Source organism: Paraburkholderia sp. SECH2 (assembly GCF_030464795.1).
GTDB lineage: Bacteria > Pseudomonadota > Gammaproteobacteria > Burkholderiales > Burkholderiaceae > Paraburkholderia > Paraburkholderia aspalathi.
In genome coordinates, this window is record NZ_JALPRH010000005.1 from 230,100 (window position 1) to 286,380 (window position 56,281).

A 56,281-nucleotide genomic window follows, 5' to 3' on the forward strand; every position below is an offset into this window, starting at 1 on the left:
GGCTCACGCAACGCATTGGCCAGGTCAAGCTGTTTGTCGGCGCGATTCTGATGTTCGTGCTGGCTTCGTGGTTGTGCGGCATTGCGCCTACGCTGCCGATCCTGCTGGTCGCCCGGGTGTTCCAGGGCGCGGTGGCCGGCCCCCTGATTCCACTGTCGCAAGCGATTCTGCTCGGCTCCTATCCCAAGGAGAAATCGTCGACTGCACTCGCGCTATGGGCCATGACCGCCACCGTCGGCCCGATTGCCGGCCCCGCGCTCGGCGGCTGGATCACGGATAGCTACAGTTGGTCGTGGATCTTCTACATCAACATTCCGGTCGGCATTTTCGCGGCCGGCGTGACGTGGATGATCTATCGCACCCGTGAGTCGGCAACCCGCAAGCCGCCCATCGACGTGGTCGGGCTCGGCCTGCTGGTTACGTGGGTCGCGTCGCTGCAGATCATGCTCGACAAGGGCAAGGACCTCGACTGGTTTTCGTCGCCGGTGATCGTGATTCTGGGCATCACCGCGGTGATCAGCTTCGCGTTCTTCCTCGTGTGGGAATTGACTGAGGAAAACCCGATCGTCGATTTACGGCTGTTCCAGCAGCGCAATTTTCTCGGCGGCACGATTGCGATTTCGGTGGCGTACGGCGTGTTCTTCGGCAACCTGGTGCTGCTTCCGCAATGGATGCAGGAGTATCTGAACTACCGCTCCGTGGATGCGGGTCTCGTCACCGCGCCGCTCGGCATCTTCGCCGTGCTGCTCGCGCCGGTAATGGGCCGGGTGCTGCCGCGCTCGGATGCGCGCATCATCGCCACGCTCGCATTTATCGGCTTTGCGATCGTGTTTTATATGCGCTCGAAGTACGTGATCGAAATCGACACGTGGCACCTCGTACTCCCCACGTTGCTGCAAGGCATTCCGATGGCGCTGTTCTTCGTGCCGCTGACGGCGATCATTCTGTCCGGTCAGCCGCCGAACAAGATTCCGGCGGCCGCCGGCCTGTCGAATTTCGCACGGGTGTTTTGCGGCGCGGTGGGGACCTCGATCGCCGGCAACGAGTGGAACAACCGCACGGTGCTGCACCATGCAAGGCTGACCGAGCAGGCTACCGTGAACAACCCGCTGTTCAACCAGCAGATCGATTCGACCCAGTCGTTGCTCCATCTGAATACGCAATCGTCGCACGCGCTGTTCGATTTCACGGTGAACACTCAGGCCGCGATGATGGGCCTGAACGACATCTTCTTTGTGTCGGCGATCATTTTCATTTTGATCATTCCGCTGATCTGGATTACGAAGCCGGCCAAGGGCGGCGGCGGAGCGGCTGCGTCGGGCGCGCACTGATCGCGGTGTTGTTCGGCACTGCCTCAACGGAGTCAGCGGAGTCAACGGAAATAGCGGGCGGGCGTGTCGCCGAAGGCATCGCGGAACACCGCGATAAACGACGACACGTCGTTGTAGCCGACCTCGAGCGCCACCTGCGTGACGCTCTCTCCGGCGCCGAGATGCTCCAGTGCAACCAGCAAGCGCAGTTGCTGCCGCCACTGGCCGAAAGTCTGCCCGGTTTCCTTGACGAAAAGGCGCGCCGCCGTGCGAGCGGTGACGCCCGCAGCCCGGGCCAGGTCCTCGAGCACTGCCGGCTCCGCCGGGTTGGCGTTCAACGCTTCGGCGATCCGCTGGATCCGTGGATCTTGCGGCCAGTGCAGCGCCAGAGGGGCTGTGGGCAACCCCGACAGGCGGTCCAGTAAAACTTGCAGAAGACGCTCGGCCGGCTCGTCGAGCGGTTTGTCGTGCGGCAGATCGGCTGCGGCACTCAGCAAAGCTTCCGCCAGAGGGTCGAGCGCCAAGGCAACGCCTTGCGCGGGTAGCGGCGCGGCGTCCGCATCGGCATACAGCGAATGGAATTGCACCGGCTCGGCAGCCGACAGGTAATGCTGCACGTTCGCCATCAGCCAGAGCGCGTGCCCCGGCGGCACGACCCATCGGGCGGTTTCGGTGCGCACGGTCAGCACGCCGGCGCTCACGTGGATCAGCCGCGCGCGGCGGTAGGCGCGCCACGGTTCGTCCAGCACGTTGTAACGCTCATCGACCACGAATACCGGACGCTCGACGCCATCCGGATCGAAGGCTTGCGTCATGAAATGTCTGTTTTACCCGGTTACTGTAAGAAACACAGTAAGACTAGCATAGCCTTCGCGAAACGCCGTTCGAACCCGGCAGCGCCTCGCCGCACGAACAATTCGCGCCAGGTTGCCAGTAGAATCGCGGCTTCAAACGGTCCGAGCTCAATGAACTACGCATCCATACTCGAACAGATTCAACGCGATCTTCAGCCTTATCTGGGTACCGGCAAGGTCGCCGATTACATTCCAGAACTGGCAAAGGTCCCGGCCGACAGCTTTGGCATGGCGATCGTCACGCCGTCCGGCGAAGTCTTCCGCATCGGCCAGGCCGATACGCGCTTCTCGATTCAGAGTATCTCCAAGTTGTTCGCCTGCACCATGGCTTTCCGGCTGCTCGGCGACGAGCTGTGGCTGCGCGTCGGCCGCGAACCGTCGGGCACGCCGTTCAATTCGCTGGTGCAGCTTGAAGCGGAGCAAGGCAAGCCGCGCAACCCGTTTATCAACGCCGGGGCGCTGGTTGTCACCGATGTGCTGTGCCGCCGCTTCGTACGTGCCGAGACCGCGCTGGTGGAGTTTATGCGGCGGCTGACTGGCGAGATCACGATCGACTACGATTCGCGCGTCGCGCAGTCAGAGCTTCAACATGCAGATCGCAACCAGGCGATGGCGCATTTCATCGCGAGCTTCGGCAACATGGACATGCCCGTCCACGCGGTGGTCGAAGCGTATTGCCGGCAGTGTGCGATTTCGATGAGCTGTGTCGAGCTGGCGAAGGCTGCGTTGTTTCTAAGTAATGGCGGCGTTGTGCCGTCGACCGGGGAACGGATCCTCGACAGCAGTTCGACCAAGCGTTTGTCGGCCCTGATGCTGACCTGCGGCACCTACGACGCTGCGGGCGACTTCGTCTTTCGTGTCGGCTTACCGGCGAAGAGCGGCGTGGGCGGTGGCATCGTCGCGGTGCTACCGGGTGAGATGGCCGTGTGCGTGTGGTCGCCCGGGCTCGACGCGAACGGCAACTCACTCGCCGGTGCGAAGGCGCTGGAATTGCTGACCACGATTACGGGGCGGTCGATTTTTTGATTTTGTTGAGAGGGCGTTTCGGCGACGTATGCGATCCAGACGGTCGATGTCGGTCGCAGCGAGGCGCCTTTCCTCTGCCGGTCAAGCCACTCCGATCAGCACATCAGCAGGAATGTGCAATCCCGCGTGAAGGCGGCGAATCATCGTCAGGCTGAGGGCACGCTTGCGGTTCAAAACCTCGTAGACCCGGTTCGCGTTACCGATGTACGGCTGCATATCCGGGACCGACAAGCCGGCCTGCTCCATCCTGAATTTGATGGCCTCAACAGGATCCGGACTTTGCAGTGGAAAGGTTTCAGCTTCGTAGCGCTCCACCAGGATCGACAGAATATCAAGGCGATCACCATCCGGCGTGCCAGGCGCCGGGTCGGCATCGACAAGTTCGGATACGGTCGCGAGCGCGGCCTTGTAATCGTCCTCAGTATGCAGGGGGCGAATATCCATGTTCATTACTCCAATTCCACGGTTTCAGCGTCGATCTTGTCATACTCGGCGTGAGTGCCAACGAATTGGACATAGACCACACCGATTCGATACGCGATCGCGACTATCAATCGAAAATCGTTGCCCTTGATGTTGAACACCACTCTGTTTTTCCCAATGAAACTTGCCGAGCCATATTGATCCTTGATGTCCTGTGGCGTTTTCCAGTTCGCTTTAGAAGCTTCCGCGTGCCACGCCAACAGAGATTGCCCGGCTTGAGCGTGCCCTTCGATGAAGGAAAGAATGGTTTTTTTGGCAACGATTCGCATGCAAGACATTTTAGTCCCAAATTGGGACTGCCGCAACCGACGCGTTGAAATACAGACCTGACGATCCTCCCAGGGAATCAGCTTTCTACTCCCACTTCGCCGCCTTCTTTTTGTCGCGCAAGACGGCACGCACTGCGTGTCCCGCGTCCAACAACGCGCGTGCCGCCGCGCCGCCCACCTTCCCTCTCACACCGGTAATTGCATACCTCCTCATCGCTCCTTGAATACGGCCAATGCCGTTCTGAGCGTGATTCCCAGCGTTTCCCGTTGATTTCACGAGGGCACGAATGTCATCCGTTTAGTGACTCGGTGGCATGAAAAGCCTAATCCGAACCCCACCGGTGCAAAAAATGAGTTTGACAAACTATCTTTAGATATATATCTTACGACACATCTTAAGACACAAATGGGAGTACCCAACATGCGTCATCACCACCGTTTTTCCCGTTCGCGTGGCGCGGACGAAGGTTTCTTCGCAGGGCATGACCGCCCGTCACTGCATGCACTTTGGCATGTGTTCACCCGTCATTACGAGTTTCGCGGCGAGCGCGGCGGTGAACAACGTGGCGAAGACTTCGAACGCCGTCATGGCGGCCGTGGCAGCCGCGGCGGCCAGCACGAGTTCCACAGCGACGAGCGCGGCCATGGCCGCCACGGCGGCCGCAATGAACACGGCGACCGCGACGGCTTCGGCCATGGTCACCGCTTCGGCCATCAAGGCTACGACCGCTTCTCGCTTCACGCACTGTGGCACGCAATCGGCCGCCATGACGACTATCGCGGCGGCGGCGGTCGCGGCGGACGCTTCGGCGGCGGTGGCCCGGGCGGCTTCGGCGGCGACGGCGACGGTTTTCCGCGCGGCCGCAAATTCAGCTCCGACGATCTGCAATTGCTGCTGCTCTCGATGATCGACGCGCAGCCGAGCCACGGCTACGAGCTGATCAAGGCGCTCGAAACGCGTTCGAACGGCTTCTACAGTCCGAGCCCGGGCATGGTCTATCCGGCGCTCACGTATCTGGAAGAACTCGGCTACGTGACCGTGCAACTCGAAGGCAATCGCAAGCGTTACGAACTGTCGGAAACGGGCCGCGAGTACCTCGCCACCAACCGCGACCGCGTCGAATTGATGCTCGCCAAACTGTCGCACATCGCCCGCAAGATGGATTCCGTGCGCCGCGCGTTTGCCGGCGAGGAGCCCGCCGACATCAGCGAAGGCGGCTGGCTGCCCGAACTAAGCGAAGCACGTCGCGCGCTGAAGCATGCGCTCCTGCGCCGTGACAACGTGCCGGCTGCCGAACAGCGCCGCATCGCCGCGATTCTGATGCGTGCGGCGCGTGAAATCGAAGGCGAAGGCAAAGGCAAACCTGGCAGCGACCAGGGCGGTGATCAAGGCAGCGAGCCGAGCGCTTGAGATCGCGCTATCCAACACCCGCGTCCGGAGGCGCCCATGCGCGCTTTCGAATGCCAATCAAACCGACAGGAGTGGCACTCTTATGCTGACAAATGACAACCGAGCCGATCTGGCCGTCCACCGCGTGCGGCATCCGCTGAAGTTCCGTCTGTTGCAGGTCAAGAAGGTCCACGCGCTGAACCCGCATCTGATTCGCGTGACCTTCACGGGCAAGGATCTGCATGACTTCGTCTCCGCCTCGTTCGACGATCACATCAAAGTGTTCTTCCCCGAACCCGGCGCCGACAAACCCGTGCTGCCGGAAGCCGGCCCTGACGGTCCCGTGTTTCCCGCGGGCCAGCGGCCGATTGCCCGCGATTTCACGCCGCGCCGCTTCGACGCCGAAGCGCGCGAACTGGACATCGAGTTCGCCATGCACGAGGCCGGCCCGGCTGCAACGTGGGCGGCGCAAGCCAAAGTGGGCCAGTACCTCGGCATCGGCGGCCCGCGCGGCTCGCTGGTGATACCGACGGGCTTCGACTGGCATCTGCTGATCGGCGACGACACGGCGCTGCCGGCGATTGCTCGCCGCCTGGAAGAGTTGCCGGCAGGCACACGCGTCGCGGCAGTGATCGAAGTGGCCGATCCGTCGGCACAGATCGAATTCGCAACGAAGGCCGAACTGCACATCGTCTGGCGCCATCGCAGCGAGTCAGACTTTCGCGGCGAGGCGCTGCTGCAAGCGGTACGCGAAATCTATCTGCCCGAAGACGGTGAAGGCTACGTATGGGCCGCCGGCGAATCCGCGACGATGCGTGCAGTGCGCTACCACCTGTGCACGGAACGTGGCGTCGACAAGTCGCGCATTCGCGCGGCCAGCTACTGGAAACAGGGCGCCGAAGCGGTACATGAATCGCTCGACGACTAACTCTCTGCAGCGTACGCGCAATAAACTGCGCGAGCTCAGCAAGCGGCGTGCGTCGAACAAAAATAAGGAATTGACCGATGTATTCAATTAGCACAAAGCACGAGCGACGTTTGCTGTGGCTGCTTGCGCTGACGCAGTTCACCATCATCATGGACTTCATGGTGATGATGCCGCTCGGCCCGCAGATCATGCACTCGTTCAGCATCACACCGGCGGCGTTTGCGACGGCCGTATCAGCGTATTCGTGGTGTTCGGGGCTGTCGGGGCTATTCGCCGCGACTTATATCGACCGCTTCGATCGACGTCGTCTGTTGCTGACGATGTATGCACTGTTCGCGCTGTCGAACCTGGCGTGCGCGTTGGCAAGCAGCTTCCCCCTTCTGCTGGTCGCGCGCGCGTTTGCCGGCATCACGGGGGGCGTGTTGGGCTCGGTGATCATGGCGATTGTCGGCGACGTGATCCCGGTGCAGCGCCGTGGCGCCGCGACGGGCACGATCATGACCGCCTTTTCATTGGCCGCGATTGCCGGCGTGCCGGCTGGGGTGATGCTTGGCGCGCACTTCACCTGGGCAGCACCGTTCTATTTGCTGGTGGTGTTGTCGGTGGCCGTCTGGATTGTGGGGTGGCAACTTGTGCCATCGCTTGCGGAGCATTTGAGTCGTCGCCAGCCGGCGCTCGGCGAGGTGCTGCCTGATTTGTGGCGGCTGCTGAGCAACCCGCGGCATATGAATGCGTCTGCGCTGACTTTCATGATGATGGTCGCGCACATGCTGGTGATCCCCTTCATTTCACCGGTGCTGGTCGCCAATCATGGCGTGGCGCCCGCGCAATTGTCGTGGTTGTATATGGCCGGCGGCGCGGCAACATTCTTCACGTCGCGCCGGGTCGGCCGGCTGGCAGACCGGTTCGGCACGCGGCTCGTATTCCGGATTGCGGCAGTACTCTCGTTTCTGCCCGTCCTGTTTGTGACCCATCTGCCGAACCTGCCGTTCTACGCGCTGGTGATGTTTTTCCCGTTTTTCATGGTGCTGATGTCCGGGCGGATGGTGCCGATGCAGGCACTGCTGACGACCGTGCCGGAGCCTTCCCGCCGGGGTGCTTTTCTTAGCGCCAACAGCGCGCTGCAGGCATTGGGCACGGGGTGCGGCGCGTGGATCGGCGGCTTGATGCTGAGCAGTTCGCCCACGGGACAGATCGAAGGATATGGGACCGTCGGATGGGTGGCAGTTGCCGTCGCGTTAATCGGGGTGCTTTGGGTTTCCCGGGTTCGGGGGGCGCAAAGCACCGTGCCGCCAACAGGTGTATTCAGGGGCGACACCGTAGGAGAAGGTTGACGTTCAAGCGCGCCGACGCAGTCTGAAACACCGCGTCGGCGCGCGCAGCCTTTAGCCTTCTTCAACCCCCAACCCAACCAGCGGATGCGTTTCCCGCTTCCACGGCGAGCTCAGAAAATGCCGGACGCGTTCCGAGCGCACTTCCGCAAGCGTCGCCGGCGCCCAGCGGCTCTTGCGATCCTTGTCGATCAAGTGCGCCCTCACGCCTTCGCAGAAATCTCCTTCTTCGATCACCCGCTTGACGATGCCCAGTTCCATCCGGAAGCACTCCGCCAAGGTCATCTGCCGGCCGCGCAGGAGCGCCTCGCGCGTGACATACAGCATCGTGGGCGAGTGTCCAACCATCGCGTCGTAAGCAGACTGCAGCCACTGTTTCACCTCACGCGCAGGCTCGCGCTCCAGGTCGTGGCGCAACGTCGCGACGATCCGCTCGATGCTCGAGCGCCGGTCGAAATGCCGCAGAATCAACTGCGTAAACGGCCCCAATGCAGCATGCGGAATGATGTTGCACGGCGGCTCGAACACGCCGCGCAATGCAGCCATCAAATCTCCCGCGTGCGACATGCGCTGCAGGCGCTCTTCGAAAGTACCAAGCCACTCGGCCGGCACGCACAAATCCGCCAGTTGCAGGCGCAACGCATCGGCGCCGGATAAGGTCACGCCGGTGAGCCCGACATACAACTCGACCTCCGCCGGCATCACACTCAGGAATCGTGTCGCACCGACGTCGGGCAGGAAGCCGATGCGCGTCTCCGGCATCGCAATCTTGCTGCGTTCCGTGACGATGCGCAGCCGCGCGCCCTGACCGAGCCCCATGCCGCCACCCATCGAGATACCGTCGAGCAGGGCGACTACCGGCTTCGGAAACTTGTGCAACGCGTAGTCGAGCCGGTACTCGTCGACGAAGAACGCAAGCCACCGGCTGTCGCCATTCTTTGCGAGCCGGTACACCTCGCGCACGTCGCCGCCGGCGCAAAAGCCCTTGGTGCCCGCGCCTTTCAGCACGAGTGCAACGATGCCGTCGTCGGTACGGCAATGTTCGACCAGTATGGCAAGCTCGCGCACCATCGCGTGCGATAGCGCATTGAGCACGGCCGGCCGGTTCAGCGTGATGATCGCCACGTGGTTGACCACGCGAAACAGAATCTCGCGCTCCGCTTCGACGCCCGTGTCGACCGCGACGCTCTGCAAGGCGCTCATCGATGCGTCTCCTGCCCGGCGTTCGCCGTCGGCTCAGCCTGCGTCACCTGCCAGCGTGGCGCACGCTTCTCGAGAAACGCATTGACGCCTTCGCGCTGATCGGCGCCGTCGAACAGATCGACAAAGCGTTCCCGCTCCACCGCCAACGCCGCCGCACGCGGCACGCCATTGCGGCCCTGGTGAATCAGCGTCTTGCTGAAGCTGACGGCTTGCGGGCTGAGGCTCGCGACACGCGCCGCCATCGTCAACGCGGCCTCGCGCGCGGCGCCCTTTTCCACCACTTCTTCGACGAGACCGATACGCAATGCGGTCGCGGCGTCGACGCGTTCGCCGGTCAGAATCATCCGCTTGGCCCAGCCTTCACCGACCAGCCACGGCAGTGTCTGCGTGCCGCAGCCGCATGGCAGCAAGCCAACTGCCGTTTCCGGCAGAGCCATCAACGCGTGTTGCTCGGCGATGCGGATATCGCAGGCCAGCGCACATTCGAGTCCACCGCCCATCGCATAACCGTTGATCGCGGCGATCACCACCGGGCGCGCGTTCTGCAGGGTCTCGAACGCCGCGCCGAAGCGAGTCGCCGCCGTGCGCGCGACTTCGCGATTACCGTCAGCAAACGTATTCAGATCGGCGCCTGCGCTGAAGAACTTCGGGCCGTCGCCCGTGATCACGATGGCTCGCACGCCCGCTTCGCCGTTCAGACGCTCCACCGTCTGCTGCAATAGCAGCAAACCGTCCGGCGTGAACGCGTTCGCTGGCGGCCGTTTGAGCGTCAGCAGCGCGACGGCGCCGTCGTGTGCGTAGTCGAGTTCGATCATTACGCGTCTCCGTCCTTGCTGTCCTTACGATAGAGCTTGATCACCGCCGAGAAGTCCAGACGGCCTGCGCCCTTCGTGCTCATCGTCTGATAAAGCTGTTGGGCTAGAGCGCCGAGGTACACCGGTTGGCGCGCGAATTTCGCGGCGTCGGTGGCGAGGCCCAGGTCCTTGAGCATCAGATCGGTGCCGAAGCCGCCGGTGTAACCGCGCGTGGACGGCGCGGTTTCGATCACGCCAGGCATCGGGTTATACGTGTCCGAGCTCCAGCAGCGGCCCGTCGAAGTATTGATGATGCCGCCCAGCACTTTCGCGTCGATGCCGAGCGCCTCGCCCAGCGACATCGCTTCGGCCACGCCCGCCATCGTGATGCCGAGCACGAGGTTGTTGCAGATCTTCGCGACCTGACCGGTGCCGGTGTCGCCGCAATGCACGATGTTCTTGCCCATCGCCGACAACACCGGCTTGACCTGCTCATACGCGTCCGCGCTGCCGCCGACCATGAAGGTCAAGGTGCCCGCCGCCGCACCGCCGGTGCCGCCCGAGACGGGTGCATCGACGAAGGTGTTGCCGCGTTGCTCGGCCAGTTCGGCAAACGCCTTCACACTCGCCGGATCGATGGTGCTCGAATCGATGATCGTCACGCCTTCCGCGATGCCGGCGAAAACACCGTCATCCGCGATCAGCACGCTGCGCACGTGAGTGGCCGCGGGCAGCATCGTCACTACACATTCGGCGTCGGTCACCGCGGCCTTCGGCGAACTTGCGGCTTTGGCGCCCGAATCGACGAGTGCCTGCACCGCTTGCGCGTTGAGATCGAATACGTTGACCGCGTGGCCCGCCTTCAGCAGGTTGAGCGCCATCGGCGCGCCCATGTTGCCGAGTCCGATAAAGCCTATTTTCATGGTCGTCTCTCCAATAGACTGAATGGCTCAGCGCAGGCTGATGGTCGTGTTGACGCCGTCGTTGACGGTGTCGTCGTCGAACCAGCGGGCGGTAACCGTCTTGGTCTGCGTGTAGAACTGCACAACCTGTTTACCGTACGGCCCGAGGTCGCCGAGTTTCGAGCCGCGTGAGCCGGTGAAACTGAAGAACGGCACGGGCACCGGAATCGGAATGTTGATACCGACCTGACCGATATCGATCTCGCTCTGGAACTTGCGCGCCGCCGCGCCGCTTTGCGTGAAAAGACCCACGCCGTTGCCGAACGGATTGCTGTTGACGAGCGCGATCGCGTCATCGAGCGTCGCGGCATTCAGTACCACCAGCACCGGGCCGAAGATTTCCTGCTTGTAGATTTCCATCTCCGTGGTGACGTCCGTGAAGACCGTCGGGCCGATGAAGTTGCCTTGCTCGTAGCCCGGCACCTTCACATCGCGGCCATCGAGCGCCAGCGTTGCGCCCTCTTTCACGCCTGTTTCGATCAGGCCGAGAATGCGCTGCTTCGCGGCGCGTGAGACGACCGGGCCGACGTCCGTGCCCGGCTCATTGCCCGCGTTGACCTTCAGCGTCTTCGCCTTCGCGACCAGATCGGGCAGCCATTGCTGCGCCGCGCCGACCAGCACGACCACCGAGGTCGCCATGCAACGCTGTCCCGCTGCGCCGAACCCTGCACCGGCCAGCGCATTCAAGGTCTGCTCACGATTCGCGTCGGGCAGCACCACCGCGTGATTCTTTGCGCCCATCATCGATTGCACGCGTTTGCCGTGTTCGCTACCGAGGCGATAAACGTGCGTACCCACCGTGGTCGAGCCGACGAAGGAAATCGCCTTCACCAGATCGTGTGTGCAGAGCGCGTCGACCACGTCCTTGCCGCCATGCACGACATTCAGCACGCCCTTCGGCACACCAGCTTCGAGCGCCAGTTCGACCAGCTGCATCGTCGACATCGGGTCCTGCTCCGAAGGCTTCAGCACGAACGTATTGCCGCAGACGATCGCCATCGGGAACATCCACAACGGGATCATCGCGGGGAAATTGAACGGCGTGATGCCGGCGCATACGCCGATCGGCTGACGCAATGTATAGGTATCCACGCCGCCCGCCACGTTCTCGGCGAACTCACCCTGCTGCAAGGTGCCGATCGAGCAGGCATGCTCGACCACTTCGAGTCCGCGGAAGATATCGCCTTCCGCGTCGGGAATCGTCTTGCCCTGTTCGGCGCTCAAGGTTTTGGCGATACGCGGCGAATGCTCGCGAATCAGCGCCTGGAACTTCAGCATGATGCGCATCCGCGCACCGATCGGCGTGTCCTTCCATGTCTTGAACGCGGTGTGCGCGGAGCGGATCGCTTCGTTCACTTCATCGGCGGTGGCGAACGGCACGCGTGCGAGCACCTCTTGCGTGGCCGGGTTGACGATATCGCGCCATTCGGTGGTTTTGGATTCGACGAATTCACCGTTGATCAGCAGCTTGACGGTGGCGACCTTGTTCGATGCAGTTGCGCTCATGCTGAAACTCCTGTGCGGTGGCCGTGTATCGGCCGGCCAGTGACTGGAAATAAAAATAATCAACGCAGATCCGGGAAGTCTTCTTCCCAATACTCGCCCGGCAGGCGCGCGGGTTCGGCTTCGCGCTCCATTTCGCGGCGCCGCAATTCGACGCGGCGGATCTTGCCGGAGATGGTTTTCGGCAGCTCGCTGAATTGCAGGCGGCGAATCCGCTTGTACGGTGCGAGTTTTTCGCGCGAGAACGCGAAGACCGCACGCGCGAGTTCGGGGCTCGCTTCATAGCCCTGGCGCACGGTGACAAACGCTTTGGGCACCGCCAGACGCAATGCATCGGCGCTCGGCACCACGGCGGCTTCGCCGATCGCTTCGTGTTCGATCAGCACGCTTTCGAGTTCGAAGGGACTCAGCCGGTAATCGGAGGATTTGAAAACGTCATCGGCGCGGCCGACGTAGACATAGTAGCCGTCATCACGGCGCAACGCGACGTCGGAGGTGTGATAGAACCCGTTGCGCATGGCTTGCGCCGTGGCGTTGGCATTGTTCGCGTAGCCGGTCATCAAACCGAGCGGACGTTCGGCCAGAGGCAGCGAGATTTCCCCTTCGGTGACCGGTTGATCGTCCGCATCGAGGAGCTCGATTTTGTAGCCCGGCAGCGGACGGCCCATCGAACCCGGCACAACCGGTTGCCCCGGCGGGTTGCCGATCTGGCAGGTCGTTTCGGTCTGGCCGAAACCGTCGCGTATCGTGATGCCCCACGCATGCTTGACGCGTTCAATGATCTCCGGATTCAACGGCTCGCCCGCGCCGACGATCTCGCGCAGCTTCACCGGATAGTCCGCGAGATGCTCCTGCACGAGCATGCGCCACACAGTAGGCGGTGCGCACAGCGTGGTGACATTGAAACGCACCAGCACGTCGAGCGTGTCTTTCGGCACGAAGCGCGGAAAGTTGAAAACGAACACGCAGGCCTGCGCATTCCACGGCGCGTAGAAGCAGCTCCACGCGTGCTTGGCCCAGCCCGGCGAACTGATGTTCCAATGGATGTCGTTCGGTTGCAGGCCGATCCAATACATCGTCGACAGATGGCCGATCGGGTAGCTCTGATGCGTATGCTCGACCAACTTCGGCTTGGAGGTCGTGCCCGAGGTGAAGTACAGCAGCACCGGATCGGTGGCGTGCGTGACGCCGTCGGGCGTGAATTGCGGCGCTGCGTCATAGGCCGCGGCAAGATCGATCCAGCCGTCGCGCGGCGTGCCAACCGAGATGCGTGTGAGCGGCACGTCGAGTGCGTCGAACTTGGCGAGCTCCGCGCTATCGACCACCACGAACTGCGCGCCGCCGATCTGCACGCGATCGCGCACGTCGTCGGCGGAAAGCTGGGTGGTGGCCGGCAGCACGATCGCGCCGAGCTTCATGGCGGCGAGCATCACGTCCCAGAGTTCGACGCGGTTCGGCAGCATCAGCAGCAAGCGGTCGCCGCGCCCCACGCCGAGACCGCGCAGGAAGTTCGCCATGCGCGACGAGCGCTCCGACATCTGCGCGTAGGAGAGGCGCAGGCCGTCGCTGGCCGGATCGTCGACGATCCACAGCGCCGGGTTGTCGTTGTCGCGCGCGATCACGTCGAAGTAGTCGAGCGCCCAGTTGAACTGGCCCGGCGTCGGCCACGCGAATTCGCGGTAGGCGCGGTCGTAGTCGGTTCGATGGCGCAATAACAGGTCGCGCGCTTCGAGAAAGCCCTTCGCTGCAGTCATCGTCGTCTCCAATTCCATGCTGGTGGCGCGGTATGCGCTCTGATTTTTGCCTGTGCATTTGCCCTGCCGGCAGGCTATTTTGCGCTCAAACGCCGTTTAATTTGCGTTTAGACGTGGCGCGCAATAACCATCCGCTGCACTTCGCTGGTTCCTTCGTAAATCTGCGTGATGCGAGCGTCGCGATAGTGGCGTTCCACCGCGTAGTCCTCGAGATAGCCGTAACCGCCGTGAATCTGGATCGCATTCGAACAGATCTCTTCGGCGAGTTCCGACGCAAACAGCTTGGCCTGTGACGCCTCGGACAAACACGGCTTGCCTTCCGTGCGCAGACGCGCCGCGTGGTGCACGAGCAGACGCGCGGCGTTCAGCCGAGTCGCCATGTCGGCGAGCATATTGGCGATGGTTTGGTGCTCCTTCAGCGCCTTGCCGAACTGCACGCGTTCGTTGGCGTAGAGGCGCGCAGCATCGAATGCGGCCCGCGCAATGCCGACCGCCTGTGCCGCAATTCCGATGCGCCCGCCCTCGAGATTCGACAAGGCGATGCGCAGGCCTTCGCCAGGTTCGCCGAGCAGATTGGCTTCGGGCACCGCGCAATCGTCGAACGAGATCGGGCAGGTATCCGAGGCACGAATGCCGAGCTTGTGCTCGGGCTTGCCGACGTTGAAGCCCGGCGTATCGGTCGGCACGATAAAGGCCGACAGGCCGCGTTTGCCGCGATCGGGATCGGTGACGGCAAACACGATCGCGATGTTCGCGCGTGCCCCGTTGGTCACGAACTGCTTGTTGCCGTTGAGAATCCATTTGCCGTCGCGCAGCACCGCACGGGTGCGCAGATTGTTCGCCTCAGAGCCGGCTTGCGGCTCGGTCAGGCAGAACGCGCCGATGCGCCGGCCCGTGGCGAGGTCTTGCAGATAGCGGTCCTTTTGCGCGTCCGTGCCGAAGTTCAGAATCGGCCCGCAGCCGACCGAGTTGTGCACGCTCATCAGCGTGGCGCAGGCGGCGCAGCCCGCGGCGATCTCCTCGAGGGCGAGCGCATAGGCCACGTAGTCCGTATAGGAACCACCCCACTCGGACGGCACGATCATCCCAAGAAAGCCCAGCTCACCCATTTGCGTCACGACTTCAGAGGGCAGTTTCGCGTCGCGATCCCACTGTCCGGCGTAGGGCGCGAGACGTTCGGTGGCGAAGTCGCGGGCGGCGTCGCGGATCATCCGCTGTTCGTCGGTGTAGAAGCTATCCATGGCTCGATCCTGTTGTATGCATCGCGTCGCAGCGACGAGGCGCTGCTCGTCATTTGCGGCTCATCGCGGGGGGATGACCGGCTTCGCCGTTGTGTCTCCGGGGCGAGGCGTCCCGCGATTGGTTCAGGCCAAGTGTAGGGAAGCTACTGGACAGGTTCGATGCTCAGCCCGATCATTCTGACTGAGCGCATTTGCCATACCGGTATCATACAAACCCGATTCCAACCGCGTTTTCAAAGCCTTAGCGAAGCGCCCCAAGGAAAATGTTGAGCGCATTTGCCAGATAACCATGAAAAACGTGAAAAACGCCAGGGACGACAAGGGCACGATTTCCGTCAGTCTCGTCGAGGAGGCCCTGACGCTGGCGCGAGCGCGCGGGTTCGAGGCGCTGCCGCTCGCCGAAGCCGCCGGCATCGCGGCAACCATGCTGGCGTCGCCGAAAAGCCGGGTCTCGTCGGCGCAGTACGGCGCCCTGTGGGCCGGCATCGCCCGCGCGCTGGACGACGAGTTCTTCGGCCAGGACTCGCACCGCATGAAGAGCGGCAGTTTCATCGCAATGACGCAGACGGCACTGAGCGCGCGCAACGGCGCGCAGGCGCTCGCGCGGGCGATCGGCTTCATGCGGCTCGTGCTGGACGACCTCGGCGCAGAGATCGAAACGGATGCGCGGCGCGTGCGCTTGCGGTTTGTCGAACGCGAAGGTGCAAGACCGCCCGCCATGTTCGCTTATGCGACCTACTTCATCGTGGTTTATGGCCTGCTGTGCTGGCTGGTCGGGCGGCGCATTCCGCTGATCGAGGCGCGCTTTCGCTGCGCCGAACCGCCCGCCGCGCATGAATACCGTCTGATGTTCTGCGACGACATGGCGTTCGATCAAACCGAGTCATACGTCGATCTATCGCCGGCGTTTCTCGAACTGCCTGTGATCCAGACCACGAAGTCGGTCAAGCCGTTCCTGCGCGATGCGCCCGGCAGCTTCATCGTCAAATACCGCAATCCCGGCTCGCTTGCCGCGCGCGTGCGCAAGATGCTGCGCGCGCTGCCGATGGCCGGTTGGCCGGCCGCCGACCAGATGGCGCTGCGCCTGCACGTCGCCGAGGCGACCATGCGGCGGCGTTTGAAACAGGAAGGCTATACCTATCAGTCGATCAAGGACGACTTGCGGCGTGACATCGCAATCGGCGAACTGCAGGACACAGATCGCACGATCGCCGACATCGCCACCGCCGTGGGTTTTGCCGAACCGAGCGCGTTTCATCGCGCGTTTCGCAAGTGGACCGGGATGCGGCCGACCGACTACCGGCCGGCGCGCGCGGATTTCACGCGCCGCGCGGAATCGGACTAAGCTGTAAGGAGCAGGCCAGCCTTTTTGGGGTATCGGCCCGCGCCGGTCGATACCCATCGGCATGGCGCGGCAGCCGTCAGCGATGAGCACGTATCCGCGCCTCCCGTTCCGGCAGTCTGGTCCGCGCTTTGCGCATATCCGTGGCGGAGTCGTGGGCCGGTTGATGCGCGGCATGACCGCGTTCGGCGTACTGTTGGCGCTCGGGTTTGCATTGTGCGAAAACGCGCCGCGGGTTGGAGTCGCCGAGGCCGCCGTCGCGCCGAATAGCGTTGTCGTGATCCCGGTGAACGGCGCGATCAGTCCGGCCAGCGCGGACTTCATCGTGCGCAGCCTGCAGCGCGCCGCCGACGAACGCGCGCAACTCGCCGTGCTGCAACTCGATACGCCCGGCGGACTCGATACCTCGATGCGGCAGATCATCAAGGCGATCCTCGGCTCGCCGGTGCCGGTCGCGACCTTTATCGCCCCGAGTGGCGCGCGAGCGGCGAGCGCAGGTACCTATATCGTCTACGCCAGCCATATTGCGGCGATGGCGCCGGGCACCAATCTCGGTGCGGCTACGCCGATTCAGATGGGTATCGGTGGCGCGGAGCCGCCTGCGGGCGGCGGCGGGATGCCCGGTTTGCCCGGCACTGGAGGCGGCGCCGGCGCGCCAAAGAACGCGCCCGGAACGCAGGCCTCTGGGGATTCGGCGAACCCGGCGTCGCCAGCGAATTCTGCCAACTCAGCGAATTCTGCCAACTCAGCGAATTCTGCCAACTCAGCGAGTGCCGGCAACTCCGCCAGCGCCGCCCTCCCACTCGACACCCAATCCACCGAACTGCGCAAGCAGGTCCACGACGCGGCCGCCTACATCCGCGGCCTCGCGCAAATGCGCGGACGCAACGCCGACTGGGCCGAGCGCGCCGTACGCGAAGCCGTCAGCCTGTCGGCCAGCGAAGCGCTCGCGCAGCACGTGGTCGATCTGAATGCGCGCGACATTCCCGACCTGCTGCGCCAGGTGGACGGCCGCACGATCAACACCAGCCACGGCGACGTCAAACTCAGCACCGCCAACGCGCCGGTGGTCACGCTAGAAGCCGACTGGCGCAGCCAGTTTCTCGCGGTCATCACCGATCCGAACGTCGCGCTGGTTCTTCTGATGATCGGCATGTACGGCCTCTTCTTCGAGTTCGCCAATCCCGGCTTCGTGCTGCCGGGCGTGGTCGGCGCGATCAGTCTGCTGATGGGACTCTTTGCAATGCAGATGCTGCCCGTCAATTACGTCGGACTCGGCCTGATCTTTCTCGGCATCGCATTCCTGATCGGCGAAGCGTTTCTGCCGACCTTCGGCTCGCTCGGCTTCGGCGGCGTAGTCGCGTTCGTGATCGGCGCGTTGATGCTGATCGATACCGACGTGCCCGGTTACGGCATTCCGCTGCCCCTGATCGCGGCGGTGACCGTGTTCAGCGTCGCGTTCGTATTCGGCGTGTCGAGGCTCGCGCTGCGGGCGCGCCGCCGGCCCGTGGTGACAGGCTCGGAAGGACTGATCGGCAGCCTCGGCGTCGTGCTCGACGGCGGCCTGTCGCCGGACGGTGGTCCGCTGCAGGGCGACGCAACAGCAAACGCGGCAGCGGGCGGCACGCTGGCCGGCTGGGCTCAGATACATGGTGAACGCTGGCGGGTGTCCAGCACGGCCCCGGTCGCGGCCGGTCACGCGGTGCGCGTCACGGCGCGCCGCGGACTGACACTGACCGTGGTGCCCGCGGAAGCACAACAACAAGGAGAACGCTCATGATCGGTTTCACATTCGGCTTCAGCAGCATTCTGATTCTGCTGGTGGCCGCGCTGATTGCTTCATCGATACGGATTTTTCGTGAGTACGAACGCGGCGTGGTGTTCATGCTCGGGCGCTTCTGGAAGGTCAAGGGACCGGGACTCGTGCTGATCATCCCGATCGTGCAGCAGGTGGTGCGCATGGATCTGCGCACCGTCGTGTTCGACGTGCCGCCGCAAGACGTGATTACGCGCGACAACGTGTCGGTGAAGGTCAACGCGGTGGTGTATTTCCGCGTCGTCGATCCGGAAAAGGCGGTGATCCAGGTGGCGCGTTATTTCGAGGCGACCAGCCAGTTATCGCAAACCACACTGCGCGCGGTGCTCGGCAAACACGAACTCGATGACCTGCTGGCGGCGCGCGAGCAACTGAACGCCGATATCCAGAAGGTGCTCGATGCACAAACCGACGCGTGGGGCATCAAGGTGGCGATCGTCGAGATCAAGCACGTGGACATCAACGAAACGATGATCCGTGCGATCGCACGTCAGGCCGAAGCCGAGCGCGAACGGCGCGCCAAGGTGATTCACGCAGAAGGCGAATTGCAGGCCTCACAGCATCTGCTGGAGGCAGCGCAGACGCTGTCGAAACAACCGCAGGCGATGCAGTTGCGTTACCTGCAAACTCTCACGACGATCGCCGCCGACAAGAATTCGACGATCGTTTTTCCACTGCCGATCGATCTGCTGAGCGCGGTGCTGGATCGCTTCAGCAAGCCGTCGGCATCCTGAACCGGGGGCGCGCCGCTTCGCGTTTGCCCGCTTTGGATCACGGGGTGAAATGGTGCATTGCCTGCAATCGACTTACTCGGAATGACCATGAAATTTAAAATTTAGGGGTTGTTTTTAACCGCTCCATAGGAGCCAATCATGAAAATCGTCTCTCTCGTTGGACTCGGCGCGTTGTTAGCCGCCGTGAGTATGAGCAGCGCGTTTGCGCAGACCTCGCGGCCTTACGACCCGTCGACGCCGCTAACGCGCGCCCAGGTGAAAGCCGATCTGGCAGCCTGGCGCGCAGCAGGCTACGATCCGCTCGACTGGATCGACTATCCGGACAACGCGCAACGCGCGGGTCGCATCGTCGCCGCGCGGCGAGCGCAGCAGATGGGTGGGAGCACGGCGCAGTAATCCGTCTCATCCTGGCCTTGAAGCGGCGGGCCGGACTGTTCGCGACTGCAAAGGTCGTAGGCGGCGCCGGCCTTGGATGCTCTGCACATCCCTGCTAGAACTGCCTGCCGCGCCCTTTCCCCTCCTGCGCTTTCTTCCTGCCGTTTTAGCCCGAATCGTTCCAATTCACTCCTCCCCACCAGATTCCGCCTGTCCCCACGCCCCCGCAAGCCCACCGTTTCCAGCCGCAACATCGTAAATTCGCTTGCCGCACCGCCCCGCGCGCTGGCAAGGTATCATCTCGCCCCTTCGGCACAGCCCACAGTCACGCAACTCACGCAACTCACGCAAACCGGTGCGCCGCCAATCATGACTACAATCCGCCCGTAGGCTTCGCCGCGTAGTGCATCGGTGCCGTGTCGGACGGCACAGTCGCCCGCTTATTCGCGACGCATTGCCCGTATCAACCACAAGAAACGCTTTTGAACAACGAGAGACCCGCCTCATGGACTCCATAAAACGATACTTCGGCTTCGAAGCCGCCGGCACCAACCTGCGCACCGAGGTGCTCGCTGGGCTAACCACCTTCCTGACGATGGCCTACATCATCTTCGTCAACCCGGCGATTCTCGGCGACGCCGGCATGCCGAAGGACGCGGTGTTCGTCGCGACCTGCATCGTGGCCTCACTGGCCTCGCTGATCATGGGTCTCTACGCCAACTACCCGATTGCGCTCGCGCCCGGCATGGGTCTGAATGCGTACTTCGCGTACACCGTCGTGAAAGGCATGGGCTTCACGTGGCAAGCGGCGCTCGGCGCGGTATTCATCTCCGGCTGCCTGTTCATGATCGTCACGCTGTTTCGCGTGCGCGAGGTGATCGTGAACGGAATTCCGCATTCCATACGCATTGCCATCACCGGCGGCATCGGCCTCTTTCTCGCGATCATTTCGCTGAAGTCGGCCGGTGTGGTGGTCGGCAATCCGGCCACGCTCGTCACGCTCGGCGATCTGCATAACCCGCACGTGATCCTCGCGGTGATCGGCTTCTTCGCGATCGTCACGCTCGACTATCTGCGGGTGCGCGGCGCGATCCTGATCGGCATTGTCGGCGTGACGGTGCTGAGCTTTTTCTTCGGCGGCAATCAGTTTCACGGCATCGTTTCCGCGCCGCCGTCAATTGCACCGACGCTGTTCCAGCTCGACATTCGCGGCGCGCTCTCCGGCGGCGTGCTGAACGTGATCCTGGTGTTTTTCCTCGTCGAACTGTTCGACGCGACCGGTACGCTGATGGGCGTGGCCAATCGCGCCGGGCTGCTGGTCGAAGGCAAGATGTTCCGGCTTAACCGCGCGCTGCTCGCTGACAGCACGGCGATTCTGGCCGGCTCGATGCTGGGCACCTCGTCGACCACGGCGTATATCGAAAGCGCGTCGGGCGTGCAGGCCGGCGGTCGCACGGGCGTGACCGCGATCACCGTCGCCGTGCTGTTCCTCGCGGCGCTGTTTTTTGCGCCGCTGGCGGGTGTGGTGCCCGGCTACGCAACGGCGCCGGCCCTGTTGTACGTGTCCTGCCTGATGCTGCGCGAAATGCTCGATCTGCCGTGGGACGACGCCACTGAAGTCGTGCCGGCCGCCCTGACCGCCCTGTTGATGCCCTTCACCTACTCGATCGCCAATGGCGTGGCGTTCGGCTTCATCTCGTATGCCGGTCTGAAACTGCTGACCGGACAGGCGCGCAAAGTGAAACTGGTGGTGTGGATCATCGCGGCGATTTTCCTGTTCCGCTATTTCTACCTCGGCAGCGAATAAGCTGCGGCGGCAATTGACGTGAAGGCACGGGAGTGAAAGCGCAGGACAACACCTGACACGGCGTGGCATGACGATGCTCGATGCCATGTCAGGCAACGCGTCGCAGCCTGACTGAAATCACTGCGGCATCGTCGCCGCGTCGGTCACGGTTCGGTCTGGATCAACAATCATTTTATTGATGGGACCCGTTCTGGTCGGGCACCCTTTATCATCTGATGATTGATAAAAACCAACGAACCGGTCACGGGAGTTCCCTGCATGTCTTCTTACAGCCACAGCCGCGCCACGGACCGTTATACGTCGCCCGCCATCTTTTTCCACTGGGCGATCTTTCTGCTGATCGCGCTCGCTTATCTGGCAATCGAAATCCGCGGACCGAAAGGCTCCGACAGCCGGGTCTTCTGGAGCAGCGTGCATTTCTGGGCCGGTACCCTCGTGCTGGGACTGGCGGTCCTGCGCGTGCTATGGCGTCTGTGGGCCCGCGCGCCCGCGGAAATCGAAGGCAATCGCCTGCTCGCCTTTCTGGCGCGGGCTGCACATCTCGCCCTGTACATTTTTATCTTCGCGCAGCCGCTGCTGGGCATCCTGATGATCAACACAGGCGGCCATCCAGTCACGCTCGCCTGGGCCAACTTCAGCTTCACATTGGTCGGCGCGGATCCGCTTGCGCGGCCATTGCTCAAGACCGCGCACGAGTGGCTCGGCAATGCGTTTTACTGGGTGATCGGATTACACGCGCTTGCGGCAATTGCGCATCACGTGGTGTTCAAGGATCGGACGCTGCGGCGGATGGTTTGATCGGTTTCCAGTCTTCGGCGCTTGCGTTTGCAGTATCTCCAACTTACAGCCGCACGAGCGCAGACCTGAGCGGCGCGAATGGCCGCGGCCAGTTGTTGACCCGTTGAGATGCGGACGCCGCGCCTGGGTTTGCGTCTCGTGTTGCTCTTGCGCGGCTGATTCTGCTTTCCTGCTCTACCCGCTCGTTGGGCTTACTTTTGGGCTTACTTTTGGACTGACTTCCGCGCTCTTTTCCGGGCTGACGCCGGTCAGGCGCGGATTCGCTCAGTTCCGCCAGTTCGCTTCATAGAAGCGCACGTAGCCGCTTCTCAGCACCAGGCATTGCGCTCGCGTTTCCGATAGCAGGCGCCGTGTGGCCGCTTCGATCCGGGCCCGGTGTGCGTCGAATGCATCGACCATGTCCTCCAGACGCGGCGATGCGGCACCAAAGTGATCTTCCAGCGCCTCAGCGGTGATCATGCACTCCACCCTTTGCCCATCAACCATCGCCGGGAACGCCAAGGTAAGTTCGCGACCTGAATATTCAGGAGTTTCGTTCGGGAATAGGATCTGCATGGGAGTTCACCTGAAAGGTTGGGTGCTGCGCATGGGTCGATTGGTACTGCGCACGCTGGTTAAGACTGGTCGCACCTGCAGCGCGTGTCCCCCTTTTCGAATGCTGATGGCGCGGGTCCGTCACCCCATAGTTTCGCGAGCGCCGTACTTCGCGCCCCGCGGAGGTGATTTGATTCACTGTAGACGAGTTCGGCCACTGCGCAAGTTTTCCTTTTTGTTTGCTTGATTTTGGTGCCTGACGTGGTCTTTTGAGGCACTTTTTCTCTCCCGCGCGACCTAGTTTTATTCATGCTGCGCGGCTTTCGCCAGGCTCCTGTTTCGTCCTGTAATATCGGTGTTCGGCCGCAGACGCGTATGTTGCACTGCGGAACGCAACGGCAGGCAACGCACCCGCCGGGTCCGATAACCGGAGACATGCTTTGAGCCATCGTTCTGCCACGCCGCCCACCGTTGGTCGGCCAGACGTCATCGCGCAAGCTCATGCCCGCTCGCTCGAAGTCGGCCTGCGAGCGTCGGAAACGCCGGACTTCCATCCGCTGCGCCGCCCCGCCCTGCGTGAACTCCTCGAACGAAACCAGTCGCTCTATACCCACGCGCTCCCCGTCATGGAGACGCTGCACGCGCAGATCGTCGACACGCAAAGCATGGTGCTGCTCACCGACAATCACGGCGTGATTCTCCACAGTCTCGGTGATAGCGACTTTGTCGAAAAAGCCAATCGCGTCGCGTTGTGCCCGGGCGTGTCATGGGCCGAAGCGGATCGCGGCACGAACGCGATCGGCACCGCCCTGATCGACGGGCAGCCGACTGTCGTGCATGCCGGCGAGCACTTCCTCCATGCGAACCGGATTCTCACCTGTTCGTGCGCGCCCATCGCTGATCCGTTCGGGCGCACCATCGGCGCGCTGGACGTCAGTGGCGACACGCGCGGCTTCCACAAGCACACGCTTGCGCTCGTGCGGATGTCGGCGCAGATGATCGAAAATCATCTGTTCTCCAATCAATTCGTCGATGCCATTCGCATTCACTTTCACGCACGTGCTGAATTTATCGGCACGCTGTACGAAGGGCTCGCGGCGTTCGCGCCGGACGGCACCTTCCTGTCCGCGAATCGCAGCGCACTGTTTCAATTCGGGCAGCCGCTTGGCGAGCTGTTACGGCAACCGTTCGACGCGCTGTTCGGGGTCACCTTTGCGAGAGTGTTGCAGCAGATCGCCCGCGCACCAGGCGAAAGCATCGAGCTGACGCTGCCGAGCGGCGTGCGTGTGATCGCACGCGGCGAATTTGCGGCGCCACGTTATGTTGGTTCATCAGAAGGCTTTGCTGACGTAACGCGTACGGCCATGTCCAGCGGCGCGCGTGCTGCGGCTCAGTCCTGCGAGGTGGCACCGCTCGCCACACTTGAAACGCTCGATACCGGCGATGCGGCGGTCGCGGCGATCCTGCGACGAGTCGCAAAGCTGCGCGGACGCGATATTCCCATTCTCGTGCTCGGCAAAACCGGTACCGGCAAGGAATGGCTCGCCCGCGCGATCCATCACGATTCGCCGCGGCGGCATGCGCCCTTCGTCGCACTGAATTGCGCATCGTTGCCCGACACGCTGATCGAGGCAGAGTTGTTCGGCTATGAAGACGGCGCGTTCACCGGCGCGAAGAAACGCGGCAGCGTCGGCAAGATCGTGCAGGCCGATGGCGGGACGCTGTTTCTCGACGAAATCGGCGACATGCCGCTCGCCCAGCAAGTGCGCCTGATGCGCGTGTTGCAGGAGCGCACCGTTGTGCCGCTGGGCGGCACGCGGGCGATTCCGGTCGATCTGCGCATTGTCTGCGCAACTCACCGCAACCTGCGCGAGATGATCGAAGCCGGCACCTTCCGCGAAGACCTGTATTACCGGATCAACGGGCTCGTCGTCACCTTGCCGGCGCTGCGCGAGCGCAGCGATCTGGCGACGCTCGTCGAACGCATGCTGGCATTGCAGCCGGATGGCGAGCGGTTACCGCGTCGCGTGTCCGATGAGGTGCTGGAACGCTTTGCGCAATGCCGCTGGCCAGGCAATCTGCGGCAATTGGCCAACGTGCTGCGCACCGCCAGCATCATGGCCGAAGGCGCGCAGCAGATCGAACTCGAGGATTTGCCGGAGGATTTTCTGCAGGATTGCGAGGCTTCGCCGGTCAACGTCCGCGCCCAGGCGCACGGGGCGCTGCCGGACAACGTCAATGGCAATGGCGGCAACGGACGCGACAAGCCAGCAGCCGAGCCCGCGAATGCGTCGCCCGCGCGGATGGAGGAATGGCAGACCACATTGATTGCGCAAACGCTCGCGCGACTCGACGGTAATGTGTCGGCAGCGGCACGCGAGTTGGGGCTTGCGCGAAATACGGTGTATCGGTATCTGCGGCGTGGAAACACGACGCATTGAAATGGCGGCGCCGGAGCCTGGGCGTTTGGTGTGAACGTGTAAAGTGTGGCGCAATCCGTCACCGATTCACACGATGTCCGACTCTACCCGCCCACCTCTCGTTCGTGTCGAGCCGCTCGGCCAAAGCTTCGAAGCGCCCGATTCGCTGACGATCCTTGAAGCCGCCGGCTTTGCGAATCTGCGTCTGCCGCGCTCGTGCCGCAACGGCACATGCCGCACCTGCCTATGCAAAATGACGTCGGGACGCGTGCGCTACACGATCGAATGGCCGGGTCTTAGCCGGGAAGAGAAAGCGGAAGGCTACATCCTGCCGTGTGTGGCGATCGCGGAAACGGACGTGGTGATCGAGGCGCCGGACGCGGTCGAAATCTAGCAGCGCGTGGACTACGCCTCGCGCCGCCCGCATCGCATTCGGCCTTACCGACCGTTGCCCATCGCCCGGGCGATTTTCTTGTCGGTGTTGTACTGACTCAGCGCATACACCGACCAGATCGCGGCCGGGATCCAGCCGATCAGCGTGATCTGCAGGATCAGGCAGATGATGCCGGCAAAAGGCCGGCCGATCGTGAAGAACTGAAACCACGGCAGAATGATGGCAAGCAAAAGACGCATTCAGATTTCCTGTTTGTATTGATCTGGCGGCACACGTTCTTCGAGCGCAAACGTGATGACGATAACGATTGCCTGAACGGGGCAGCCTAGTTGATCGGTGCGAAGCGCGGCACCTCGGTGCCGTCGACTTCGACCAGCTCGAAAAACACCGAAGCCGGACGGGTCCAGATCGTACCATTGCTGGCTTTGTAGACGATCATCGTGACAGTCGGATCCGACTCGAGCGTGGCCTCGCAAACCAGTTCGTAAATGCCGCCTTTGTAGTGTCGATAACGCACCATTCAACTACTCCTGTCCCAGTCAACGGAATCTTTTATAAACGGGCCGACGTCCTCCGAAGCAGAGCACGTGGTTTTATTGCGGCTGTCATTGTAAACCTGTGCTGGACCGCGAAAGATCACTGATGCAGGCTTACGCTGTCGCCAACACTTGCAGAGAAACCTTCGCCCGGCGCATTTCGACGCGTGCCCAGGCCGTGGCATGTGCATGCGCTCAATCTTTTGACGTGACACCCAAGAGGACAATGATGACTCTCGCGATCGCAACCGCCACCTCGGACGCAGATTCACCCAACTATGTCGTCAAAATCGATGCAGGCACACATAGCCTGCTCGGCGATGAAGGGCCGCGCGAAGGGGGGCAGGATAGCGGCCCGGCTCCCTTCGAATTCGTCCTTTCGGGTCTCGCGGCCTGCACCGCGGCAACGCTCAGGATGTACATGCAGAAGAAAGCATGGCCGGGCGGCCGGATCAAGGTCGACACGCAACTGCACGTGGAGCGCGAAGGCGGTCAATACATTCGGCGCACCGTATCCGTCGATGGGCCTCTCGACGATAGCCAGCGCAAGCGCCTTGGCGAGATCTGCGAGAAGACGCCGGTCACCCTGTTCATCAAGCGGGGAACACGAATCGACACGACGATGCAGTGGTGAGGCGGCCCACGATCTTTCCATTATTTTTGAAAATGATTCAAAAGGCACCCCAATTATCAAAAAACGCTCCAGCTCGCACAATGCGTCACGTCCTCAGAACAGTCCGGCGATCAAAAGCATCGAGTATCGATGCTTTTGACGGGCAACCTTAGATGGCGCACGCAACGCTAATGCAGGCTCACCCCGCAGCAAGGAGCAGAACATGTTTGTCTATCGCGGCTCGACCGCCCTGATTACCGGAGCCTCAAAAGGGCTCGGCAAGGTCTTTGCGGAAACGCTGGCCGCGCGTGGCATGAACCTTGTGTTGGTCGCCCGCTCGGCTGACACATTGCAGGTTCTGGCTGAGGGACTTTCCGCCAGACACGGCGTGCAAACCGTTGCGCTCAATATCGACTTGAGCCATCCCGACGCCGCCCTCCAGATCGGCGAGGAACTCGAGCGCCGCGACATTCAGGTCGATCTGCTCGTCAACAATGCGGGGCTAGGTCTGACCGGCAGTTTCCTCTCGCACGATCCGACGAAAGAGCAGTCGCAGATTCAGGTCAATGTCCAGGCGCTCGTCGCTCTCAGTCATCGGTTTGGCAGCGGTATGGCGAAGCGCGGCAGGGGCGGCATCATCAACCTCGCATCCAACGCGAGCTTTCAGCCCCTCCCGCATATGGCCACTTACGCGGCGACCAAGGCCTTCGTCCTGTTCTTCAGCGAGGCGCTGCAATTCGAACTCGTCGGCACGGGCGTGCATGTGATGGCCGCCTGTCCGGGACCTACGGCAACGAGCTTCTTCGAAGGCGTGTCGACCAATGTGTCGCCGAAAGACATGGACAGCTCGGAGTCCGTCGTTCAGGAAACGCTCAAGGCCTTCGATAAACGAAAAGCGGTTGCGTATCCTGGACGGACCAGCGTACGCGCTGCGACCTTGCTGTCACGCTTGCTTCCCAGGGGGCTTGTGGTCCGCGTCGCCGCCATGGCGAGCGGCAAAATGGGGCTGCATAGCTAAACGCAGCGGTTCTTCACGCGGTGCGGGCGTAGTCTCCTGGGCGCATCGGCCCACTGCCGGGCCCGGCGCTGGGCAGCGCTAGCCCACTACGATTTGCGGACCGTCAGCCGCCCTCTTTCATCTGCTTCAGAATCTTATAGACGGTAGCGCGGCCCATCGTTAGCACAGCGGCCACGTAGTTGGCTGAACTACGGCCGCGAAACGCGCCCTGCGCATGCAGCGCCTCGACGATTTCCCGTTTGTGTTCGCGCGTGAGTGCATTGATGCCGATTTGCCGCTCGCGCAGCCAGGTGTGCAGGAACGTGTTGATGCGGTCCTGCCAGTCGTCGCGGAACAGTTCCTCCGCGGGCGCGTCCGTCAGACTGCCGCCTTTGATGAACAGATCGAGCGTGGAGCGCACATCTTCAAACACCGCGATGTTGAAGTTCACGCACAGCATGCCGGCCGGCTTGCCCTCGTCGTCGAACAGGATGTTGCTCACGCAGCGCATGCGGCGACCGTCCCAGTTGAGCTTCTCGTATGGCCCGATCGTCCGGCCGCGTGCCGCGTAGTGGACTTCGTCGAGCACCGAAGGGCCACCGACTTCGAGCTTCGACAGATTGTTCACGAGATACGCGATGGTCTGATCGCGCAGGTCGTGAATCACGACTTCGGCACACGGATAGAACAAGGCCGCGATGCCGTCTGCAATGGGTGCGTAGCGGTCCAGCAGCAGGTCTTTCACAGGAGAGACGGTTGAGTTGCGCATTGAGAAATCGCAGTGTTCCAGAGAGGCGCCGTCGCTTTAGCCTGATTGAGCTAAAAGGGACACCGAGGTTATGGCCGGCAGGCGAGGCAAGCACAACAATGCCGCAAGCCGTGCGCTGCAACTCGCCATTGTAACGACCCCAATCGCCAGCGACGACCGTAGCGGCACGGGGCCAACGCAGCCGTTATTTTATTGCGGGGCCGCATCACTCGCGGGGCCTTGATGGGGGCTCGGCGGCATACTGCCGCCCCTTCCAGTTGTTGCATCCGCACCCAGGGATTTTTGTTCGCTTGGCGTGCGATTTTTTTTCGTGCGATAAAAGAAGCAACTATTTCACGGAGCAACAGATGGCCACGCTCGAAGCGTTTCGCGCCGTGCTCGATGACGAAGGCACGCCTGAAATCATCCGCAATCACATCATCGATTCGCTGCAATACACGCTGCGCAATCACGGACAGATTTTTACCTCGAAGGAAGTCGAATGGCTCGCCGGCTGGGATGATGCGCGCATTCCGCTCGCCGCTTCACGCGAGCTGCAAAAGCGCGTCGCCGAAACCACCCGCTGAAACTCACCCGCCTTCACCCTCACGGCGCGACCTCACACCCGGCGTGCCGCTCATGCCCCGGCGCGCCGTTCGCGGCAGCTCTTTTTCGCCCAAAGCCCCGCCGGCTGGGCGGTTTGCCCGCGCGCGGAACTTTTTGCTATCCAATTAGCCCCATTTAGTGCATCATATTGGAATAGCTGTATTCCGCATCCGCCCTATTAGGGATACAGCGCGGAAATACAAGCGGCAGTATCAAGCACAGTATCAATCGGCGTCTCCGCACCACCCCCGACTGTTCGACCGCTGCGTGTCAGCGATCCCGTCACTCCGGCAATGCGCCGCCTGCATTCGCCGTCGCGAGTTGTGCAGCTGAGTGGTTCAGCTTTTACGCGCCCGGTGTCTGCGCGACATCAGCGTGTTTCTTCTCCATCGAATCCGCGATTTTGCGCGGCCGCGCTCATGCCCTTGCCATCGGGCCTGTGCCAACCTTTTTCCATGGCGGCGCGCCCCAAGGTGCTGCGCTGCCGGGTCTGTCGTGCCGCGCGTAACACGCGTGACACGGCGACCACGTAATACAGGACACGTGCTTCATGAATTCAGTTGTCAAGACGTACAAGGGTTATGAAATTCACCCGCTCGTCTATCCGCGCCGCCCGGCGGACGGTCAGACGGGCCGCAATCCGGACGCAGGTTACGACGCGTCGGTGCGCATCTGCCGCGTGGGCGCCAATCCGGCAGCCGACGGGCGTGTGTTCCGTCTGCAGTATCTGTTTCCGTTCGACGGCACGGGCAAGGCGCGCATTGCGTGCATGGCCCACGCCGAGCAATTGATTGACGGCCGTGTAGACGGCCAGTCCGTCGCCGATCTTTGAGCGGTACTATCAGCGAATCAGCTGGTGCCGCAGCAGCTGGCCTGAAAGCCGACTGCCAACCGTATCAGATGTTGCGCCATGCTTAACCGCGCGGCCAACACCCACTTATCCCATCGACCAGGAGTTATGCATGGCGAAAGAAGAACTGCTTGAACTTGACGGTATCGTCGACGAAGTACTTCCGGACAGTCGTTACCGCGTGACGCTCGACAACGGCGTCGTGGTTGGCGCTTACGCGTCCGGACGCATGCGCAAGAATCACATCCGTATTCTCGCGGGCGACCGCGTGACGCTGGAACTGTCGGTTTACGATCTGACCAAAGGCCGGATCAATTTCCGTCACAAAGACGAGCGCGCCACCGGTGGCGGCGGCGCACGCAATACGCAATTCCGTCGCCGTTAAGGCTGGCGGCACGCTGACCGTTTCCTGAGTTGTTTCATGACCGGTCCGGGCGTGGTCAATTGTTGTTATCTGGTTGTTCGCGAAGCCTTTCGCGCGCCTTCTCCGGCTTGATTCGTTGACTCGAGCCTGAGCGGCGCGCCGCGGCGTCGCATGCGTTAACCCCTCCCTTCCTACACCCCGAACACCGCACCGAGATCTGCTCCTGCGGCGCTTTTGCGTACCTGTTCGACCACCCGCTCCTCCAGTTCCGACAGATGCTCGCGCATCGCCGCGAGAGCCGCGTGCAGATCTCCCGCGTCGAGCGCTTCGATAATCTGCATATGCTCGTCCGCGGAGCAGGCCGAACCCTTCGACGGGTCGAACAACGCCTTGTATAACTCGGTCTTTGCGACGAGCTGCCCAACCAGACCGAGCAATTCCGTCCCGCCCGCCAGTTCGGTCAACAACACATGAAACTGGCCCGCGAGCCGCACGGATTCCTCGATGGTGCCGGCGTGTGACGCCTTCTCTTCGCTGCGCACATGGGCGCGCAGGCGACGTTTGTGGGCCACGCTCAAACTCCCGCACAAAGCTGCAACGATGCCCGCCTCGACAATCTGCCGGGCGCGATACACCTGACGAATGTCTTCCTCCGACGGCGACGGCACGAACGCGCCGCGATTCGCCTCGAGCACCAGCTTGCCCTCGAAACCCAGCCGCGCGAGCACCTTGCGCAACGCGCCGCGCGTGCAGCCGAACGCCGCGGCGAGATCGCGCTCGACCAGTTGCGCGCCCGGCCGCAGACGGCCTTGCAGCAATGCCGCGGTGATCGACGCATAAATGCGCTCTTCGACGCTGATCGAGTCGTCTTCAGGCGCGCTGCGGATGGGTGTGCCGGTGTTGGCTGACGGCGTACGCGAGGAACGGGAGGCCATGAGTTCAGTAGTGGAGAACGGAGCGATATCGCCCGGCATTGTAGCGACGAGGGGTAGCAGACGCCATCCGCGGGCGCTCGGACTTATACCGGGCATCAGGAAAATGGTTAACCATGCCATGATATTATGGTTAACCAAAATAGTCGCGCACGGTATTTTTCACCCTGTTCGCGCCTCGTCATCCGCCTTGCCGCCGCCGGTCGCGCAGCGCCCCGCAGCGTTCTCTTCCCGCTTGCAAGGTGTCGCCCACTCTCGCATTCAGGTCCCTTGTGAATTCGCACTCCAGCGCCAGCCCGACCCCAGCCCATGCCAACGACGCCTCCCACGCGCTCACGTGGCGAGACGCGCTATGGCTGGGCGCGATTGTCGTGATCGGCATCAATCTGCGGCCCCTGCTGACGTCGATCAGCCCGCTGATGACGACGATCCGCGATGCAACCGGGTTGAGCTTTTACGGCGCGTCGTTGTTGACCAGCCTGCCGGTCGTCGCGATGGGCATCGGCGCATTCGGCGCGGGCGCGCTAACCCGGTCGATCGGCGAAACGCGCGGCGTTGCGCTCGGTTTGCTGGCGATCGCGCTTGCTTGCGGCGCCCGCTGGTCGACCGCCGGTGGCGCGGCTCTCCTTACGACGGCAGCGCTCGCGGGCGTCGGTGTCGCGGCGATTCAGGCGCTGCTGCCCGCCGTCCTGAAGCAGCGTTTCCCTGCGCGCGTGCCGCTGGCGATGGGGGTTTTCTCCGCATCGATCATGGGCGGCGGCGGCCTCGGGGCACGCTTGAGTCCTTGGGTGAGCGCAGCGACGGGGTCGTGGCATGCGGGGCTCGCGGTATGGGCGATTCCCGCTCTCGTGGCGTTGCTGTGCTGGTTGGCTTTGAACCGCGGACCTTCGCACGGGCCGGCGGCACAGCGCGCTCCGGCAGACGCGATCGCTTTTTCGCTTTGGCGCAAGCGGCGCGCGTGGACGCTTGGTTTGTACTTCGGGATCGTCAACGGCGGTTATACGACGCTCGTCGCGTGGTTGCCCGCGTTCTATCAACAGCATGGCGCGAGTGTCGCGGAGAGCGGTTCGCTCCTTGCCGGCATGACGGTGTTTCAGGCCGCTGCGGCCTTACTGCTGCCTCTTGCTGCCGCACCATCCCGGGATCGGCGCCCCTGGTTGGTCCTCGGATTGTCGGCGCAACTGGTCGGCCTGCTTGGCTTGATCTTCTGGCCCGATGCCGCGCCGCTGGTGTGGGTCGCCATTGCCGGTGCCGGGCTGGGTGGCACGTTCTCGCTGACGCTCGTTACCGCTATGGATCATTCGGCACATCACAGTGTAGCCGGAAAGCTTGTCGCGTTTACGCAAGGTGTCGGCTTTGTCGTAGCGGCCATTACGCCCATTTTCGCTGGCATGGTCCGGGGCTGGACTGGCGGGTTCGGCGCCGCCTGGGTCATGCTGGCCGTTAGCGTTGCCGCCATGATCGTCGTGAGCGTCTTCTTTTCGCCCCGCAGTTACGTGAAGTGGCACTGATGCATTGGCTTGCTGAGTGCGTGTGCATCAACGGTCTTACACGGCCGGTAAATTATCTGACCGAAAAATAGAAAGGCCTGATTGTTTATATCAATTAGGCTATTTATTATCCTCACCAAGCTATTTATAGCGTCCAAACATAAGAACCTGACCGGCTGACAAACAGCCGCAGAAGGTCACGTACCACGCAGCCGTCACCAACGGTCATTAGTCAGGAATCTTAACTCGACCCGAAAAATAGCCTGTGCCGGCTGGCCAAAGGACGGCCTATGGATTTGGCACCGCTGATGACCGCCGTACGACTGCTTCATGAAAACAGGGGCAATCATTTCTGTATGTCGTACCGGGAATAAAACCGTGAATCAAAAGAAAGATGAGAGCGTGCGGAACGACTCTCGTAGAACAACGGCTTACGTTAGCGCGCTGTGGTCCAAAGGAGGTGCGCGCTATGCATTGAAAAACACTGCCTGTATTTCGCTTTCGCTGGCACTCGTGGCATGTGGCGGAAATGTCGGCGACGATATGACATCCGAACCAACACCGCCCCTGGAAAAGACAGCGGCATTAGCGGCGGCATCAAACACTGTTCCTCTGCAATTGTCCTTAAAGATGAACGCGAGCGGCCTGGCTTCGGATGCGTCCAACGACCGCTTCATTGTCAAATACAAAACCGGCACCGTTGAACGCGGTTCAGTCACCGCGGTCCAGTCAAGACTCGACCGGCTGACGAATGCCTTCCCTTCGAAAGCGCGTCATGTGCGCCGCATGGGCATCGGAGCTGATGTGGTTACAACGGAACGCAAGCTGAACGTCAAAGATGCCAAATCATTCATGCGCGCCATTGCGTCCGATCCTGATGTCGAATACGTAGAGCCCGACACGCCGATGTCCGTAACAATGGCGCCAAACGACCCAGAATACAGCAGGCAGTGGGGCCTAAGCTCGAACCAGAAACCCGGCGTCACCACTGCGGGCATACGGGCAGAGCCCGCCTGGGACATGGCTAACGGCTCCGGAACCGTGATCGCGATGGTCGACAACGGCGTGACCAGTCATAGCGATCTGAATGCCAATATCCTGCCCGGGTACGATTTCACCGCGAACAATCGCGGCGGCGACGGCACGAATCCGGGTATCACGAGAGAGACATGCGAAGTCGTGTGGCACGGCACTCACGTCGCGGGGATCATGGCCGCGCAGACGAACAACGGCATCGGTATAGCCGGCGTCGCGCCGGCGGCAAAGGTCGTCCCGGTCCGCGTCATGAATGCATGCGGAAGAGGCTTTACGTCAGATGTCGCCGACGGCGTGACGTGGGCCGCCGGTGGCAGCGTGTCGGGCGTTCCCAACAACGTCTACCCGGCGAAAGTCATTAACGTGAGCCTCGGTGGTGCGGGCTCCTGCGGGATGACGTTTCAGAACGCAATTGACTACGCGGCCAGTCGCGGTGCCGTTGTAGTTGCAGCAGTCGGCAACAATGGCAACAGCGCAACGAATTTCACGCCGTCGAACTGCCGGAACGTTATCAGCGTCGGCGGCAGCAATCGCCCCGGCTTGAAGTGGGTTCTTTCGAACTACGGGCAGACCGTTGATATCGCCGCGCCCGGCGACTCGATCTGGTCCACCTACAACAACGGAACCGCCGCGCCGGGCAGTGAAGGCTATACGTATCTTGACGGCACGTCGATGGCCGCGCCGATGGTGAGCGGCGTTATCGCACTTGCTCAGTCAGTCGCGCCCACACCCCTGACCTCCGCTGAAATGAGAGCGTTGCTGACACAGAATGTGCAAGCGTTTCCCAACGGCAAACCGGATCAACCGATCGGCTCAGGGATTCTTGATGCGAACGCGACTGTCATTGCCGCCCGGTCTGGAAAAATTCCAGCGGCAGCGGATTTCACATGCTGGGAAGCCACGACGATCATGCAGGTGACATGCAAGGACCTGTCCACCGCCAGGGGCGCGCCGATCAAGTCATGGGCCTGGAACTTCGGCACGGGCGCTCCTGATCTGGTGCGCACGCAATCTGTCACGCCCTATATGAACTTCGACTATCCGGGCACATATGAAATCACATTCACGGTGACGGATAGCACTGGGGCCATTAGCAAGCTGACGCGCCCGTTTCAGGTTATTCCGCCAATCCTTACGGACCTGAGTGCCGGTAGTCCGTTGACGATCTCAGCGAAAAACGGCGAGATGCAAAACTACGCTCTGGTTGTTCCCGCGGGCGTCAAGAGCCTGACGTTCACCCTGTCGCCAGAAACAGCCAGCCAGATCGCGACTCTGTATGTCAGAGTCGGTACGCCGTCCTCGCTCCATCCTGACTGTGAGTCGCTCATGGTGAGAGGCGGGATCGCCACCTGCACGATCACCAACCCGCCGGCCGGAACTTACTACGGCATATTGAGTGCCGGCTCAAAACTGAGCGGCGTTTCTCTTCTGGCCACCTACACGCAATAAATCGGCTAAGCCAGCGTTGCCCCCTGTGTCGCGGCTGCGAATCGCAGGGGCGTACTTCCGACAATCCACAGGCAAGCAATGAATCACGATGACGCAGACGTGAACGCTTTCGTCGCGCGCGCAGATGCCCATTTTTCCGCGCGACGTATGACCATGGCGATGATCGGTTACCGCAAGGTGCTCGCCGTGCGCCCGCACGACGCGCACGCGCTGCACCGTATGGGACTCGCCTGTGTTCATACGGATGAAATGGATCAGGCGCGCGCATACCTGGAACAGGCGTTGCAGGCAGCTCCTGAGCGGGCTGAATTGTGGGAACACGCAGGTCTGCTTGCCGCGTTGAAGGGTGACCATGCAGCGGCTGAAGCGTCCTATCGACGTGCGATCAGCCTGACTGGTGGTACCGCCAGTCTTCATCGGAACCTTGCCGACTGCCTGCGAGTGTCCGGCCGTCTTAACGAGGCAATGGTCCACTACGATAAGTCCGTTCAGATTGATTCGCGAGGACACCACGCCGTTCGCGCGCTTGCCCGAATTTGCACGGAGCTCGGGAAGGTCCAGGAAGCTGCTGACTACTGGCAACGAGCGTGGATGCTCGACCCGGCAAACCTGCAAGACGGACTCGACCTGATCGCGGCATTAGCTAAAGCCGGCCATAGTCGCCCGCTCAATGAAATGATCGAGCAGGTCAAAACCCGTATTGCCGACAATGCCGATTCGCTTAATTCATTAGCCTACGTGTTGAACACTAACGACCGCTTCAGCGAAGCGCTCAGCGTGGCCAGGCAGGGACTCGCCATCAATCCGCAACACCCGCTTCTGCATCACAACGCAGCAAGAGCACTCAGTATCACCGGCAACGTCGCCGAAAGCCGACCGCATAGTATCGAAGCAGCACGGCTTCTGCCGGATAACCCATACCTGCAGTTTCATCTCGCTGGCGTGCACCTGACCCTTGGTGAGTTCGAAGAAGGCTGGAAGAAGTACAGATGGTTTTACGAACTCCCCGGCACGGAACACGAGCGGATTCGCCCAGACTTCCCCGAGTGGCATGGCGAACCCGTCGCAGGGTGCCGGTTCCTGCTCGTCGGCGAACAGGGGCGCGGTGATGAAATCCAGTTCCTCAGATTCGCCGATTGGCTGAGTCGTCAGGGTGCAATGGTGGATGTGCTGGTCAGCCAGCCGATCGCGGGGCTGGCTGCGAGCATGGCAGCTGTGCGGACCGTGTTCACCACCCTGCCTCCCGGTCCATACGACTACTGGTGTCATATGCTAAGGATGCCGGAGCATATGAGCCTCGATTTACCCATGCTTCCGATTGCCATGCCCTACCTCGCGGCGACACCGGAAAAACTAAGTCATTGGCAGATTCAGATAGCAGCAGTTCCACAAGACACGACGCGCGCAAAAAACAAACGTGTCGGCATCGTTTGGGCCGGCAACCCGAACCACGTTCATGACCGTTACCGGTCGATTCGGCTCGATACGCTAAAGCCCCTACTTGGGCTTGCCGGGGTAACCTGGTATTCAGTGCAAAAAGGCGCCCGCGAGCGCGAAAGCGAGGGCCTGACGCATGAATACGACTTGCACACGCTCGGCCCTGCAATCCACGATTTCACGGACACCTTGGCGATATTGCAGACGCTCGATCTTCTGATTACCGTCGACACTTCCGTCGCGCATCTTGCCGGCGCGGCCGGGCTCCCCGTTTGGTTGCTCGCGCCGGCCTACCCGGAGTGGCGATGGCTGACCAACAGAACCGATAGCCCGTGGTATCCGTCAATGCGTCTATTCCGGCAGCAGAAACTGGGCGAGTGGGATCCCGTTGTCAAAGAAGTGCGAGCAGCGCTGCAACTGTGGCGTGACGCCCCGGCAGCCCACCTTTGCGCTCATTAAAACAATGTTCATACCTCGTGCGCCGCTTCGGTGCATGCCTTGCGCATGCCCCGTACGGGTGCAGGCCCTGCTGTCTAAACTATTTATAAGCCCATGATCGCGTTGCCTTCAGCGTAATCGTCCCGCACTGGCATACACGTTGCTTTATCGGTAGTCAGCCGTCGATAAACCACACCCCATGCTGCGTGTTCTCCTCGTAACCGATACCGACAAGCCGATAGGCGATCTGCGCGATGCCCTCGCACGACTCGGCTACGAGATGCTGGCCGGCACGGCGACGCCGCAAGCGCTGCATCGCGTGGTTCAGAGCGAGCGGCCCGACGTCATCATCATCGATACGGAATCGCCGTCGCGCGACACGCTTGAACAACTCGCGGTGATGAACGCCACCGCGCCACGTCCGGTGCTGATGTTCAGTCACGATGCGAATCAGCAATTGATCCGCGACGCGGTCGGCGCCGGAGTCACGGCCTATCTCGTCGAAGGGCTCGCCACGGAACGACTGGCGCCGATCCTCGAAGTCGCCCTCGCACGATTCGCACAGGAATCGGAGCTGCGCGAACGCCTCGCGCAAGTCGAAAACGAACTCGCCGAGCGCAAGCTGATCGATCGCGCCAAACGCCTGCTGATGGATCAACTGAAGATCACGGAACACGCCGCCTATGCCAACCTGCGCAAGCGCGCAATGAACCAGGGCGTCAAACTCGCCGAAGTCGCGCGCGCCGTCGTCGCGGCGGCCGACTCGCTCAAATGAAGCGCCGCACATGAACTCTCCCACCTCCCTCGCCCCATCGTCCGCGCCTGCGTCGCTCGAGAAAACCCATCTGCGGCTCGGTTTCGTTGCACTTGCCGATGTCGCACCGCTCGTCGCCGCGAAGCTGCTCGAATTCGGTCACGCTCATGGCTTGACACTGGAACTGTGCCGACAGCCGTCATGGGCCGCCGTGCGCGACAAACTGCTGTCGGGCGATCTCGATGCGGCGCATGCACTCTACGGTCTCGTCTACGGTGTGCAACTCGGCCTCGGTGGTCCGCAAACGGACATGGCCGTGCTGATGGTGCTCAATCGCAACGGCCAGGCCATCACGCTTTCGAATCGTCTCGCAGATGCTTTAGCCAAACACGGCACCCTCCCCAAGGCTTTGGCGACGCTCGAACGCAAGCCGGTGTTCGCACAGACCTTCCCCACCGGCACGCACGCCATGTGGCTGTACTACTGGCTCGCGTCGCAAGGCGTGCATCCGTTGCACGATATCGAGAGCGTGGCGATTCCGCCGCCGCAAATGGTCGCCGCGCTCGCGGAAGAAAGGCTCGATGGCTTCTGTGTCGGCGAGCCGTGGAATGCGATGGCTGAAGCGGAAGGCGTCGGCAGAACGGTCGCCTATACGAGTGAAGTGTGGCCCGATCATCCAGAGAAGGTGCTGGCGTGCCGGCGAGATTTTGTCAGCGCGAATCCGAACACGGCGCGAGCGCTGGTGCAGACCATGCTCGAAGCGTGCCGCTGGCTCGACGGCGCGGGGCATCGCGAGGAGATCGCACGCTGGCTCGCGCGGCCGGAATTTATCGGCATCGATGAAGCGTTGATCGCGGCGCGGCTCGGTAGCGAGATCGCGGCCTCAGCGCCGCGAGGTTTGCCCATGCGATTCTTTGATAATGGCACAGTGAACTATCCGCGAACAACCGACGGTGCGTGGTTTCTCACCCAGTTCGAACGTTGGGGCATGATTGACCCACGCGCGGATTACGCGGAAATCGCGGCGCACATCAATCAGACGGAGTTATATCGCGAGGCGGCAGCACGCGTCGGCATCGTGGTGCCGGGCGACGAGCGCTCTCAAGTGCTGATCGACGGTAAGGTGTGGGGTAGCGAAACGGAACCCACGGCCTACGCTCAGAGCTTCACGATCCGCGCGTAGCGATGCGGTTGCAACATGCTCGTCACGCGGACTTTAACGCCGGAAACAGCACGCTAACCACCAACCCACCACCGGACGCATCACTCAACGCAATCACCGCGCCATGCACGCGTGTGATCTCCCGCACGATCGATAAACCCAGCCCGCTGCCCTCGACCGCCTGCGTCGCTTCGCTGCGATAGAACCGCTCGAACACCGCATCGCGTTCACCGATGGAAATCCCCGGCCCGTTATCGATCACCTGCAGCAACGGTTGCTCAGCTTCGCATGCAACGCGTACGGTAATCACCGCCCCATCGCCCGAATAACGAATCGCGTTGTCGATCAGATTGCCGACCAGTTCCGCCAGCAGATCGGTCTGACCCATCACGTCGATACGCACGTCCTGTTCAAAGCCGAGATCGATACCACGCGAGCGCGCCACCGGCGACCAGTCGAGCGTGACGCTGCGCGCCACTTTATGCAGCGGCACAGCGGCATGCTTGATCGTATAACCGCTGTCCGCATCGAGCCGCGAGAGCGACAGCAATTGCTGCACGATACGCACCGCCTGCTGCACCGCGCGATTCAGCCGTCGCAAATGCACGCCTTGCCGAGCATTGCCGTTCGAGGGCTCATCGCCACCGTCGATATCGCGCAACGCCAGCTCCGACTCCGCCTGAATGATCGCAAGCGGCGTCTTTAACTGATGCGCCGCGTCGTTAAAGAATCGCCGGCGCGATAACTGCATCAACTGCGTGCGGCCGATGTACTGATTGATCGAATCGACCAGCGGCGCGACTTCACTCGGCAGGCCCACCGTATCGAGCGGCGTAGGATCGTCCTCGGCACGCGCGGCGACTTTCGCCGACAGGCGGTTCAGCGGCCGCAAGCCGCGCGCCACCCCCAGCCACACAATGCCGAGCGCGAGCACCACCAGCAGGAATTCCTGTTGCAGTGAGCCAATCAGAATCTCGCGCGCCAATGCCTGGCGCTGCTCGATCGTTTCGCCGACCCGCACCAGCACCACACGCGTCTGCGCTGACGGCACATCATGGACTGGCAATCTCAGCATCGCGATGCGTAACGGCCGTCCGCGAAACACGTCGTCGTAAAACTGCACACTGTAGGGCTCGGCAAGCGCCTTCGTGCCTGAGGGCAGATCCGGATAGCCGGTCACCACCCGGCCGCCCTCCTCGCGGATCTGATAGTAGATGTTGCCGCCGCCGTTGGATTCGAACATCTCCAGCGCGAGATACGGCAAGTCGACTTCGATCTGGCCGTCGCGCAAACGGATACCGTCGCGTATCGAACGCAGCGAAAACTCCAACGTGCGATCGAAAGCCGCATGCGCCGCGTTCATTGCGCGCTGATACGTGAGCCATGCATCGAAGGCGAGCAGCAGAAGCAGCGGCAGCAACAACCAGAGCGCGACGCGAACGCGCAGATTCGGCCGCGTCATGCGTCTTTCGCTTCCAGCAGATAGCCAAGCCCGCGCAGCGTCACGATGCCGACCGAACTGCGTTCGAGTTTCTTGCGCAGACGATGCACGTAGATTTCGATGGCATCGGCATTCACCGATTCATCGAGCCCAAAGATTTTCTCGGAGAGCGTGTCCTTATTGATCGCGCGACCGTTACGCAGAATCAGCACCTCGAGCACCGAACGTTCGCGCGGGGTCAAGGCGAGCGGCTCGCCATTGAGCGTGAAGCCGCGGTCGACGCTGTCATAAAGCAGCGTGCCGCATTGCGCATGCAGCGGTTCCTGGCCGTGACTGCGGCGCAGCAGCGCCCGGGCACGCGCCTCGAGTTCGGTAAGCGCAAAGGGCTTGGCGAGGTAATCGTCGGCGCCGAGATCGAGTCCGCGCACGCGCTCTTCCACCGAACCATGCGCAGTCAGCATCAATACCGGCACCGCGTTGCGCCGCGCGCGCAAACGACGCAGCACTTCGAGGCCGTCGAGCTTCGGCAAACCGATATCGAGAATCACCAGCGCGTAGTCCTGTGTGCGCAAAACATGGTCGGCGGATTCGCCGTCGTGCATGCAGTCAACCGTGAGTTTCGCGCTGGTCAGCGCATCGGTTAGCGAGCGGGAAAGGATCGGATTGTCTTCGACGAGCAGCACACGCATAAACAGAATCCCAGGGAAATCCATGAGGCGAATTCGACCATTGTGACGCATTTTCCTCGAAAACTGAAAGCATTCAGAAAGCACGCGTCTCTTACCATTCGCCTACACAAAACAAACACAATGTTTTCTGGAGGAAGACGTGCAAATCTCTTTGAAGTATCTCGCCGTAGCCGTTGTATTCGCCGCAAACTCAGCATGGGCGGCCTTTCCGGCCGGTTATCCCAGCGATTACCAGACCACCGTCGACGGGGCAAAGAAGGAAGGCAAGCTGATCGTGTATTCGGTCACGGACACGGCCCTCGTGCGCCCGCTCATCAAGGATTTTGAAAGCTTGTATGGCGTCAAGGTCGAATACAACGACATGAACAGCACCGAGCTGTACAACCGCTACATCAGCGAAAACGCGGCCAGCAGCACGAGCGCCGACGTGCTGTGGAGCTCGGCGATGGACCTGCAGGTCAAGCTCGTCAACGACGGTCTGATGGCGAGTTACGAATCGCCCGAAGCGAAGCAGTTGCCTCAATGGGCGCAGTACCAGAAGCAGGCGTACGGCACCACGTATGAGCCGCTGGCGATCGTCTACAACAAGCGCTTGCTGGCCGCAGGGGAAGTGCCGCAAACCCGCGCCGATCTGATCAAGCTGCTGCAAAGCAAACCGGATCAATTCAAGGGCAAGGTCACCACGTACGACATCGAAAAATCCGGCGTCGGCTTCAACTATCTGACGCAAGACGCGCGCGTCAATCCTCAAGTCACGTGGGACCTCGTGAAAGCAATGGGCGCCACCGGCCCGAAACTGCAATCGAGTACCGGCGCGATGATGGAGCGCATTTCTTCGGGTGAAAACCTGATCGGCTACAACATTCTCGGCTCCTACGCGCTCACCAAAGCGAAGAAGGACCCGTCGATCGGCTACGTCTACCCGAAGGACTACACGCTGGTGGTGAGCCGCCTCGTGACGATTTCGAAGAAGGCGCAAAGCCCGAACGCCGCAAAGCTGTGGGTCGATTACCTGCTGTCGCAACGCGGCCAGACCTTGCTCGCGAACCAGGCGAGCCTGTTCTCGATTCGCGCGGACGTCGACGGCGAAACGTCGATGGCGGGTCTCACGAAACAACTCGGCGACTCGCTCAAGCCGATCCCGATCGGCTCCGGCCTGCTGGTTTATCTCGACCAGTCCAAGCGGCTTGAATTCCTCAAGCAATGGCAACAGTCGATCAAGCGCTAAGCCTCGGCTGACCTGACGGCGTCCACGCTGAAACGCGCGGACGCCGCGCCTTCCTTCACTACCTGTCGATATGCGGCTTTCACGCTGCAGGGGGACACTCATGCTTTCCACTAGCGCAACCGGACACCGCGATGCCCCACCTCTCGCGGCCGACGGCGGCACGATAGGCGCGCTGCCGCGCGGCGGTCTGCAGCCGTTTGCGGGGCTGCTGCGCTGGCTCGTCATCGCGGTGCTGACCGTCGCGGTGGCGCTGCCGCTCGGCTTCATTCTGTTCCAGAGCGTGCTGAACGCGCCGTTCTTCGACGCCAAACGCACGCTCGGTCTTGCCGGCTTCGAATTCATTTTCAGCGACCCCGACTTCTGGTCCGCGCTGAAGAACTCTTTCGTCATCGCGGCAGGGATGCTGTTCATCTCGATCCCACTCGGCGGCATTCTCGCGTTCCTGATGGTGCGCACCGACCTGCCGTGCCGCCGCTGGCTCGAACCGCTGCTGCTCACCCCCGTATTCGTTTCGCCGATGGTGCTCGCATTCGGCTATGTGGTCGCGGCCGGTCCGGTCGGCTTCTATTCGGTCTGGTGGAAGGCACTGTTCGGCACCGCCGAAGCGCCATGGAGCGTGTACTCGATTCTCGCGATTACGATCATCGTCGGCCTCACGCATGTGCCGCACGTGTACCTGTATTCGTCGGCGGCGCTGCGCAATCTCGGCTCGGACGTCGAAGAAGCGGCGCGTGTCGCCGGTGCGCGACCGTTCCGTGTCGCGCTCGACGTCAGCCTGCCGATGACGCTGCCAGCATTGTTATTCGCCGGCGTGCTGGTGTTCTTCCTCGGCTTCGAAGTGTTTGGTCTGCCGCTCGTACTCGGCGACCCCGAAGGTCACCTCGTACTGGCGACGTATCTGTACAAGCTCACCAACAAGCTCGGCGTGCCTTCGTATCACCTGATGGCCGCGGTCGCCGTGTGCATCGTCGCAATCACGTTCCCGCTCGTGCTGCTGCAACGACGCCTGCTGAAGAGCGCGAACCGCTTCGTCACGGTCAAGGGTAAGGCGGGACGTCAAACCGTACTGCCGCTCGGCGCATGGCGCTGGGTTGCGCTGGCGATCGTCGCGCTGTGGCTGCTGCTCACGGTGTTCGTGCCGCTCTCCGGCATCACGCTGCGCGCGTTCGTCACCAACTGGGGCGAAGGCGTGAATCTCGCCGAAGTGCTGACGCTCGCCAACTTCACCGAGTTGTTCGAACAGGACAACCTGGTCCGCGCGATTCTCAATACGCTCGGCATCGGCGTGCTCGGTGGCGCGCTCGCAGTGGGTTTCTATTCGCTGGTCGCCTTTGCCGGTCATCGCCGCAACGACTGGGCCACGCGCCTGCTCGACTACCTCGTTCTGCTGCCGCGTGCGGTGCCCGGCCTGCTCGCCGGTCTCGCCTTCCTGTGGATTTTCCTCTTCGTGCCCGGCCTGAAGGAACTGAAGAACTCCATGTGGAGCATCTGGATCGCGTACACGGTCGTGTGGCTCGCGTACGGCATGCGCCTGATTCAAAGCGCGTTGCTGCAGGTCGGCCCCGAACTCGAAGAAGCGGGACGCAGCGTCGGCGGCACCCGCGCGCGCGTCAGTCTCGACGTGACGCTGCCGCTCGTGCGTTTCGGTCTGCTCGCGGCATGGCTGCTGATCTTCATGATCTTCGAGCGCGAATACTCGACCGCCGTCTATCTGCTCTCGCCCGGCACGGAAGTGATCGGCGCGCTACTGGTGTCGCTGTGGGCGACCGGCGCGGTCGATCAGGTCGCGGCGCTTTCTGTCATCAACATCGCGATGGTCGGCGTCGGACTCGGCGTCGCCCTGCGCTTCGGAGTGAAATTGCATGGATAAGCTCTCGGTCGACAACCTGTTTCTCAGCTATGGCGACAACCCGATTCTAAAGGGCGTGTCGTTCGAACTGAACCCCGGCGAAGTGGTATGCCTGCTGGGCGCATCGGGCAGCGGCAAGACCACCCTGCTGCGCGCAGTCGCGGGACTCGAACAACCGTCTTCGGGCCGTATCGAACTGGACGGCAAGGTGTTTTTCGACGGTGCGTCCAAAGTCGATCTGCCAGTCGAACAACGTTCGCTTGGGTTGGTGTTTCAGTCGTATGCGCTGTGGCCGCATCGCACGGTGGCGGACAACGTGGGCTATGGATTGAAGTTGCGACGCGTATCGAGCGCTGAGCAAAAAAAGCGTGTGCAGTCTGCGCTCGACCAGCTCGGCCTCGGCCATCTCGCCGCGCGTTATCCGTATCAACTTTCCGGTGGCCAGCAACAGCGTGTGGCGATTGCGCGGGCGCTGGTCTACAACCCACCCGTCATTCTGCTCGACGAACCGCTGTCGAATCTCGACGCCAAGCTGCGCGAAGAAGCGCGCGCATGGTTGCGCGAACTGATCGTATCGCTCGGCCTGTCCGCCTTGTGCGTCACGCACGACCAGACCGAAGCGATGGCGATGTCCGACCGCATCCTGCTTCTGCGCAACGGCCGCATCGAACAGGAAGGCACGCCCGCTGAACTGTATGGCGCGCCCCGCTCGCTCTATACCGCCGAATTCATGGGCAGCAATAACCGGATCGACGCGCGCGTTGCCGCGGTCGACGGTGAACGCGTGACGCTGGCCGGCGACGGCTGGCAATTGCAAGCCCAGGCGCGCGAAGCGCTTACCACCGGGCAAAACGCGCAGGCCGTGATTCGCCTCGAGCGCGTGCAGGTCACCGATGGCCCAGGCGCAAACCGCCTCGAGGCCGACCTCATCACGTCGATGTATCTCGGCGATCGTTGGGAATACCTGTTCCATTGCGGCGATCTGCGCCTACGCGCCTTCGGCCATGTGCCGCGCGCCGCCGGCCGTCACTGGATCGAATTCCCGGCCAACGACTGCTGGGCCTTCGCACAGGCGGGCTGAAGCGAGTTAAAACGTGCTGATGGACCCAGCCACACCGTATCCCCAACCGAAGTGAATAAACCAAGCACAGGAGACTGTTGATGAAGTGGAGCATGACAAAGGCGACCCTCGGCGTGACGTGCGCCGGCCTCGCTGGATTTGCAGCAACGGCGCATGCGCAATCGAGCGTGACCTTGTACGGGATCGTCGATGCGGGCGTCGAATACGTGAATCATGCGAGCAAGGACGGCGGCGCTGCGCGTCTTGTCTCGGGCGGCAAGAACACCTCGCGCTGGGGCCTGCGTGGCGTCGAAGACCTCGGTGGCGGACTGAAGGCGGTCTTCCAGTTGGAGAGCGGCATCAACGTCGCGAACGGCCAGTTCGACGACGGTCCCGGCGCGATCTTCGACCGCCGCGCCACAATCGGCCTGAAAAACCGCTTCGGGCAAATCACGCTCGGCCGCAATTTCACGACCACCTACGACTACATGCTGCAGTTCGACCCGATGGGTTACGCGCCGAACTATTCGTGGGCGACGTCATCCACTGCTACCGGTGGTCGTAAGGACGGCTTGTTCTCGCGCTCGGCCAACGCCGTGCGCTATGACGGCACGTACGCCGGCTTCAAGTTCGGCGCCATGTACGGCTTCGGCAACGTGCCGGGCAGCATGAAGTCGAGCTCCAAGTACGACTTCGGTCTCGGCTACGAGAACGGTCCGTTTGCCGTCGTCGCCACCTTCGACCGGCAGAACGGCGCGAACGACAGCGTGACGCCCGCGGATACCACCAACTACATTCAAGGCATCCACGCGGGCTTGAGCTACGACTTCGGCACGGTGAAGGCCATGGCCGGTTATCGCAACTATCGGCGCACCTTCCACACCGCCGCGCCGACCTTGCGCAGCGATATGTACTGGGTCGGCGGCCAATACGATGTGACGCCGTTCTTCTCGCTGTTTGCCGCGGTCTACCATCAGGACATCAAGGACGCGAGCGACGCCGATCCGACGCTGTTCTCGCTGCGCGCGCAATACGCATTGTCGAAGCGGACGGTGCTGTATATGGCGGGCGGTTACGCGATGGCCAAGCATGACAACGCGGTCAGTCTGTCGCGTGACCTGACTGGCGCGGCGGATACGCAAGCGGGTGTGACGGCGGGGATTCAGCACCGGTTCTGACGCATCATGAACGGATAACGCATAGAGGCGTGCAGGCATCCAAAGCGGAGCGAGGCGCGGCGAAGGTCAATCCTTCGCCGCGCCTCGCTCGTTTGCTTTTAGATGGATTCGGGCAGTCCATTCGCCTAGAATGGATCAGACAAACGGAGCACTCGCCGACAGGAGCCATGCCATGTCCCAGGTAAGCCGTGATACCCGTAAGACGCCTCGCCACGGCCTGCTGTGGTTCATTGCATTGTGGCTGCTTGGCGTCGGCGGGACGGCACTGCTCGTGCTTCCGTTTCATCTCCTGGTCGCTGCAGCAATGCATCACTAGCATCGGCATGGTCGCCGGCGCTTCTGCGTCCGTCCTTGCGCAATTCAAGAATGTTCAAGCGTTGGTGGCAACTGTCCAAGTTGCCGGAACACCGATAGCCAGTCTTCAAGATGCCACGTCTTCGCGATTAAATTTCCACGCATCTGATGGAAAGAGTGAATCGCGAAGCTGATGTGTTTGGAACTGGCAGCAATGCCCAGTAGCGTCCCGGTTTGCGTGCCCGTGATCTCTGCGCGAACGCCCACCCGGTCTCCATGAATCAACACGTCGAGAATGGTGATTTTCATATCCGGCAGTGCTGTGGCGATGTTCGCGAATATTTGAACCATCTGGTCAGGTCCCGGCGCCGCCCCAGCGGGCTCAGGAATATATTCCCAATCGGGCGTAACGACCTTTCGTAACAACACGACGCTTTTCTGCTCGAAGGCGCGATAGAGCCCTTCAATCGCTTCACGAGTGGTAGCTTCGTCGGTAGATACGGCCATGTCCGGTTACTCCTGAAGAATGCACACGGTCAGGCAAGCGGTTTGCGAAACACACTCCCGCCGTAACCGAGCACGATATTGTCGACTTCAAACGGTGACGCCTCCTGCGCCTCGAGGATGAATGCCACGTGGCCCGGGGTCAGTTTGCCGGATATCGATGCGACCAGGTCGTCGTCGAACGTCGCCTTGATCGCATGCTCAGCCAGTCCACCGCTCGCCCCTATCGTGAAGCCAAGTAGCGCCCCTGCCGGTCCACCAAGCATCCCAATCAAACCGCCCGTCAGCGCACCGATCACTGTGCCCCAAAACGGCCGGGTTTGCTTGTCGAGCAGGATCAGCTTACCTGTGGCGTCCTTTTGAACCAGCACGCCGCTCTCGATTTTGAAACCAAGGTCTTTTTCCTCAAAATTCCGGAAATCCCGACCGGCTCTTTCGGCGACGTCCACACTGTCGAAAACCGCGACGATCAACTGTTGTGCCATTTGATAGCTCCTTGACTCGGCTACGTTGTCTATCAAAGATAGTGATTTTCGCATCGCGTGCCATTTGTTTATTTCCGATTCATGGTATCGGTCGAGGTGGGCTTTGACCTCGGCGCGCGCTCTGCCGAGGATTTCCGGCGTGCAATGGTTTAGCATCGTCACAATCAGTTGTACCCGCATGGGTATCTGGCGTTGGGTCTGACTTAGGAGATTCAGTTCGAATGGCGGCAGCTCGAATTCCGGCAGGATTCGGACCAGCTTGCCCTCCGCAAGCGCATCGACGCATGCCGGCTCTTCCAGCACCCCGATGCCGGCGCCCGAAACGATCATTTCATACATGGGTCGCCAATGACTGGTCTTGATCGCAGTACGGATCGGCGCGCTCTCCACAATGTTCGCCATGTGCCTGAGCGGCAACTGATCCGTGCCGAACATGCCCTGAACCCGAATAAACGGATGCTTGACCAGTTCAGACGGCTCGGTGATCGGACCGTGCTGGCTGAGATAGCCTGGCGCGGCAACGAGAACCCGCCCAACCTGCCCCAACTGACGGGCAATGAACGCCCCTTCGCCAAGTTGTCCAAGACGAAACGAAATATCGACGCCCTCCGTCACCAGGTCGACGATCCGGTCGTTCAGGACCAGCTCCAGGTCCAGTTGCGGATAGGCTGCGCGCACCAGCGTCAACGCTTCCGGCACGACCGTCTCGCCAAAACAATGAGGCGCCGCGATACGAATCGTTCCCTTGAGACCCTGCTCGTCGCTCGACACTTCAGCGACCGCCTGTTCCACGGCGTGCAGAATCCTCTTGCTACAGTTGTAGAAGGTGACGCCTTCGGGCGTGCGATTGAAAGCGCGTGCGCTACGGCGCAGGAGCCGGCAGCCAAGGTACTTCTCCAGCCGCTCGATGCGTTCGCTCGCGGCCGGCTGTCCGATATTGAGGTCCCGCGCCGCGCCGGAGATACTCCCACGCTCAACCACCCTGACGTAGATGCGCATGGCTTCGAGCAGATTCACCGCACCCCACCTCCATTCGCAATGCGAATTATCTGGCGCAGCCTTTCTTGCTGCGATAGACAGCCTTGAACGGATGGTAACGATATGACAGGAGAATAAAAGACCGCCAGTCCGATATGAAGTATCGAATGAGAAGCAGAGATTTACGACAAAACCATGTCGAACTTTATCAGCGCATGATCTCGCCTGACGCCGCTTGATACGTTGCCCGCCGGCAAACATGCAAAACACAATCGGGTCGCCCGTCTGGCTTCGGAATGCCGCATTCGGACTCATCCAGATCCTTTGCCCTGTTTCCATAATGTGCCTGGGCGGTATAACATCTCTGGACGCATAGTTGAACATCGACAATGTCACGTATATCTGCGCACCTCCTGATGACGAAGCAACGCTTAATGTGTACTTGCGGCGGCTGCGGCAGCACACATGCCTCAATCATCCGGACGAAAAATTTGCGCGAGCCTTAGACAGATGATCGCGAAGGCGGAAAGACATTCGCTCCATTCCCGGAATCAATAACGGTTCATCAATATTCAATCCGATGCCCAAAGACACCCCAGAATCGCAAGCCGTCTGTAATGACATCACACGTAGCGCGATCTTCATCGTCGCGACCCTCGCGCCCGGCCAGGAGCCCGCTGAACAGGTGCGTGCGTGGTGCGGGGACGTTGCCGCCCTGGTGCGCTCGGTCGGCAAGCGCGTCCCCTCCGGCAACCTGTCATGCGTGGTCGGCTTCGGCTCCGACGTGTGGGACACGTTGTTCGGCGCCCCGCGCCCGGCGAGTTTGCATCCGTTCCGCGAATTCGGCGCCGGCGAACGCCGCGCCGTGAGTACGCCGGGGGATATCCTGCTGCACATCCGCGCGGATCAGATGGATCTCTGCTTCGAGCTCGCCACGCAGCTGACAGGAAGGCTCGGTACGGCGGTCTCGGTCATCGAGGAAGTACACGGTTTTCGCAACTTCGATCTGCGCAGCATGGTGGGCTTTGTTGACGGCACCGAGAATCCGCAGGGTCGCGAGGCTGTCGATTTCACCCGCATCGGTGACGAGGACCCGGAGTTCGAGGCCGGCAGTTATGTCATCGTGCAGAAGTATCTGCACGACATGACCGGCTGGAATTCGCTTTCCGTCGAGACTCAGGAGCGCATTATCGGCCGTACGAAACTGGCCGACATTGAGCTCGATGCAGCGGTCAAACCGACGTGTTCGCACAGCTCGCTCACCACGATCACCGAGAACGGCGAGGAAGTGAAAATCCTCCGCGACAACATGCCATTCGGCCGCCCCGGCATGGGCGAATTCGGCACCTACTTTATCGGTTACGCGCGTTCGCCCGAGCCTATCGAGCAGATGATGGAAAACATGTTCGTCGGGCGGCCGCCGGGCAACTACGACCGGCTGCTCGACTACAGCCGCGCGGTCACGGGCAACCTCTTCTTCATCCCGTCGGCCACCTTGCTCGAAGCGCTCGCAGATCGCGATCCGCAAGCGGCCGCCGCCGTTGTCGAGCAACCGCTCGAATCAACTTCATCCGCCGAGTCGCGTCACGACGGCTCGCTGAACATTGGCTCTCTCAAGGGAATCTCTCAACATGAATAATCTGCATCGCGAGCTTGCCCCCATCTCCCGTGCCGCCTGGTCGCAGCTCGAAGACGAAGTGGCGCGCACGTTCAAGCGCAGCGTCGCCGGCCGTCGTGTGGTCGATGTCAAGGGTCCTGGCGGAACCGAACTGTCTGGCGTCGGCACAGGGCATCAGATCGCAATCGCCGCGCCGCAGCAGGGCGTCGTAGCGAAGCTGGCTGAGGTAAAGAGCCTCGTGCAATTGACCGTGCCGTTCGAGCTGCAGCGCGAAGCAATCGACAGCGTCGTGCGCGGCGCGAAAGACGCCGACTGGCAGCCCGCGAAGGAAGCAGCCAAGCAGCTCGCCTATGCCGAAGATCGCGCGATTTTCGATGGATATAAGGCTGCGGGCATTGGCGGGCTTCGCGAAGGCTCGTCGAATCCGTCGCTCGCGCTGCCGGCCGACGTCAGCGATTATCCGAACACGATCAGCAACGCGCTCGAAGAGCTGCGGCTTGCCGGTGTCGACGGACCCTATTCCGTGCTGCTCGGCGCCGATGCATATACGGCGCTCGGCGAGGCGCGCGATCAGGGTTATCCGGTGATCGAGCACATCAAGCGGATCGTGAATGGCGACATCATCTGGGCGCCCGCGCTTGCCGGCGGCAGCGTGCTATCCACGCGTGGCGGCGACTTCGAGTTGCATCTTGGCGAAGAGCTGTCTATCGGATACGTGAGCCATACCGATACCGTAGTGCGCCTCTATCTGTGCGAGACGCTGACATTCCTGATGCTGACGAGCGAAGCGTCGGTGTCGTTGACGCAGGCAGAGTAAGCACCTTCCGATTCCTGCTATCGGTTGCCGGGGGTTGCCAGATATCCCGGCCTCAGCCATCGTTGCACGTTCAGGCCCGCAACGATGGTGTTAGAAGTGCGGACACATCATCGTCGGGAACTACTTCCAGGCGACTCGTTACTTCGCCGTAGTCGACGTGCGCCCTCTCGAGGATTTCCGACGTGCACTTTCTCAACATCGTCACCATCATCCGTACCCGTGGCGGCACCGGACGTTGCGCCTGAATCAGTACATTCAGATCGAAAGGCAGCACCTCGAATTCCGGCAGAAGGCGCACGAGCCTGCCCTCTGCAAGCGCATCGACGCATGCCGGTTCTTCCAGCACCCCGATGCCGACGCCGGACAGAATCATTTCATACATGGGCCGCCAATGACTGGTCTTGATTGCGGTACGGATCGGCGCGCTCTCCACGACGGTCGCCATGTGCCTGAGCGGCAACTGATCGGTGCCGAACATGCCCTGGACCCGAATGAACGGATGCTTGACCAGTTCAGACGGTTCGGTGATCGGACCGTGCTGGCTGAGATATCCTGGCGCGGCAACGAGAACCCGCCCGACCTGCCCCAACTGACGGGCAATGAACGCCCCTTCCCCAAGTTGCCCAAGACGAAACGAAATATCGACGCCTTCGGTCACGAGGTCGACGATCCGGTCGTTCAGGACCAGCTCCAGGTCCAGTTGCGGATAAGCTGCGCGCACGAGGGTCAACGCTTCCGGCACGACCGTCTCGCCAAAGCAATGAGGCGCCGCGATACGAATCGTTCCCTTGAGATCCTGCGCGTCGTTCGACACTTCAGCGACCGCCTGCTCCACGGCGAGCAGAATCGCTTTGCTACGCTCGTAGAAGGTGACGCCTTCGGGCGTGCAATTGAAAGCGCGTGCGCTACGGAGCAGGAGCCGGCAGCCGAGGTATTTCTCCAGCCGCTCGATACGTTCGCTCGTGGCCGGCTGCCCGATATTGAGGTCCCGTGCCGCGCCGGAAATACTCTCGCGCTCAACCACCCTGACGTAAATCCGCATGGCTTCTAGCAGATTCATAGTGCCCAACCTCCCTTTGTACCGATCTCGCATGATTCGAACCAGTTTTTACGCATCGGAGGGCCCCTGCGAGGCGGCTTGGCAATGCGTATTCGATGGAGAACAGGTTAAGGCTGGGTCATCAGTCGCTGAGTGCACACATCGGGCCGACTCGGGTCAGTACAGTTCTGCTACGCTCCTTGCACCGGGCGGCGGCATGGCGAGGCGAGCGCATGCAGGCCGGTGGAGAGGCCGATACAACGTGCCGCTGCGGAACGCTAAGGGAATCGTCCGATGAATCTCTACGAGAAGCTGGCAGATGACATCGAGAAGCTGATCCGGCAAGGCGTGTACGGGCATGGCGAACGCCTTCCATCGGTACGGCAGACCAGCCAGCAGCACCGGCTCAGCGTGACGACCGTCATCCGCGCCTATTTGCTGCTCGAAAGTCGTGGTTTGTTGACGGCAAGGCCTCAGTCGGGCTATTTCGTCAACTTCCGGGGCGACGGGGGCGAACGGAAAACACTCGAACTCCGGCCATCGAAGCCAATTCCGATTTCGTCGCCGGTCGACGTGAGCCGGCTGGTGCTGTCCACCTTGCGCTCGATCGGTGTCGACGATGCCGTGCCGCTCGGTTCGCCCTACCCCGACCCTGGCCTCTTTCCCTTCGAAAGGATCAATCGCTACGCCTACGACGCGGGACGCGGCAAGACGCGCTGGGGCGTGACCGACGCGCTGCCGCCCGGCAATGCGGCGCTTGTGCGGCAGATCGCGCGACGCTACCTCGAGAACGGCATGGCCGTCGATCCGAACGAGATCATCATCACGGTCGGCGCAACTGAGGCGATCAATCTGTGCCTGCAAGCGGTCGCGAAGCCCGGCGACGTGATCGCGGTCGAGTCACCGACGTTCTACGCGATGCTCCATGCGATCGAACGGATGGGCATGAAAGCGATCGAGGTGTCGACGCATCCGGAGCATGGCATCGATATTGAAGCGCTCGCCGCGATCGTGGAGTCGCAGACCATCACGGCCTGCATGGTCATGCCGAACTTCCAGAATCCGCTGGGTTTTCTGATGCCCGACGAACGCAAGCGCGAACTCGTGGAATTCCTGACGAAGCGGGACATTCCGGTCATCGAGAATGGTGTCTACAACGAGCTTCACTATGACAGCACGCATCCCAGCACGTTGAAGTCCTTCGACACGAAGGGGCTGGTGCTGCACTGCGGGTCGTTCTCGAAGACCCTCACGGCAGCCTATCGGATTGGTTGGGCGCTGCCGGGCCGATATCGCGATCAGGTGGAGAAACTCAAGTTCCTGAATACGCTGACGTCTCCGTCGATTCCGCAAATGGCGATTGCGGAATTCCTTGAACGCGACGGCTATGAGCATCATCTGCGCAGGGTGCGCAGAGCGTATGCGCAGCAGGCCAATCTGATGAAGGCGACCGTCTCGCGTTTCTTTCCTGAAGGCACCCGCATGTCCAACCCCGCGGGCGGATATGTGCTGTGGATCGAGCTGCCGCCAAAGGTCGACGCGATGCGGCTCTATAACCTCGCGCTCGAGCAAGGTATCACCATCGGACCGGGCTACATGTTCTCGGTCTCGGAGACGACCTATCGGAACTTCATCCGCCTCAATTACAGCAGCCCCTGGTCAAGCGAGATCGAGCAGGCGGTGATTACTGTGGGCAAGCTCGTCGCGATGTGCGCCAGGTAGCGGCTCGATTGGGATCTTGAAGGCAGCAGCCTCAGCCACCCGTCACTGGCGGAAAGAACGCGATTTCGCTGTCCTCGCGCACGACAAAGGTGTCGGCGACCATCTCGTGATTGACGGCTGTGCGCAGCGGCCGGCCCACGCGCAGTGCCTCGGCCATCCGCTCGTCTCTCGACGCGAGCCTGACCCGCAAGGAGTCAACGGGGAGTTCGGGCGCGTCTATGTGCACAATCTCCTGCGAGATGCCGAGTTGTTCACGAACGCTAGCGAAATATCTGATGGTGAGTTTCATTGATATGTTCCTGTTGCCGGCGCGATGTGGGCGCACGTTTTGAGCGAATCGCGCATCAACCCCACCGTAGCATCGCCTGTTCGTCGTGCGTCTTGGCTTCGACCCATGTGACTTCGCCGTCACGGCGGATTTCCTTCTTCCACAGCGGTGCATGGGCCTTCAGGAAGTCCATCAGGAATTCACACGCGTCGAATGCTGCCCTGCGATGCGGCGCGGCCACCACGACGAGCACCACCGCCTCGCCAAGCGCGACGCGGCCCACCCGATGCACGATCTTCACCGCCTCCAGGTGCCATCGTGCGATGGCCTCTTCAACGATGCTGCTGAACGACTGCTCCGTCATCCCCGGATAGTGCTCGAGCTCGAGTGCGACCACGTCGTCGAAATCGCCGCAATGACGTACCACGCCGAGGAAGTTCACGATCGCGCCAACGTTGGGATTGCGCGTGACCGGCATGATTTCCGACTGGATGTCGATCGGCTGAAGCTGGACCCGCACTTCGAAGCCCGACGCGATCGTGGCCTGGACAAGCGCAGGATCGTTTGCACGCTTGCCGACATTCGCCACGTCAAGCTGTGCGCGATCGCTGGGCGACGGTGTTGTCATGGCAGAACTCCGGTCTGTGCCTGCTTCGCAAGGACTCGTCAGGCCTCAACCGCCGACCAGCGACATGCGGACGGTGGGATAGGCTTTCCCCGATCCTGGCCGACGCGGCGTCGAGCGAAGCTCGGAGTAGCGATCGTCGCGCTGGGTCCACCGGCTGCGGACGACCCCAGCCAGTTGCTCAACTGAAGCGGCCTCAGTGAGCCAGGGCTTGAGGTCCGTGCCATGCGTGGCGAAAAGACATGAATAAAGTTGACCGTCGGCCGATACACGAGCGCGCGAACACGACCCGCAGAATGGCTGCGATACGCTCGCGATGAAGCCGACTTCGCCTGTGCCGTCGGCATGGCGATAGTTGACGGCGGTGCCCGTCTGTTCACGAACGACGACGGGGACCAGCGGAAACGCTGATTCGACGATGTCACGCGTCTCGCGCGCCGTGATCACCTTCGTGTTCGACCAGCCGCCCGCGCCGCCAACGTCCATAAATTCGATGAAGCGCACGGCCACGCCGGTGCCCCTGAACTGCCGCACGAGCGGGAGGATCTGGCTGTCGTTGACGCCTCGCTCGATCACGGCGTTGACCTTGACCGGGTCGAGTCCCACCGCGCGCGCGGCCTCGATCCCATCCAGGATCCGCGACACGGGCATGTCGACGTCACTCATCCGGCGGAATATGGCATCGTCCACCGCGTCGAGACTCACCGTCACGCGACCGAGGCCGGCGTCACGCAACGAACGCGCCTTTGCGGCAAGCAGGGAGCCGTTTGTCGTCAGCGCGAGCTCCAGCGGTTTGCCGCCAGGTGTGGTCAGTTTCGCGAGTTGTTCGATCAGGGATTCGAGTCCACGCCGCAGGAGCGGCTCGCCGCCCGTGATGCGGATTTTCTCCACCCCGAGCAGTGCGAACGCTTTCGCGAGCTTGACCATCTGTTCAAACGACAGGCGTTCCGAAGACGGCAGGAACCGGTAGTCTGCGCCGAAGGTCTCCCGCGGCATGCAGTACGTACAGCGGAAATTGCATTGATCGATAACGGACAGGCGTAAATCCCGCAGTGGACGATCAAGCGTATCGAGCGTAGTCGTGACGGCACCGGCGGATATGCCATGGGGAGATGCAGTGTCGGCGAATATGGGCTGGTGGACGATGTTCACGATCTATCCGAAGGTGGGCGGCGGCATGTGGCGTTGGCGGCAGTCGATCTGTCTGACCGGGACGACCGCCGGTTCGCCAATGTCCTGTTGGCAGGATAGTGCGTCGGGCTCGCCCTCGGGACGCACAGTCTGTGCCGAATTTCAGGAGTACAGTTCGCGCGCCGTATCATGAGCGACGGCGAAGCTGGTGCACGTCCTGTCGGGCAGACTGACCGAACGCGTCGAAGAACGCCCCCTAAGTCAACTGGTACGCACGCACCGGTACGACCTCCTCAGGAAGTTCGCAGCCGCAAAGCTCGAGAATCGAACGCTCGATGTTGCGGGTCATGGCATCAAGCGCCAGCGCATTCGGCGCGACGGTAAAAGGCTCGGCGACTTCGCTAGCAATCGCTTCGAGCGCAATGAGCGTATAGGAAATGAAAACACAAAGAAGCGGCGTGAAGAACTCCGTCGAATCGACCAGACCGAACGGCAACAAAACGCAATAGGCGTAGACGGTGCGGTGCAGCAACACACTGTAGGCAAACGGGATGGGCGTCGATGCGATCCGTTCACACCCTCCCACCGTCTTTCCCAATTCGTTGATCTGCGCGTCCAGCATCCAGAGCTGGGTATCCGACATCAAGGCCCGCACTTGCAGATCGGCAAAGTCGCG

General features: G+C 61.8%; 54 protein-coding genes and 1 pseudogene (2 of these 55 only partly in view). 31 read left to right on the forward strand and 24 right to left on the reverse strand.

What is annotated here, in order from left to right; all coding sequences use genetic code 11:
• Positions 1–1,331 carry the 3' portion of a DHA2 family efflux MFS transporter permease subunit gene (locus tag M0D66_RS12115; RefSeq protein ID WP_093635942.1) on the forward strand. 253 nt of this gene lie to the left of the window's left edge, so the window shows 1,331 of its 1,584 coding nt (coding positions 254–1,584); its start codon lies off the left edge, out of view; its stop codon occupies positions 1,329–1,331.
• Positions 1,332–1,372: 41 nt separating this feature from the next.
• Here M0D66_RS12115 and M0D66_RS12120 read toward each other — a convergent pair whose 3' ends face one another.
• On the reverse strand, positions 1,373–2,125 hold the full coding sequence (locus M0D66_RS12120) for an AraC family transcriptional regulator (RefSeq protein WP_211700740.1): 753 nt from the start codon (positions 2,123–2,125) through the stop codon (positions 1,373–1,375).
• A 150-nt stretch (positions 2,126–2,275) separates the two neighbouring features.
• On the opposite strand from M0D66_RS12120, the gene M0D66_RS12125 reads away from it, so the two are divergent.
• Entirely contained in the window at positions 2,276–3,190 is a 915-nt protein-coding gene (locus tag M0D66_RS12125; protein ID WP_200654266.1) for a glutaminase, read from the forward strand.
• Between the two features lie 81 nt (positions 3,191–3,271).
• On the opposite strand, the gene M0D66_RS12130 is transcribed toward M0D66_RS12125, so the two are convergent.
• Together M0D66_RS12130 and M0D66_RS12135 are read right to left on the reverse strand one after the other, a co-directional pair.
• Complete coding sequence (locus M0D66_RS12130; protein ID WP_093636157.1) at positions 3,272–3,634, reverse strand: type II toxin-antitoxin system HigA family antitoxin; 363 nt, start codon at positions 3,632–3,634, stop codon at positions 3,272–3,274.
• A 5-nt stretch (positions 3,635–3,639) separates the two neighbouring features.
• Positions 3,640–3,942 (reverse strand): type II toxin-antitoxin system HigB family toxin, encoded by a 303-nt coding sequence (locus tag M0D66_RS12135; RefSeq protein ID WP_093636155.1) that lies wholly within the window; start codon positions 3,940–3,942, stop codon positions 3,640–3,642.
• 421 nt (positions 3,943–4,363) lie between these two features.
• On the opposite strand from M0D66_RS12135, the gene M0D66_RS12140 reads away from it, so the two are divergent.
• From M0D66_RS12140 to M0D66_RS12150, 3 genes are all read left to right on the forward strand, one after another.
• Positions 4,364–5,353, forward strand: coding sequence for a PadR family transcriptional regulator (locus M0D66_RS12140; RefSeq protein ID WP_211706940.1), 990 nt, complete (start codon positions 4,364–4,366; stop codon positions 5,351–5,353).
• An 82-nt stretch (positions 5,354–5,435) separates the two neighbouring features.
• Positions 5,436–6,260, forward strand: coding sequence for a siderophore-interacting protein (locus M0D66_RS12145; protein WP_211706941.1), 825 nt, complete (start codon positions 5,436–5,438; stop codon positions 6,258–6,260).
• A 77-nt stretch (positions 6,261–6,337) separates the two neighbouring features.
• On the forward strand, positions 6,338–7,594 hold the full coding sequence (locus M0D66_RS12150) for an MFS transporter (RefSeq protein ID WP_211706942.1): 1,257 nt from the start codon (positions 6,338–6,340) through the stop codon (positions 7,592–7,594).
• A gap of 51 nt (positions 7,595–7,645) precedes the next feature.
• Here the strand turns inward: M0D66_RS12150 and M0D66_RS12155 are convergent, their stop codons facing one another.
• The 6 genes from M0D66_RS12155 to M0D66_RS12180 all read right to left on the reverse strand — a co-directional run bounded on the left by M0D66_RS12155 (position 7,646) and on the right by M0D66_RS12180 (position 15,048).
• Positions 7,646–8,794 carry an enoyl-CoA hydratase/isomerase family protein gene (locus M0D66_RS12155; protein ID WP_211706943.1) on the reverse strand — a complete coding sequence of 383 codons (1,149 nt, stop codon included), beginning with the start codon at positions 8,792–8,794 and terminating at the stop codon, positions 7,646–7,648.
• Positions 8,791–9,609 carry an enoyl-CoA hydratase gene (locus M0D66_RS12160; protein ID WP_211706944.1) on the reverse strand — a complete coding sequence of 273 codons (819 nt, stop codon included), beginning with the start codon at positions 9,607–9,609 and terminating at the stop codon, positions 8,791–8,793. Before M0D66_RS12160 ends, M0D66_RS12155 begins: the two co-directional genes overlap by 4 nt.
• Entirely contained in the window at positions 9,609–10,511 is a 903-nt protein-coding gene (gene mmsB, locus M0D66_RS12165; RefSeq protein ID WP_211706945.1) for a 3-hydroxyisobutyrate dehydrogenase, read from the reverse strand. The genes M0D66_RS12160 and mmsB overlap by 1 nt, the downstream gene beginning before the upstream one ends.
• Before the next feature lie 27 nt (positions 10,512–10,538).
• Positions 10,539–12,056 (reverse strand): CoA-acylating methylmalonate-semialdehyde dehydrogenase, encoded by a 1,518-nt coding sequence (locus M0D66_RS12170; RefSeq protein ID WP_211706946.1) that lies wholly within the window; start codon positions 12,054–12,056, stop codon positions 10,539–10,541.
• A gap of 59 nt (positions 12,057–12,115) precedes the next feature.
• The gene (locus M0D66_RS12175) at positions 12,116–13,807 is read right to left on the reverse strand and encodes an AMP-binding protein (RefSeq protein WP_211706947.1); all 1,692 of its coding nucleotides are present in this window, start codon (positions 13,805–13,807) and stop codon (positions 12,116–12,118) included.
• A 107-nt stretch (positions 13,808–13,914) separates the two neighbouring features.
• Positions 13,915–15,048, reverse strand: coding sequence for an acyl-CoA dehydrogenase (locus M0D66_RS12180; protein WP_093635962.1), 1,134 nt, complete (start codon positions 15,046–15,048; stop codon positions 13,915–13,917).
• A 289-nt stretch (positions 15,049–15,337) separates the two neighbouring features.
• Between M0D66_RS12180 and M0D66_RS12185 the strand changes: the two genes are divergently transcribed.
• The 6 genes from M0D66_RS12185 (at position 15,338) to M0D66_RS12210 (ending at position 21,920) form a co-directional block, all read left to right on the forward strand.
• The gene (locus tag M0D66_RS12185; protein ID WP_093635964.1) at positions 15,338–16,393 is read left to right on the forward strand and encodes an AraC family transcriptional regulator; all 1,056 of its coding nucleotides are present in this window, start codon (positions 15,338–15,340) and stop codon (positions 16,391–16,393) included.
• A gap of 82 nt (positions 16,394–16,475) precedes the next feature.
• The gene (locus tag M0D66_RS12190; protein WP_211706948.1) at positions 16,476–18,170 is read left to right on the forward strand and encodes a nodulation protein NfeD; all 1,695 of its coding nucleotides are present in this window, start codon (positions 16,476–16,478) and stop codon (positions 18,168–18,170) included.
• Complete coding sequence (locus M0D66_RS12195; RefSeq protein WP_054036028.1) at positions 18,167–18,940, forward strand: slipin family protein; 774 nt, start codon at positions 18,167–18,169, stop codon at positions 18,938–18,940. The genes M0D66_RS12190 and M0D66_RS12195 overlap by 4 nt, the downstream gene beginning before the upstream one ends.
• A gap of 138 nt (positions 18,941–19,078) precedes the next feature.
• The gene (locus tag M0D66_RS12200; protein WP_093635970.1) at positions 19,079–19,336 is read left to right on the forward strand and encodes a DUF4148 domain-containing protein; all 258 of its coding nucleotides are present in this window, start codon (positions 19,079–19,081) and stop codon (positions 19,334–19,336) included.
• Between the two features lie 484 nt (positions 19,337–19,820).
• The gene (locus M0D66_RS12205) at positions 19,821–21,122 is read left to right on the forward strand and encodes an NCS2 family permease (protein WP_211706949.1); all 1,302 of its coding nucleotides are present in this window, start codon (positions 19,821–19,823) and stop codon (positions 21,120–21,122) included.
• Between the two features lie 258 nt (positions 21,123–21,380).
• Complete coding sequence (locus M0D66_RS12210) at positions 21,381–21,920, forward strand: cytochrome b (RefSeq protein WP_093635975.1); 540 nt, start codon at positions 21,381–21,383, stop codon at positions 21,918–21,920.
• 264 nt (positions 21,921–22,184) lie between these two features.
• Here M0D66_RS12210 and M0D66_RS12215 read toward each other — a convergent pair whose 3' ends face one another.
• A complete protein-coding gene (locus M0D66_RS12215; protein WP_074287282.1) occupies positions 22,185–22,475 on the reverse strand; it encodes a DUF1488 domain-containing protein in 291 nt (96 codons plus the stop codon).
• 419 nt (positions 22,476–22,894) lie between these two features.
• Between M0D66_RS12215 and M0D66_RS12220 the strand changes: the two genes are divergently transcribed.
• On the forward strand, positions 22,895–24,895 hold the full coding sequence (locus M0D66_RS12220; RefSeq protein ID WP_211706950.1) for a sigma-54-dependent Fis family transcriptional regulator: 2,001 nt from the start codon (positions 22,895–22,897) through the stop codon (positions 24,893–24,895).
• 73 nt (positions 24,896–24,968) lie between these two features.
• Positions 24,969–25,268: a 2Fe-2S iron-sulfur cluster-binding protein gene (locus tag M0D66_RS12225; RefSeq protein WP_200620575.1), complete on the forward strand. Its 300-nt coding sequence runs from the start codon at positions 24,969–24,971 to the stop codon at positions 25,266–25,268.
• Positions 25,269–25,312: 44 nt separating this feature from the next.
• Here the strand turns inward: M0D66_RS12225 and M0D66_RS12230 are convergent, their stop codons facing one another.
• Both M0D66_RS12230 and M0D66_RS12235 read right to left on the reverse strand, forming a co-directional pair.
• Positions 25,313–25,507, reverse strand: coding sequence for a YqaE/Pmp3 family membrane protein (locus tag M0D66_RS12230; protein ID WP_028194701.1), 195 nt, complete (start codon positions 25,505–25,507; stop codon positions 25,313–25,315).
• A gap of 86 nt (positions 25,508–25,593) precedes the next feature.
• Complete coding sequence (locus tag M0D66_RS12235; RefSeq protein WP_093635979.1) at positions 25,594–25,788, reverse strand: DUF1653 domain-containing protein; 195 nt, start codon at positions 25,786–25,788, stop codon at positions 25,594–25,596.
• 245 nt (positions 25,789–26,033) lie between these two features.
• Between M0D66_RS12235 and M0D66_RS12240 the strand changes: the two genes are divergently transcribed.
• Complete coding sequence (locus tag M0D66_RS12240; RefSeq protein ID WP_093636165.1) at positions 26,034–26,438, forward strand: OsmC family protein; 405 nt, start codon at positions 26,034–26,036, stop codon at positions 26,436–26,438.
• Between the two features lie 202 nt (positions 26,439–26,640).
• Positions 26,641–27,435 (forward strand): SDR family oxidoreductase, encoded by a 795-nt coding sequence (locus tag M0D66_RS12245; protein ID WP_200620573.1) that lies wholly within the window; start codon positions 26,641–26,643, stop codon positions 27,433–27,435.
• Between the two features lie 103 nt (positions 27,436–27,538).
• Here the strand turns inward: M0D66_RS12245 and M0D66_RS12250 are convergent, their stop codons facing one another.
• The gene (locus M0D66_RS12250; RefSeq protein WP_211706951.1) at positions 27,539–28,183 is read right to left on the reverse strand and encodes a transcriptional regulator; all 645 of its coding nucleotides are present in this window, start codon (positions 28,181–28,183) and stop codon (positions 27,539–27,541) included.
• Positions 28,184–28,530: 347 nt separating this feature from the next.
• On the opposite strand from M0D66_RS12250, the gene M0D66_RS12255 reads away from it, so the two are divergent.
• From M0D66_RS12255 to infA, 3 genes are all read left to right on the forward strand, one after another.
• Positions 28,531–28,749 carry a hypothetical protein gene (locus M0D66_RS12255; RefSeq protein ID WP_028194708.1) on the forward strand — a complete coding sequence of 73 codons (219 nt, stop codon included), beginning with the start codon at positions 28,531–28,533 and terminating at the stop codon, positions 28,747–28,749.
• A 569-nt stretch (positions 28,750–29,318) separates the two neighbouring features.
• Positions 29,319–29,600 carry a hypothetical protein gene (locus M0D66_RS12260; protein ID WP_093635985.1) on the forward strand — a complete coding sequence of 94 codons (282 nt, stop codon included), beginning with the start codon at positions 29,319–29,321 and terminating at the stop codon, positions 29,598–29,600.
• A gap of 130 nt (positions 29,601–29,730) precedes the next feature.
• The gene (gene infA, locus M0D66_RS12265; protein ID WP_012427521.1) at positions 29,731–30,003 is read left to right on the forward strand and encodes a translation initiation factor IF-1; all 273 of its coding nucleotides are present in this window, start codon (positions 29,731–29,733) and stop codon (positions 30,001–30,003) included.
• Between the two features lie 170 nt (positions 30,004–30,173).
• Here the strand turns inward: infA and M0D66_RS12270 are convergent, their stop codons facing one another.
• Positions 30,174–30,917: a GntR family transcriptional regulator gene (locus M0D66_RS12270; protein WP_200653680.1), complete on the reverse strand. Its 744-nt coding sequence runs from the start codon at positions 30,915–30,917 to the stop codon at positions 30,174–30,176.
• A 269-nt stretch (positions 30,918–31,186) separates the two neighbouring features.
• On the opposite strand from M0D66_RS12270, the gene M0D66_RS12275 reads away from it, so the two are divergent.
• The 5 genes from M0D66_RS12275 to M0D66_RS12295 all read left to right on the forward strand — a co-directional run bounded on the left by M0D66_RS12275 (position 31,187) and on the right by M0D66_RS12295 (position 38,700).
• The gene (locus M0D66_RS12275; RefSeq protein ID WP_211706952.1) at positions 31,187–32,425 is read left to right on the forward strand and encodes a cyanate transporter; all 1,239 of its coding nucleotides are present in this window, start codon (positions 31,187–31,189) and stop codon (positions 32,423–32,425) included.
• 309 nt (positions 32,426–32,734) lie between these two features.
• Positions 32,735–34,888: a S8 family serine peptidase gene (locus M0D66_RS12280; protein WP_211706953.1), complete on the forward strand. Its 2,154-nt coding sequence runs from the start codon at positions 32,735–32,737 to the stop codon at positions 34,886–34,888.
• A gap of 78 nt (positions 34,889–34,966) precedes the next feature.
• Positions 34,967–36,784 carry a tetratricopeptide repeat protein gene (locus M0D66_RS12285; protein WP_211706954.1) on the forward strand — a complete coding sequence of 606 codons (1,818 nt, stop codon included), beginning with the start codon at positions 34,967–34,969 and terminating at the stop codon, positions 36,782–36,784.
• Positions 36,785–36,962: 178 nt separating this feature from the next.
• Complete coding sequence (locus tag M0D66_RS12290; RefSeq protein WP_054036012.1) at positions 36,963–37,538, forward strand: ANTAR domain-containing response regulator; 576 nt, start codon at positions 36,963–36,965, stop codon at positions 37,536–37,538.
• A gap of 10 nt (positions 37,539–37,548) precedes the next feature.
• Entirely contained in the window at positions 37,549–38,700 is a 1,152-nt protein-coding gene (locus M0D66_RS12295) for a CmpA/NrtA family ABC transporter substrate-binding protein (protein WP_211706955.1), read from the forward strand.
• Between the two features lie 22 nt (positions 38,701–38,722).
• Here M0D66_RS12295 and M0D66_RS12300 read toward each other — a convergent pair whose 3' ends face one another.
• Both M0D66_RS12300 and M0D66_RS12305 read right to left on the reverse strand, forming a co-directional pair.
• Positions 38,723–40,141: a sensor histidine kinase gene (locus M0D66_RS12300; RefSeq protein ID WP_211706956.1), complete on the reverse strand. Its 1,419-nt coding sequence runs from the start codon at positions 40,139–40,141 to the stop codon at positions 38,723–38,725.
• Entirely contained in the window at positions 40,138–40,809 is a 672-nt protein-coding gene (locus M0D66_RS12305; protein WP_093635997.1) for a response regulator, read from the reverse strand. The genes M0D66_RS12300 and M0D66_RS12305 overlap by 4 nt, the downstream gene beginning before the upstream one ends.
• A gap of 139 nt (positions 40,810–40,948) precedes the next feature.
• On the opposite strand from M0D66_RS12305, the gene M0D66_RS12310 reads away from it, so the two are divergent.
• The 5 genes from M0D66_RS12310 to M0D66_RS12330 all read left to right on the forward strand — a co-directional run bounded on the left by M0D66_RS12310 (position 40,949) and on the right by M0D66_RS12330 (position 46,440).
• A complete protein-coding gene (locus tag M0D66_RS12310; protein WP_211706957.1) occupies positions 40,949–42,037 on the forward strand; it encodes an ABC transporter substrate-binding protein in 1,089 nt (362 codons plus the stop codon).
• 100 nt (positions 42,038–42,137) lie between these two features.
• Positions 42,138–43,907, forward strand: a complete 1,770-nt coding sequence (locus M0D66_RS12315) for an iron ABC transporter permease (protein ID WP_211706958.1) — start codon at positions 42,138–42,140, stop codon at positions 43,905–43,907.
• Positions 43,900–44,967 carry an ABC transporter ATP-binding protein gene (locus M0D66_RS12320; protein WP_093636003.1) on the forward strand — a complete coding sequence of 356 codons (1,068 nt, stop codon included), beginning with the start codon at positions 43,900–43,902 and terminating at the stop codon, positions 44,965–44,967. The genes M0D66_RS12315 and M0D66_RS12320 overlap by 8 nt, the downstream gene beginning before the upstream one ends.
• Before the next feature lie 80 nt (positions 44,968–45,047).
• Positions 45,048–46,124, forward strand: coding sequence for a porin (locus M0D66_RS12325; RefSeq protein WP_093636005.1), 1,077 nt, complete (start codon positions 45,048–45,050; stop codon positions 46,122–46,124).
• Positions 46,125–46,296: 172 nt separating this feature from the next.
• On the forward strand, positions 46,297–46,440 hold the full coding sequence (locus tag M0D66_RS12330; protein ID WP_167378415.1) for a hypothetical protein: 144 nt from the start codon (positions 46,297–46,299) through the stop codon (positions 46,438–46,440).
• Between the two features lie 44 nt (positions 46,441–46,484).
• On the opposite strand, the gene M0D66_RS12335 is transcribed toward M0D66_RS12330, so the two are convergent.
• The 3 genes and pseudogenes from M0D66_RS12335 to M0D66_RS12345 all read right to left on the reverse strand — a co-directional run.
• Positions 46,485–46,925 carry an ester cyclase gene (locus M0D66_RS12335; protein ID WP_093636007.1) on the reverse strand — a complete coding sequence of 147 codons (441 nt, stop codon included), beginning with the start codon at positions 46,923–46,925 and terminating at the stop codon, positions 46,485–46,487.
• 29 nt (positions 46,926–46,954) lie between these two features.
• Positions 46,955–47,461, reverse strand: coding sequence for a DUF1269 domain-containing protein (locus tag M0D66_RS12340; RefSeq protein ID WP_307857195.1), 507 nt, complete (start codon positions 47,459–47,461; stop codon positions 46,955–46,957).
• A 72-nt stretch (positions 47,462–47,533) separates the two neighbouring features.
• Positions 47,534–48,424: pseudogene (locus M0D66_RS12345) on the reverse strand (LysR family transcriptional regulator); the annotation flags it as partial.
• Positions 48,425–48,965: 541 nt separating this feature from the next.
• Between M0D66_RS12345 and M0D66_RS12350 the strand changes: the two are divergent.
• Positions 48,966–50,024 carry a Dyp-type peroxidase gene (locus M0D66_RS12350; protein WP_211700725.1) on the forward strand — a complete coding sequence of 353 codons (1,059 nt, stop codon included), beginning with the start codon at positions 48,966–48,968 and terminating at the stop codon, positions 50,022–50,024.
• Positions 50,017–50,820 (forward strand): family 1 encapsulin nanocompartment shell protein, encoded by an 804-nt coding sequence (locus tag M0D66_RS12355; protein ID WP_093636012.1) that lies wholly within the window; start codon positions 50,017–50,019, stop codon positions 50,818–50,820. The genes M0D66_RS12350 and M0D66_RS12355 overlap by 8 nt, the downstream gene beginning before the upstream one ends.
• Before the next feature lie 70 nt (positions 50,821–50,890).
• Here M0D66_RS12355 and M0D66_RS12360 read toward each other — a convergent pair whose 3' ends face one another.
• The gene (locus tag M0D66_RS12360; protein ID WP_211706959.1) at positions 50,891–51,880 is read right to left on the reverse strand and encodes a LysR family transcriptional regulator; all 990 of its coding nucleotides are present in this window, start codon (positions 51,878–51,880) and stop codon (positions 50,891–50,893) included.
• 273 nt (positions 51,881–52,153) lie between these two features.
• On the opposite strand from M0D66_RS12360, the gene M0D66_RS12365 reads away from it, so the two are divergent.
• A complete protein-coding gene (locus M0D66_RS12365; protein ID WP_093636169.1) occupies positions 52,154–53,581 on the forward strand; it encodes a PLP-dependent aminotransferase family protein in 1,428 nt (475 codons plus the stop codon).
• A gap of 31 nt (positions 53,582–53,612) precedes the next feature.
• On the opposite strand, the gene M0D66_RS12370 is transcribed toward M0D66_RS12365, so the two are convergent.
• From M0D66_RS12370 to M0D66_RS12385, 4 genes are all read right to left on the reverse strand, one after another.
• On the reverse strand, positions 53,613–53,870 hold the full coding sequence (locus M0D66_RS12370; RefSeq protein WP_211706960.1) for a MoaD/ThiS family protein: 258 nt from the start codon (positions 53,868–53,870) through the stop codon (positions 53,613–53,615).
• 55 nt (positions 53,871–53,925) lie between these two features.
• Positions 53,926–54,477, reverse strand: a complete 552-nt coding sequence (locus tag M0D66_RS12375; RefSeq protein WP_211706961.1) for a molybdenum cofactor biosynthesis protein MoaE — start codon at positions 54,475–54,477, stop codon at positions 53,926–53,928.
• A gap of 45 nt (positions 54,478–54,522) precedes the next feature.
• Positions 54,523–55,605: a GTP 3',8-cyclase MoaA gene (gene moaA / locus M0D66_RS12380; protein ID WP_244869790.1), complete on the reverse strand. Its 1,083-nt coding sequence runs from the start codon at positions 55,603–55,605 to the stop codon at positions 54,523–54,525.
• A 256-nt stretch (positions 55,606–55,861) separates the two neighbouring features.
• Positions 55,862–56,281 carry the end of a bestrophin family protein gene (locus M0D66_RS12385; RefSeq protein WP_054036000.1) on the reverse strand. The gene runs 492 nt beyond the window's last position, so only the last 420 of its 912 coding nucleotides appear in the window; its start codon lies off the right edge, out of view; the stop codon is at positions 55,862–55,864.

Excerpts from the sequence above, each read along its gene's own strand:
- M0D66_RS12270 (WP_200653680.1), bottom strand. The coding sequence starts at position 30,917 with ATGGCCTCCCGTTCCTCGCGTACGCCGTCAGCCAACACCGGCACACCC.
- M0D66_RS12250 (WP_211706951.1), bottom strand. The coding sequence starts at position 28,183 with ATGCGCAACTCAACCGTCTCTCCTGTGAAAGACCTGCTGCTGGACCGC.
- M0D66_RS12140 (WP_211706940.1), top strand. The coding sequence starts at position 4,364 with ATGCGTCATCACCACCGTTTTTCCCGTTCGCGTGGCGCGGACGAAGGT.
- M0D66_RS12370 (WP_211706960.1), bottom strand. The coding sequence starts at position 53,870 with ATGAAACTCACCATCAGATATTTCGCTAGCGTTCGTGAACAACTCGGC.
- M0D66_RS12215 (WP_074287282.1), bottom strand. The coding sequence starts at position 22,475 with ATGCAGATCCTATTCCCGAACGAAACTCCTGAATATTCAGGTCGCGAA.
- M0D66_RS12185 (WP_093635964.1), top strand. The coding sequence starts at position 15,338 with ATGAAAAACGTGAAAAACGCCAGGGACGACAAGGGCACGATTTCCGTC.
- M0D66_RS12255 (WP_028194708.1), top strand. The coding sequence starts at position 28,531 with ATGGCCACGCTCGAAGCGTTTCGCGCCGTGCTCGATGACGAAGGCACG.
- infA (WP_012427521.1), top strand. The coding sequence starts at position 29,731 with ATGGCGAAAGAAGAACTGCTTGAACTTGACGGTATCGTCGACGAAGTA.
- M0D66_RS12335 (WP_093636007.1), bottom strand. The coding sequence starts at position 46,925 with ATGGCCGTATCTACCGACGAAGCTACCACTCGTGAAGCGATTGAAGGG.
- M0D66_RS12225 (WP_200620575.1), top strand. The coding sequence starts at position 24,969 with ATGTCCGACTCTACCCGCCCACCTCTCGTTCGTGTCGAGCCGCTCGGC.
- M0D66_RS12145 (WP_211706941.1), top strand. The coding sequence starts at position 5,436 with ATGCTGACAAATGACAACCGAGCCGATCTGGCCGTCCACCGCGTGCGG.
- M0D66_RS12135 (WP_093636155.1), bottom strand. The coding sequence starts at position 3,942 with ATGCGAATCGTTGCCAAAAAAACCATTCTTTCCTTCATCGAAGGGCAC.
- M0D66_RS12230 (WP_028194701.1), bottom strand. The coding sequence starts at position 25,507 with ATGCGTCTTTTGCTTGCCATCATTCTGCCGTGGTTTCAGTTCTTCACG.
- M0D66_RS12125 (WP_200654266.1), top strand. The coding sequence starts at position 2,276 with ATGAACTACGCATCCATACTCGAACAGATTCAACGCGATCTTCAGCCT.
- M0D66_RS12360 (WP_211706959.1), bottom strand. The coding sequence starts at position 51,880 with ATGAATCTGCTAGAAGCCATGCGGATTTACGTCAGGGTGGTTGAGCGC.
- M0D66_RS12210 (WP_093635975.1), top strand. The coding sequence starts at position 21,381 with ATGTCTTCTTACAGCCACAGCCGCGCCACGGACCGTTATACGTCGCCC.
- M0D66_RS12155 (WP_211706943.1), bottom strand. The coding sequence starts at position 8,794 with ATGAGCGCCTTGCAGAGCGTCGCGGTCGACACGGGCGTCGAAGCGGAG.
- M0D66_RS12245 (WP_200620573.1), top strand. The coding sequence starts at position 26,641 with ATGTTTGTCTATCGCGGCTCGACCGCCCTGATTACCGGAGCCTCAAAA.
- M0D66_RS12120 (WP_211700740.1), bottom strand. The coding sequence starts at position 2,125 with ATGACGCAAGCCTTCGATCCGGATGGCGTCGAGCGTCCGGTATTCGTG.
- M0D66_RS12365 (WP_093636169.1), top strand. The coding sequence starts at position 52,154 with ATGAATCTCTACGAGAAGCTGGCAGATGACATCGAGAAGCTGATCCGG.
- M0D66_RS12290 (WP_054036012.1), top strand. The coding sequence starts at position 36,963 with ATGCTGCGTGTTCTCCTCGTAACCGATACCGACAAGCCGATAGGCGAT.
- M0D66_RS12200 (WP_093635970.1), top strand. The coding sequence starts at position 19,079 with ATGAAAATCGTCTCTCTCGTTGGACTCGGCGCGTTGTTAGCCGCCGTG.
- M0D66_RS12350 (WP_211700725.1), top strand. The coding sequence starts at position 48,966 with ATGCCCAAAGACACCCCAGAATCGCAAGCCGTCTGTAATGACATCACA.
- M0D66_RS12330 (WP_167378415.1), top strand. The coding sequence starts at position 46,297 with ATGTCCCAGGTAAGCCGTGATACCCGTAAGACGCCTCGCCACGGCCTG.
- M0D66_RS12355 (WP_093636012.1), top strand. The coding sequence starts at position 50,017 with ATGAATAATCTGCATCGCGAGCTTGCCCCCATCTCCCGTGCCGCCTGG.
- M0D66_RS12195 (WP_054036028.1), top strand. The coding sequence starts at position 18,167 with ATGATCGGTTTCACATTCGGCTTCAGCAGCATTCTGATTCTGCTGGTG.
- M0D66_RS12315 (WP_211706958.1), top strand. The coding sequence starts at position 42,138 with ATGCTTTCCACTAGCGCAACCGGACACCGCGATGCCCCACCTCTCGCG.
- M0D66_RS12325 (WP_093636005.1), top strand. The coding sequence starts at position 45,048 with ATGAAGTGGAGCATGACAAAGGCGACCCTCGGCGTGACGTGCGCCGGC.
- M0D66_RS12260 (WP_093635985.1), top strand. The coding sequence starts at position 29,319 with ATGAATTCAGTTGTCAAGACGTACAAGGGTTATGAAATTCACCCGCTC.
- M0D66_RS12170 (WP_211706946.1), bottom strand. The coding sequence starts at position 12,056 with ATGAGCGCAACTGCATCGAACAAGGTCGCCACCGTCAAGCTGCTGATC.
- M0D66_RS12235 (WP_093635979.1), bottom strand. The coding sequence starts at position 25,788 with ATGGTGCGTTATCGACACTACAAAGGCGGCATTTACGAACTGGTTTGC.
- M0D66_RS12320 (WP_093636003.1), top strand. The coding sequence starts at position 43,900 with ATGGATAAGCTCTCGGTCGACAACCTGTTTCTCAGCTATGGCGACAAC.
- M0D66_RS12205 (WP_211706949.1), top strand. The coding sequence starts at position 19,821 with ATGGACTCCATAAAACGATACTTCGGCTTCGAAGCCGCCGGCACCAAC.
- M0D66_RS12280 (WP_211706953.1), top strand. The coding sequence starts at position 32,735 with ATGAAAACAGGGGCAATCATTTCTGTATGTCGTACCGGGAATAAAACC.
- mmsB (WP_211706945.1), bottom strand. The coding sequence starts at position 10,511 with ATGAAAATAGGCTTTATCGGACTCGGCAACATGGGCGCGCCGATGGCG.
- M0D66_RS12295 (WP_211706955.1), top strand. The coding sequence starts at position 37,549 with ATGAACTCTCCCACCTCCCTCGCCCCATCGTCCGCGCCTGCGTCGCTC.
- M0D66_RS12240 (WP_093636165.1), top strand. The coding sequence starts at position 26,034 with ATGACTCTCGCGATCGCAACCGCCACCTCGGACGCAGATTCACCCAAC.
- M0D66_RS12300 (WP_211706956.1), bottom strand. The coding sequence starts at position 40,141 with ATGACGCGGCCGAATCTGCGCGTTCGCGTCGCGCTCTGGTTGTTGCTG.
- M0D66_RS12190 (WP_211706948.1), top strand. The coding sequence starts at position 16,476 with ATGAGCACGTATCCGCGCCTCCCGTTCCGGCAGTCTGGTCCGCGCTTT.
- M0D66_RS12305 (WP_093635997.1), bottom strand. The coding sequence starts at position 40,809 with ATGCGTGTGCTGCTCGTCGAAGACAATCCGATCCTTTCCCGCTCGCTA.
- M0D66_RS12150 (WP_211706942.1), top strand. The coding sequence starts at position 6,338 with ATGTATTCAATTAGCACAAAGCACGAGCGACGTTTGCTGTGGCTGCTT.
- M0D66_RS12285 (WP_211706954.1), top strand. The coding sequence starts at position 34,967 with ATGAATCACGATGACGCAGACGTGAACGCTTTCGTCGCGCGCGCAGAT.
- M0D66_RS12180 (WP_093635962.1), bottom strand. The coding sequence starts at position 15,048 with ATGGATAGCTTCTACACCGACGAACAGCGGATGATCCGCGACGCCGCC.
- M0D66_RS12160 (WP_211706944.1), bottom strand. The coding sequence starts at position 9,609 with ATGATCGAACTCGACTACGCACACGACGGCGCCGTCGCGCTGCTGACG.
- M0D66_RS12340 (WP_307857195.1), bottom strand. The coding sequence starts at position 47,461 with ATGCGAAAATCACTATCTTTGATAGACAACGTAGCCGAGTCAAGGAGC.
- M0D66_RS12130 (WP_093636157.1), bottom strand. The coding sequence starts at position 3,634 with ATGGATATTCGCCCCCTGCATACTGAGGACGATTACAAGGCCGCGCTC.
- M0D66_RS12375 (WP_211706961.1), bottom strand. The coding sequence starts at position 54,477 with ATGACAACACCGTCGCCCAGCGATCGCGCACAGCTTGACGTGGCGAAT.
- M0D66_RS12175 (WP_211706947.1), bottom strand. The coding sequence starts at position 13,807 with ATGACTGCAGCGAAGGGCTTTCTCGAAGCGCGCGACCTGTTATTGCGC.